The sequence below is a fragment of the Thauera terpenica 58Eu genome, assembly GCF_000443165.1.
Lineage (GTDB): Bacteria > Pseudomonadota > Gammaproteobacteria > Burkholderiales > Rhodocyclaceae > Thauera > Thauera terpenica.
The window spans coordinates 1-41,033 of record NZ_ATJV01000060.1 but is presented as its reverse complement, the minus strand read 5'-3'; the positions used below and the strand labels follow the sequence as shown (position 1 = coordinate 41,033).

Here is a 41,033-nt window from a genome sequence, read left to right as displayed (position 1 = left end):
TTACAAGTACTTCTCGTAAGTCATTGAAGGTCAACGATTATTTCGGTCGGCGTACTGAACGGGCAGAGTTGTGTATAACGAAATGGGCAAAGGCTCCGGGTTGGACGGGATTCGGACGTTTTCGACAGCGACTTCGAGCGGGCATTCGAGTCACCGTATGGCAAGGCGGTTGGAGCCACTCTCACGACCCAATACCGGATGGCTCCGGAAATATGTTCGCTCGTGTCCAAGTGCTTCTACGAGCCGCGGGGCAAAAGGCTGGCGCAGGGAAGAGGTGAGCCAAAGGGGTACTTCGGGCAATTGGCGGAACCATTCGACTCCGAAGTCGTATGGGTCGATACGAGTTGCGCCGGAAAGCAGAGCTACCATGAGAAAACGCCGGACAGGAGCTGCGCGAACCAATACGAGGCCCGAGCAGTAATCGACGTCCTGCGGCACGTCCTCCAGAACGAGCAATTTACGAATGACTTGGTCAGCGATCTCAAGCAGGGAGAGATTCCTATCGGGATCATCGCGATGTACCGAGCACAGGTGACCCGGATCAACAACGCCATCGCCCGTGCCGAATGGCTCGGACCCCTGCGGTCGTTGATCAAAGTGGACACCGTGGACGGCTACCAAGGTAAGGAGAATCGGATAGTCATATTGTCCCTAGTGCGGCACAACGCCAAATACGAGCAAGGTTTCCTGTCGAGTCCTAATCGTCTGAACGTGGCCATGTCGCGAGCGATGGACCGGCTCGTGATCATCGGTGCCATGAGGATGTGGAAAGACCGGAATACCGAGAGCCCGCTCGGTACCTTCGTCCGATCCTTCGAGGAGGCCCGGGGTGAGAAGCGGGTGTGCCACGTGACTGCCGAAAGCCTGAAGAATTAAGCCATGTTTACGCAAATTCCCCTGAATCTGATCACTTTCGCCCTGCCGGCTCGTCAATTCGTGATCCATTCGTCCGTAACGGTGAACGAAAGCCTCCCGAAGGTCATCGAATTCGCGCTCCGGCTGATCCGACTTTGCGAAGACATCGAAGCGGAGCAACTCGCGCAGTATTTCGGTTTCACTAGCAAGGAAACCAGGTTGCTGCTCGAATCACTGGTCGACCAGAGTCTCGTAGAGTTCGACGGCTCGTCCATCCGTCTGACGCCTTACGCAGAGTCCAAGTTTTACACGGATGACGACCTGCCTAGGTTTTCCGTCGTAAAGCCCCGAACGGATTCGGTCGACTTCGATCTAGTGACTTTCCATCCGTTAAATAATGTCAGGAGCAGGAAAACACCGGCCTACGCATGCGAATTGCCTATCGACCAAACACAAATCGGCGATAGCACACACTTGGCGGAGCAGGCGTACCAGACCCATTTCCAGCGGATTCTAAAGGCGAAGGAAAGGACCAACGATAAGATCGACATCTACAAGATATCGAAGGTCAAAAGCGACAAGCTGTTCGGAGTGCCGCTCGAGGTCGGCTTCTTCCTGAACGAGGAGCTCGAGGTCGAACGACAGATCGCGTACGACGACGAAGCGCCGCAAGAATACCGGTTGGGAGTGGAGGCGGCCGTTTCCGATGCGCTTCGCTTGACGCTGACTAGCCAACAGAAATCCCTGGAAGACTTCGTCGAAAGGTTCGACGACAAGCTCGTTGGCCAATTCCTCTCGAAAAGGGGGTTCGATTTCCAAGCGTACGTCCGCGCCGTGCATGTGCGTAAGGAGATTGGCTATCCGGAGCACACACAACCCCTGATCGGCAACATATACATGCCGAGCAATTCGGCGTCGATTATTTCAGCCGTCAAGGGCTCGCTGCCAGTCCAAGAAGGGCAGGTCACGAGCAATCTGCTGACCTCCGTCGCCTGGATGGCGCCGGACTACCGCTTCTGGGGCCGGTCAAAACTTTTCGACGATTTCTATTTTGCGCTTCAAAAGGCGCTTCCTCAATCTAAGAGAAAAAGGGCGCACTTCACGGAAGAAGTGAAGATACTCTACCCAGGTACTCGGCAGACAGTACGTAGACTACAAAGCATTTTTTGGGGCAAACAGGAGAAGTCTCTCTATTTCCATGAAGGCGACCTTGCCAATGGCCGGATAGAGATTCTTCTGGTGCCGTCGTGCTTCGCGTGCGTGCTTTTCCACTACGCGCCTGCCGGCAACACGGCGTCGTTGATTCCATTCGGTTTCATGACCACTGACCAGAAATTGATCAAGGAAGCCCAGGTAGCGATCGGCGAGGCTACCGACAACGGCCGTCACTATATCGGCAAAGCCAATTACGAAAACGACCATGGAGGATCGCCGCCCCTTCCGTACAAGGACGCTTTCGGCTTCTTGAACTACTGCTGCGTATAAGGTTCTGAAAATAAAAACGCGCTGAATTCTCCTACTGCAGCACGAAGTGGAGTGGGAGACCCAATCCACCTCTTTACTACATTCGGAGAACGAAACGAGTGGTGGTCCGTCCGGATTTTGTTTAATGTTGCCATTAGCTGCTGTTCTGCTGAATGGCCGCAGTTGGCCGTTATGAAAAGCTATCGATAACGGCCAGGAGTTGCAGTTCGGACAAAAGGAAGGCCTGCCGCTCTAGCGTCCGCTTCACCGTATAACTTGCCCCACGATCTACGCGAATAACTCGGCCTGACCTGCCATTGGCCTATAGGTCGGTAACGGGCGACAATACTTCGGTTACCCGCCGCTCAGCCTGACCGGGGGGGCAACCCAGTCCCTGATTTCGGTAATCCACGAGGGAACAACCATCTCGGGGGTGAGTCCGGTGACGTATTTTTCGGCAAAGATGAACTTGTTGTTCCCTTCGTCAAAGAATTTCTCAATCGCCTCACGTTCGCTTTCACGCAGGTCTAGGGCAAAGAAGGAAAGGTCTTCGGTAGCTTCTGGGTAACTGCCTAGGAACTCGAGGCGGGGATTGTCAGAAACGAACGTTCGCAGCGTTTCGTAGAATAGCTTTCCGTTGAGGACATCCTCGATTTCCGTCTTCGGAGATATCGGATTCGATTGGATATTCACGAGCGAGACCGACTTTGGTGATCTCGCAGTCACCATCCTCTTGCAATGGAGATTGTCAAAGTTTCTGACTTCGTACAGGACAAGTTCCGCATCGGTATCGGACAGGAGGAAGATCCGTCCTGTCACCTCGTCCTTGAATTCCTCGTAGGAAACTGCAAGGTGCTGGTAGAGACGCTTGATTTCCTTGGCGCCACCAACGGGGATGATACGTAGCCGATTCTCCTCTATGAGATTCTTGAGGTAAGCGGACAGATACACCTTTTCTGAACTGCCTTCGCAAATTAGCCAGTTGTAGGGTTCATCACCGATGGAGCTCGTGATAATGGACTGGACGAAATCGTTAATACTTTTGAGCCGCACGTCGTAAGGCAGCTTTCCTCTGCTCCCTCTCGTCATCTGCCTGACCTGCTCTCGCTGATTGGAGAGGTTGATGAGGTCGACAATGTGCTCTTCACCCGTCCTGGTGATGACAGCCGCGCTTCCAGATTCGATGGTCGGGAAGAAACCATACCAATGGGTGGCGAATAGTAATTGGCGGCAGGAGCGACTTATTTCATAGAGCGCGGCGAACTGGTCGAAGCACGCCGACATATGGAGCGATGATTCTGGTTCATCCACTGCGAGAATTAGATTGTCGCCGCTAGCACGATGGTTCTTTATGAGGCTATGGGCAACGTCAATGATTGCCTTCTGCTTCTCACCGGAACTCAGAGAATTAATTTCCAGCCATGCTTCCCCCTGCTTCCTATGTAGCATCCGGATATTGAAGAATGCTTGGACGATTAGGTTGTAGACATCCTGCTTCTTCAAGTTTTGCTGACGGTCAGTGCGCGTCCGGTAGGAATAGCTGACAAGCTCTTGCGACAGGGTATCCAGAAAACTGTTCAGTCTTACGTTGATGTCCCGAACCACTTCAGCCGAAACCAGCCCTTCGATGATCTGGTTCAGACTCTCACCCATGAGGGATTGAATCTCCTTCGTTTCCAGCTTGGTGAAGGAGTCGGAATCGATTTCCTTGGGAATGTAGATGTAGTCAGTTGATGCCTTGATCCTGTCCAGAAGGGGAGTGAACTCCTTCAGTTGAAACTCGGTCAGCGTCGTTGTTGCGGAATCGGTATCTTCACCAAGATGAAGCTCAACTAGCTTCCTGCAATTGAACAGGGAAAGGGAAACCTCGTGCAATCGGTCGATACCGATGGGGATGAGATACTGCTCATCCATCGAAAAGCAATCAATCAGTTTGGCACGGTGGGCAGTGAATTTTCTAATTTGCGTTTTCAGAACAGCAGAACTGACGTCGGCATCAGATATCTGCATTGCAAGCGAGTTGAGGGTTTCCGCCAAGGAAGCGAGATTGCCAGACAGATCATTCCTTCTGATGAGGAATACCGGAACCACGTGAGGATTGGTCTCAACAAGCCCGCTCCGTTTGGTGGCAATGTTCAGGTTGAGGGGTTTGTCGTTAAACAGGGCATCGATTGCCTCAAGTATAGAACTCTTCCCTATCCCGTTGTTTCCGACGAGACCGCAGAACCGGTCGTCACTGACGAGGGGGATGTAGTTATAACCGCGATAAGTTTTTATGTACCTGAGGAAGATTCCGACGATCATTTTCAGGGGGATTTCTTATGTCTTGAGGTAGTCGCAAATCATACATCATTACGGAGCATGATTGTCTGATCAGCAGTCATGGCAGAGCCTTCGACCTAGAGGTCGCTCCCCTTTTCGGAATATTGAACGGTAAATGTGATTGAGTGTGTGAGGTCGTCAGATTGGAAAGCGGCCTATCAGCGGGACTAGTTGCCGATGAGCCGCTTACCAGCACATTGCTGACCCACCAGATCTGCCAATCGAACGGCCGTTCAGGCCGAAAACCGGTCGCGCCGGCCGGCACGAATGCGCAGGTGCTGCCCCACCAGCGTCCGTTGTGGCCGAAGAGCGGGCAGCACCTACTGCACGGTCGAGCAACAGCTCTCTGATGAGCCGGATGCCGTTCGGGCTGCTCGATTTTTCGGGGCTGCTACGGCCGCCGATGGCCGTCATCAACCATTGCCTCTGTCTGCGGAGAACGACACCGAATTATACCTTTGGCATTTCACATAAACGCCCACCACACAAAACAAAAGACCCCAAGCCATCTCTGACCCGGGGGTCTTTCTCCGACGGCCTTCCGGCCGTCTCAGCCTTTCAGCCCTTTAGCGCTTCAAATTTCCACCGTATCTGCAAACGCGCGGAACTCTTCGATCTGGTCGAAGTGCATGTAGCGGTAGATGTCGGCGGCCTTCTTGTTCAGCACTTCCACCTGGTCCATGTACTCCTGCACCGTCGGGATCTTGCCCATCAGCGCGCACACCGCGGCCAGCTCGGCGGAACCCAGATAGACGCGGGTGTCGATGCCGAGACGGTTGGGGAAGTTACACGTCGAGGTCGATATCGCGGTGCTGCCCTACTGGATCTACGCCTAGCAACCGCGCAGAAGCGGAACTTCAGCCGCACTACGCTTCAGAACCCCTGAAACACCATGTCCAGCGCCGTCGTGATTTCAGCTCTGACGGCGTCGAGTCTCGCGACCGGCGCCATGAACTGGATGGCCATCACCCAGCCACCGTCTTCGATTTCGACGACGGAATTGAGCCCCCCGGCCGACAGTAGCTCACCATCGCGCGGCAGCAGCGGCACAACGACCCGAGTGTTCAAGTGGCTTGGCAGGTCGGCCGGGATGTCGAGCAAAAAGTCCCGTTCCCGCCGTTTCGGAAAACGTCGAAGCGCGCTATCGGTAGTGCCGGAACTGCGCGAGCGGCAGGCCGTGCCGCTCAACGTAGGCGTTGGAACTCTCGAGTGCCCCCCGGTTTTCGTCGAACCATTACGCCACACGACTCTCCGCCACTGCGGGCGCCAGCCCGGCCTCAGTCGCTTGCGAAATGTCGATGTGCAAGGTCTTCGCCTCGGCGATCAAGGCTTCGTCCAGCGTCACGTTGGTCGGTTTGCAGGCTGCGCCGCAAGCAGTCGTATGCATCATGACGGAGTCGCCTCATGAAGAATGTCGGCCCAATTATAGATGCGGCACCTCGTCCAGGCGGAACCCCTTTCCGGCTCACCACCAGCCCAGAGAAATCCACTGGCTGTGACAGCCCATTTTGTGTATAAACACATAAACACAGATAGTGCAGGAGCGAAACATGGCAACCACCCGCTGGAACCTCGCGGTATCGACCGAAACCGACCAGTCACTGCGCATGTTCCTGGCCAGTCAGGGCGGCGGACGCAAGGGCGATCTATCGCGCTTTGTCGAAGAAGCAGTGCGATCCCACATCCTCGAGCTGAGCGCAGAGGAGGCGAAGACAGCGAACGCCGATGTCAGCGAGACAGAACTCGCAGCGATGGTGGACGAAGCGCTTGACTGGGCCAGGTCCCAGTAATGAGGGTCGTGCTCGACACGAACATCCTTTTCAGTGCGTTGATCTCACCCCACGGGGCACCGGATACCATCTACCGCGCATGGCGGATGGCCCGCTTCGAAGTCGTGACTTCGCTTGCGCAGCTGGACGAGATTCGTCGGGCCAGCCGCTACCCGAAGCTGCAGGCCGTGCTGCAACCAACAAAGGTCGGCGTGATGATCAACAACCTGCAGCGCGCACTCGTTCTCGACCAATTGTCGCGCAGTTTCGAGGCCGACGATCCTGACGACGCCTTTCTGTTGGCGATGGCCGATGCTGGCCGGGCCGACTATCTTGTGACGGGTGACCGGCGGGCTGGCCTGCTGGAGCGTGGACACTCAGGGCGTACCCGAATCCTGACGCCCACCCTGTTTTGCGCTGAGGTCCTCAAGGGTCGCGGTTGACATCGTCCGTCCCGAAAACGTCGCACGAGCACCCCACAAAACAAAAGACCCCAAGCCATCTCTGACCCGGGGTCTTTCTCCGACGGCCTTCCGACCGCCTCAGTCTTTCAGCCCTTTAGCGCTTCAGATTTCCACCGTATCCGCAACGGCGCGGAACTCTTCGATCTGGTCGAAGTTCATGTAGCGATAGATGTCGGCGGCTTTCTTGTTCACCACTTCCACCTGCTCCATGTACTCCTCCACGGTCGGGATCTTGCCCATCAGCGCGCACACCGCGGCCAGCTCGGCCGAGCCCAGATAGACGCGGGTGTCGATGCCGAGACGGTTGGGGAAGTTACGCGTCGAGGTCGACATGGCGGTGCTGCCCTTGCGGATCTGCGCCTGGTTACCCATGCACAGCGAGCAGCCCGGCATCTCCATGCGGGCGCCGGACTTGCCCAGCACGCCGTAGTAGCCTTCCTCGTTGAGGACCATGGCGTCCATCTTGGTCGGCGGGGCGATCCACAGACGGGTGGGGATGTCGGTCTTGCCGTCGAGCACCTTGCCGGCGGCGCGGAAGTGGCCGATGTTGGTCATGCACGAGCCGATGAAGACTTCGTCGATCTTGTCGCCGGCGACTTCGGACAGCATCTTGACGTCGTCCGGGTCGTTCGGGCAGGCGACGATCGGCTCCTTGATGTCGCTCATGTCGATCTCGATCACGGCGGCGTACTCGGCATCGGCGTCACCGGCCAGCAGTTCGCCGTTGGCGATCCACTCCTGCATGGCCTTGATGCGGCGGCCCAGGGTGCGCTTGTCTTCATAGCCGTTGGCGATCATCCACTTCATCAAGGTGATGTTCGAGTTCATGTACTCGACGATCGGTTCCTTGTTGAGGTGCACCGTGCACCCGGCGGCGGAGCGCTCGGCGGAGGCGTCGGAGAGCTCGAAAGCCTGTTCGACCTTCAGGTCGGGCAAGCCTTCGATCTCTAGGATGCGACCGGAGAAGATGTTCTGCTTGCCCTTCTTGGCGACGGTCAGCAAACCTTGCTTGATGGCATAGAGCGGGATGGCGTTGACCATGTCACGCAGGGTGACGCCGGGCTGCATCGTGCCCTTGAAGCGCACCAGCACCGATTCCGGCATGTCGAGCGGCATCACGCCGGTGGCGGCGGCAAACGCGACCAGGCCGGAGCCGGCCGGGAAGGAAATGCCGATCGGGAAGCGGGTGTGGCTGTCGCCACCGGTGCCGACGGTGTCGGGCAGCAGCAGGCGGTTGAGCCAGGAGTGGATGACGCCGTCACCCGGACGCAGCGAGACGCCGCCGCGGGTGCTGATGAAGCTCGGCAGCTCCTGGTGCATCTTGACGTCGATCAGCTTCGGATAGGCCGCGGTGTGACAGAAGGACTGCATCACCAGGTCGGCGGAGAAGCCGAGGCAGGCGAGGTCTTTCAGTTCGTCGCGGGTCATCGGGCCGGTGGTGTCCTGCGAGCCGACGGTGGTCATCTTCGGTTCGCAGTAGGTGCCCGGGCGCACGCCCTGGCCTTCCGGCAGACCACAGGCGCGGCCAACCATCTTCTGTGCGAGCGAGAAACCCTTGCCGGTTTCGGCCGGGTCCTGCGGCAGGCGGAACAGGGTGGAGGGCGGCAGGCCCAGCGCCTCACGCGCCTTGGTGGTCAGGCCACGGCCGATGATGAGCGGGATACGGCCACCGGCGCGCACTTCGTCGAGGATGACCAGGGTCTTGAGCTGCGATTCGGCGATCACGGCACCGTTTTTCAGGGCGGTGACCTTGCCGCTGTCACGGTCGACCTTGAGCTCGATCTCGTCGCCCATGTCCATCTGCCCGGCGTCGATCTCGATCGGCAGCGCGCCCGCGTCTTCCATGGTGTTGAAGAAGATCGGTGCAATCTTGGAGCCCAGGCACACGCCGCCGAAACGCTTGTTCGGCACGAAGGGGATGTCTTCGCCGGTGAACCACAGCACCGAGTTGGTGGCGGACTTGCGCGAGGAGCCGGTGCCGACCACGTCACCGACGTAGGCCACCAGGTTGCCCTTGGCACGCAGGTCTTCGATGAACTTGATCGGACCACGCACGCCGGCTTCTTCGGGCGTGATGCCCTCACGCGGGTTCTTCAGCATGGCCAGCGCGTGCAGCGGGATGTCCGGGCGCGACCAAGCGTCCGGTGCCGGCGACAAGTCGTCGGTGTTGGTTTCGCCGGTGACCTTGAACACGGTCAGCTTTTGCGATTCCGGCACTTCGGGGCGGCTGGTGAACCACTCGGCGTCGGCCCACGACTGCATCACGGCCTTGGCGTTGGCGTTGCCAGCGGCGGCCAGGTCCTTGACGTCGTGGAAGTAGTCGAACATCAGCAGGGTGTTCTTCAGGCCTTCGGCGGCGACGGTGCCGACTTCGGCATCGCCCAGCAGGTCGATCATGGGCTTGATGTTGAAGCCGCCCAGCATGGTGCCGAGCAGCTCGACCGCTTTAGCGCGCGATACCAGCGCACAGTTTTGCTCGCCCTTGGCCACACTGGCAAGGAAGTCGGCCTTCACCTTGGCGGCGTCATCCACGCCAGCAGGCACGCGATGGGTCAGGAGTTCGACGAGGAAGGCTTCCTCGCCAGCGGGGGGATCCTGCAGAAGGGCAACCAGTTCGGTAACCTGCTGCTTGCTCAGCGGCAGCGGCGGGATACCGAGGGCGGCACGTTCGGCGACATGGGCACGGTAGGCTTCAAGCACGGCGACTTCCTCACTTTTCGTGGCGGTGATCAAGACTCGCACGAGCGCGCCCGTGCGAAACCATAAGATTATATGTCTTTTATAAGACTAGGTGCACTGCAACACACAGTTGCAACGTCCTGAGCGAGTCGAGAATTCTACTCCTGCCCACGCCCCCCTGCGTGGCGGGAATTGAAGCGTTCTGCATCATTGGGCGCCAGCCTCAAAGCCGTGCGAAAGGCAGGCTCAAGCGCGCATTTTGATCACGCGTGCATCTCCACCGCTGCCGGGTAGAACGTAAACTGCGGACATGAAACCAACCGACTCCTGCCCTTGTGGCTCGGCTGAAAGCTTTGGTCAGTGCTGCGCACCGCTGCTCTCTGGCCAGCAGCCTGCACCCACCGCCGCTGTGCTGATGCGTTCGCGCTACACCGCGTTCGTGCGCCGCGACGCCGCTTACCTGCTTGCAAGCTGGCACGCCAGCACGCGCCCTGCCACGCTGGTGCTGGACGACACGCCGGCGCCGAAGTGGATCGGGCTGCAGATCCGCGTGCAGGAGGCACTCGATGCCGACCACGCCACGGTGGAGTTTGTCGCCCGCTATCGGGTCGGCGGGCGCGCCCAGCGCCTGCACGAGACCAGCCGCTTCGTGCGCGAGAACGGCTTGTGGTTCTACGTGGACGGCGACATTCACGACTGAGCCATCGCGCCTGCCCGAGCGCACGGGGCGCAACACGCTACCGTGGCATGCAGGCATAATTCGAGGCTCAAGAACGCCGCGAAACGAGGCCGGGACACGGCCTGCAGAAGGAAAAAAATGAACCTCGAAAAAGTTATTTTCGGCTTCTTCATCTTGCTCGCGGCAACGCTGAACTTCGGTTTTTTCGTCGGCGAGATCGACAACCCGGCGCATCACGACATCTATGAGCTGTTCGCCGCCCTCGTCGTCAGCCTGATCGCCACCGTACTCAAGTTCGGCGACCGCACGCAGATCGGCGCGGTCCACCTTTCCACCAGCCTGGTCGCCGACCTGCAGCTGATCGCCGCAGCAATGATGTGGGGTTACGCCGCCCACATTTCGGGCGCAGGCCTGACCCCGGAAGCCACTGCCAGCGTGGTGTCGCTGTCGGGCGGCGCCCTGCTCGCCAACCTGGTCTCGGTCACCATCCTGATCGCCGAAACCATCATGCAGCGGCGTTAGCCCCCCGTAATGAACCTGATGCAACCGCTGGCGCGCCACCACAGCGTCTTCTTCCTCATCCTGCGCCGCCTGCGCGCGCCGCTGATCCTGCTGATCACCGCGATGGCGATCTCGGTGCTCGGTCTCACCCTGGTGCCGGGGCCGACCGAAAACGGCGAAGTCCAGTATCTGAGCTTCTTTCACGCCGTGTACTTCATGAGTTACACCGCGACCACCATCGGCTTCGGGGAGACGCCCTACGCCTTCTCCGACCAACAGCGCCTGTGGGTGGTGTTCTCCATCTACATGTCGGTGTTCTGCTGGGCCTACACGCTGGGCACGGTGTTCGCCCTGCTCTCGGACCGCAACCTGCGCCAGGCCATCGCCACCCAGCGTTTCGTGCGCGAGGTGCGCCGCCTGCGCGAGCCCTTCTATCTGGTCTGTGGCTATGGCGAGACCGGGCGCCTGATCTGTCATGCGCTCGACCGCATGGGCCTGCGCTCGGTGGTGCTCGAGATCGATGAAGCCAAGGTGGGCGAGATCGATCTGCACAGCTTCGCGGCGGACGTGCCCGCCCTCTGCGCCGACGCCTCGAACCCCGAACTCCTGGGCTACGCCGGCCTCACCCATCCCAACTGCGCCGGCGTCATCGCGCTCACCAACAATGACGCCACCAACCTCGCCATTGCCATCGCCGCGCGCCTGCTCGCACCCAAGCTGCCCGCGCTGTGCCGCGCCGAGCACCGCGAAACATCGGCCAACATGGCCTCCTTTGGCACGCGCCACATCATCAACCCCTTCGAACGCTTCGGCGAAACCCTGGCGCTCGCGCTGCACGCGCCGATTGCCTCGCAATTGCTGGACTGGCTGACCGGCATCCCCGGCACTGCTGTCGATCGCGATCGCAGGCCACCGCGCGGACACTGGATCGTCTGCGGCCACGGCCGTTTCGGACGCTGGATGGTCGACGCGATGGACGCCGAATCGCTCCCGGTCACCATCATCGACCGCGGCCTGCAGACCGATGGCACGCACCGCTGGGTGCATGGCGACGGCACCGGCGCGGAGGCCCTGCTCGAAGCCGGCGTACAGAAAGCCACCGGCATTGTGGCCGGCACCAACTCGGATACCGACAACCTCTCCATCGCGGTCACCGCACGCGAGCTCAATCCCGAGCTGTTCGTCATCCTGCGCCAGAATCATCATGCCAACCACGCGCTGTTCGACGCCTTCGAGTCGGACATCACCGTGCTGCCGAGCGAGATCGTCGCCTACGAGTGCCTCGCCATCCTGAGCACACCGCTGCTGGTGCCTTTCCTCGATGAGATCCGCCGCCGCGACGAAGAATGGTGCTCCGTGCAACTCGAGCGCCTCACCACCCGGCTGGGCTGGAACGTGCCCGAGATCTGGAGCGAGCGCGTCAATCTGAGCAAGGCTACCGCGCTCTACCGACGCCTGATGCGTGGCGAGACGATCAGCCTTGGCATGGTGCTGCGCTCAACGACGCAAGCCGACACCTATCTTGATTGCGAAGTCCTGTTTCTCGAGCGCGACGACGATGATCACCTGCTGATGCCGGCGCACGACACACCGCTGCGTCCGGGTGATGAGTTGCTGCTCGCGGGCACGCGCCACGCACGCAACGCATTCGCACTGGGCATCGCCAACGAGCACACGCTGGAATACCTGGTCAGTGGTGAAGATCTGCCCGACGGCTGGATCTGGCGCAAGTTCTCGCGTCGCAAACAGCAAGCGGCCAAACCCCATCTGCCCTGACGCGACCAGCGCGCACAGCGCGCCTAAGCAGTCATGGCGTCAATCTGCGCCCGATGCATCAGCGGCGACCAGGACGATCTGCTCGCCGGCAAAACGGACCTGCTGCCCGGGGCGCAACTTGGCCCGCTTTCGGCTCTCCACCTTGCCGTCGACCCACACCTCGCCCGCTTCGACCATGGCATGTGCGGCACCGCCCGAACCGACCAGCCCCACGGCCTTGAGCAACTGATCGAGCTGGATATGGTCACCACGGACGGGAAAGGAAATACTCATGAAAAACTCCAGGATTACAGACCCGCCCAGATACGGATGGGCCCCTCATGGCCGCGGGCGCGGCCGCGCATGTCAGAATGGCCTCATTGTCGCTTGCCCTGCATCACCATGACCAGTTTCTCCGCCATCGCGCCGCTCGACTTTCGCAGCAAGGCCTTGCTCGACCTCTCGCAACAGACGCTGCGCAATGCCCTGAGCACCGGCGCACTGCAGCCGATCAAGACCGACTGCTGCATACTGGTGCAAGGTGAGCTGAGCTTTTCGGTACGCTGGGTTTCATCGCTGGCGCTGAAGGACAGAGCGCGCGTAAACAGCGTCACCCAGCGCCGTCCGGACTTCAACCCCTTCCTTCCCCCCGAGCCCGCGCTCACCGTCGCCCGCCTGGGTGATGCGCATCTGGTGGTGCTGAACAAGTTTCCGGTGATCGACCACCACCTGCTCATCGTCACCCGTGCATTCGAAGCCCAGACCGCGCCCCTGACTGCGGCTGACTTCCTCGCCCTGGCCAGCGTGCTCGGCGCGCAGGCCGGGCTGGGTTTCTACAATGGCGGCGCGCTTGCCGGGGCCAGCCAGGCGCACAAACACCTGCAATGGATACCGGACGCCAGCTTGCGCGCCGACGATGGCTTTGCCGCGTTCAGTCGCAAACTGCACCCCGAGATCACAGGCTTTGCTCAATTCAACGCCGAGTTGCCGTGGCGCCATGCTTTCGTCAGCCTCGCCACGCTCGACTGGAGCCAGCCGCGGGCCGCGGGTGCTGCGCTGCAGGCGGCCTTTGCCACGGCCTGCGCGGCGGTGTCGCTTCGCGCTGACGCCGACCCGATGCCACCCTACAATCTGCTGGTCAGCCGCAACTGGCTGCTGGTGGTGCCGCGCCGCTGCGAGAAATGGCAGGACGTGTCGATCAACGCGCTCGGCTACGCCGGATCGCTGTTCGTGCGCGATGAAAACCAGATCGAGCGCCTGCGCGCCGAGGGGCCGCTTGGGGTGCTGGCTGCCGTAGGCTACGCGCGCTGAACACGCGCAAGGCAAGACTCAGGGCAAGACTCAGGCCGCATTCGGAAACGGCAACGGCGAGTGCGGCAGCGGCGGCAAGCCGATGGTCGCACGCAGTTCGTCGCATTTGGGATTGGGCGTGCCATCGTCGAAATAGACCGGAAACTCGCGGCAAGGCGATGGCCGGTTGGCGTAGATCGTACAGCTCACCTCTTCGCCCACCGTGCCCGCCAGGGCCGAGCAGCGCCGCGGCACTTCATTGCTGCCCTTCATGCAGCGCAGCGTGTGGTTGAGCTTTTCGGTCATCGCCGCTGGCACGAAGCCCGCGGGCGCGTCATCGGCTTCAGCCCAGTAGAACGAGATGCGAAAATGCGTGCAGCAGATGCCACAGCTGATACAGGGGTTGGGTTCTTCCATCGCGAGCTTTCGGCGGTCGGTTGCAGGGCGTGCCCAGGCGCGCATTCTAGTGCCCTGACAAGCTGCCAAAAACATCGCGAAGCGGTTTTTTTTGATCCCTTTCTGCGCAAATATTCAGACCAACAGATTCAGCCGCCGAGGGGCGCCAGGCCATGGCGCACACGGGCACGATCGCAGGCGTCTTCACCCATGCCCAGCGCCGCATAGGGCGCGAAGTCCCGACACGGCGAGGGACGGCTGGCGTAAATCGTGCAGCGCACGGCGACACCGATCTCGCCCGCCAGCGCCGCACAGCGCGGCGGCGACGCATCCGTGCCACGCATGCGCATCAGGGTCGCGGTGAGCGGCAGCGCGAGGCCAAGGGGGACGCCGCCCGCCATGGAAGCCTCACATTCGGAATGGTGAAAATCCACCCGAAAGGCGGCACAGCACGCGCCGCAGCGCGTGCAGTGGTCATCAGCTTGCGCTGTCATCACCCGCTGCGCTGCCATCGTCAAGCGCTCCGCAGCACTTCTTGAACTTCTTGCCGCTGCCGCAGGGGCAAGGATCATTGCGCCCCGGCCCGGACGCGCCGGGCAGACGCGGCGCGTCGGCTTGCAGCAAGGGCGGCGGCAGCAGCTCGAGGTCGCGCCAGTGGGCGTAGATGTCGTTGACCGCCTCACCGAGCGCGGCCAGCCAGCCCAGCCGCGTCTCTTCATCGGCGTTTTCAGCGGCCTCATCGGCCCACGGTGCCAGCACCTCGTCCAGGGTCTCCTTGACCGCGACGACCGCATCTTCATCCAGCCCTTCTTCCCAGCCCTTGGGCCACAGATCGAGACCCTGGGCGAAGCCGTCAAGCCACTCCTCGCCAATCTTGAGACCGTCGCCATCACCCGTGGCAAAGCAGAACGGCTCCCAGCACACCGACTCTTCATCATCGTTGTCGAGGCCGAGCGTGGTCGCCATCTCGTTGTAATACGCCTTCACCAGACGGATTGCGCGCTGCAGGCCGCTGCCGCCGCCAAAGCTCGCTTCTTCGCCGTGCGCCGACCAGACGTCGGGCAGCCAGCGCTCGACAGCGATCGGCCGCGGCGAGATGAGCACGCCCGCAAGAAAGCCGTCGAGCATCTCGAGGTCCATGCAGTCCTCGGGCACGACGTCAGAGGTCAGCACCTCTTCAAGCGCTTCGAAGTCGTCATCACCCATCAACTGGGGCTTATCGTGTTTGGCCGTGGGCTCGGTCATGGCAAATCTCCGGAAATGGGGCGAAGCGTGGCCCAAGCAAGGCGGATCGGCAAGTCAATAATCCATTCTCCCGGGCCTTATACGCTGGCGCCAGCGCACAGGTCGAGTTCGAGTCGGTACAAGGGCTGGCCGGAGTCACGGTATTTGCGCTCGAACGGGCTGATCGGCGCTTCGGCGACAAAGGCTCCCCATGCCACTTCCCGACCGAGCGCAATGGACAGCGCAGTGCTCATCTCGCCCAGGTAGACATCCCAGTTGCTGCGACATTCCAGCACGCCACCCAGGCGTGGAATGAAGGGGAACACCGGATGCGCATGCCAGCGTCGCGTCAGGTGGCCGATCTTGGGCCAGGGGTTCGGGTACAGGATGTAATGCCGCGCCAGACGCAAGCCGGCTTCCTCGAGCAGACGCCAGTAGTCCACCAGGTCGGCGCGCACGAACACCAGGTTGCGCGGCATCAGCGCCTCCGGGTAGGGCTTCTTGCGCTCCAGACGGTCCTGCGACTGGTCCACTCCGATCACCCAATGCTCGGGATGGGCGCGCGCGATCTGGATGCTGCTGTGGCCAACGCCGCAACCCGCATCAAGAATCAAGGGCGCACTGCCATCCCAGCCCGCGAGACTGTTCTCGAAGGCCTGGCGGTTGTAGTCCGTGATCGGCTTTCGGAACGGTTGCTCAAGGTGTTTGCGCACCACGGCGTGAAGACGCTCATGGACGCCGGCCTGGGCGCTGTGTGGAATGCTGGAGTTGGCGTAGCTCATGCGATGTTCGATTGATGAGTTGCGATGGGTGCATGCCCGGACTGAAGCTGCGCCGGGCGCTCAGGCCGCCTCGGCGAGCTGTTCGACGTGTTCATCCAGGGACGGCACGCCGTGCAGCACGAGCGCTGCTTCGACTTCAGCCAGCGTGCGCAAAGCGCGGAGGGTGGCGAACAGTTGCTGTGCCTGCGGATAGTTGCGTGCCAGCAGGTGCAGCCATTGCTTGATCCGGCCCGGCACATGGCGCGCTGCGACCTTGCGTTTCACGCGCTCACGAAAGAGCGCAAGCAAGGGCAGCAGGGTCGCCCACTCGCGTGCGCGCTCGTCGGCGTCGGGCTGCTCGAGGCGGCCGGCACGAATCCGGCTGGCAAGAAAGGGGTCGGCCACTGCGCCGCGGCCCAGCATCACGTCCGCCACTCCGGACACGGCACGACAGCGCTGCCAGTCCGCCGCACACCAGACCTCGCCGTTGGCCACCACCGGCACGCTCACCGCGTCGTCGATGCGCGCCACCCACTCCCAGTGTGCGGGCGGGCGATAGCCGTCAGCCTTGGTGCGCGCGTGCACCACCAGAGCGCCCGCGCCGCCCGCGCTCAAGGCCTGCGCGCACTCGATCGCACGCCCGGTGTCGGCGACGCCCAGCCGCATCTTGGCGCCGAGCGGAATCGCCACGGGCACGGCCGCACGCACGGCGACCACGATGCGGTGCAGCAACTCCGGGTCGTCGAGCAGCACCGCACCACCACGATGCCGATTCACGGTCTGCGCCGGGCAACCGAAATTGAGGTCCACCCCTGCGGGTGCGAGGCGGGCGAGCTGCGCGGCGTTATCACCCATGCACGCGGGGTCCGAACCCAGCAATTGCACGTGCACCGGCGTTCCACCCGCAGTGCGACTGCCCGCATCGAGCTCAGGCGCCATACGGCGAAAGAAGCGTGTCGGCAGCACGGTGCCGGAGACGCGCGCAAACTCGGTCACGGCGTGATCGTAGCCACCGGAGTGGGTAAGGACCGCACGCAGAACTTCGTCAAGCAGGCCTTCCATGGGTGCAAGCAGCAAGCGCAAGCCGGAACTTCCTTCAATCAAGCACAGTAAAAACGAGCCGTATGCCAGGCGAGCATGAATTGCACCGGCACTGCAGATCAGGTCCGAAGCCACGAAAGGGCATACGGGAGCAAGATTCTAGTCCAGACTGGCTGCAAAGCCGATTTTCCCTTGCCAGCGCCAGGGCACTCACGGATAATCCTCGATCTTTACCAATCAGGGCGGTCACAACCGCCGCCCGCGAGCACCAGGAAGACACCATGAAAGCGGACATCCATCCCAAGTACAACGACATGAGCGTGACCTGCTCCTGCGGCAACACGTTCACCACGCGCTCCACCTCCAGCAAGCCCCAGTACCACATCGAAGTCTGCTCGCTCTGCCACCCGTTCTACACCGGCAAGCAAAAGATCGTCGATACGGCCGGCCGCGTCGAGCGCTTCCGTCAGAAATACGGCAGCGTCCAGCGCGCCAGCTGATAGCAGCGGCGCAGCCCGACATGTGCCCTGTTGGGGGCGCAGCGCAAAAAAGGCAGCCCTGGCTGCCTTTTTTCTTGGCTGTCGATCACCAGCTCTTCCTTGGCTGCTGAGCGCGCCGCTTGCCGCCAGCCTTTGCCTGACGCAGCACTCCCCTCCACAATGCGCGCATGACTCGCGAACCTGAAACGCCCCCCCTGTTGCTGCGTCGCATCTACGGCACCGTCGGCATCACGCTGCTGGTGGGCCTCTATCTGCTCGTCGGCCTCACCGGGCACGACCCCTGGCGCGGCGACGATGCGGTGCACCTGGGTCCCATCCTGAGCATGCTCAAGGGTGAGGGCTGGCTGTTTCCGATGCTCGCTGGCGAGCCACTGACCGCCTATCCACCGCTCTACTACTGGACGGGCGCGTTCCTGGCCTGGATCAGCAGCGGCTTTCTGGCGCTGCATGAAGGTGCGCGCCTGGCCAGTGCGGTCTTCGTCGCCCTCGGCGTGTATTTTTCCGCCCGAACGGCAGAGGCCTTGTACGGTCGCCCCGCACGCACGCCCGCTGCCTTGTTGACCATGGGTGCGCTGGGGCTGGTCTTGCATGCGCATGAGACCCAACCCCTGCTGGCGCTGATGGCGACAATCGCGCTCACCCTGCGCGGTCTCGCGCAGGTGCCCCAACGCCCCCTGGCAGGCAGCCTGCTCGCCGGGGTCGGCAGCGCGCTCGCCTTCCTTGCCGCCGGGCTCGCCGGACTGCTGCTCACTGCCAGCCTGCTCCCCTTGCTGATGCTGCTCAGTCGCGACTGCCGCAACCCGCGCGCCAGCGGCGCCCTCATTCTCGGCCTGTGCCTGGCGCTGAGCTTGTCGGCGCTGTGGCCGCTGGCGGTACATCTTCGCCAACCCGAATTGTTCAGCCTGTGGTTGAGCCACGAATGGTCACTTCTCAGCGCGCCGCCGCTCTCCCCCCGCGAGATTGTGGGCGGGCTCGAGCTGCTGGGCTGGTTTACCTGGCCGCTGTGGCCGATCGTGTTCTGGAGCCTGTGGCGTGCGCGGCGCAGCCTGGGCGATCTGCGCTGGCTGCTGCCGCTGCTCAGTGCAGTGCTGGTGGTCTCGGTGCTCGTCATGCAAGGTGATCTGGCGCAGGCCTCCGCCTTGCCCATCCTGCCGGCGATGGCCTTGCTCGCCGCGGGTGGCGTGCCGAGCCTGCGCCGTGGCGCAGCCAACGCGCTGGACTGGTTTTCGCTGATGAGCCTGGCGACGTTCGGAATCCTGGTGTGGCTGGCGTGGTCAGCCCAGTGGGCGGGCTGGCCTCCGGGGCTGGCACGTCACGTTGCACGCAATGCGCCCGACTTCGTGCTGTCCGACCCCGGCTTCCAGGCCGCGGTGGGCGCGGTGATCACCGTGATCTGGATCGCCCTGCTGTGGAAGCTGCCGCGCTCGAGCTCACGGGCGCCAGCCAACTGGGCCATCGGCCTGACCATGCTGTGGTGCCTGGCGGTCGTGCTGCTGATGCCCTGGTTCAACAACGGCCGCAGCTACCGCGCAACCATGGCGTCGTTGCAAATCGCCCTCGTCGGTGAGCGCGCATCCAACCCCGATGCCTGCATCGCGACCACCGGGCTGCCCAAGCACGTCAGGAGCTCGCTGGACTACTTCGCCGGCCTGCGCCCCGTGCCCATCGTGGACGACGCCACCCCCTGCCCCTTGCTTCTGGTCATCAATGATGGCCATACAGCCGCGCAATTCGCACCGGAATGGAAGCCGGTGTGGGAGTTCCGTCGCGGCGCGGGCCGCCGCACCGAGACCTTGACCCTGTTGCGCCGCGAGCCTTCCTGACTCTGACTGGCGCCGCTTCAGTCCAGACGCAGGAAGGTGTCGCGATAATGGCGCATCTCGGCGATCGACTCCTGAATGTCGGCCAGCGCAGTGTGCGCACCGACTTTCTTGACCCCGGCATAGACCTCCGGTCGCCAGCGCTTGGCGAGCTCCTTCAGGGTCGACACGTCCAGGTTGCGATAGTGGAACCAGGCCTCGAAGTGCGGCATCCAGCGCGCGAGAAAGCGGCGGTCCTGACACACCGAGTTACCACACATCGGCGAGCTGCGCGCCGGCACCCACTGCTGCAGGAATTCGATCATGCGGGCCTCGGCCTCGGCTTCCGACACCTGCGAGGCGCGCACGCGCTCGATCAGTCCGGATTTGCCGTGCGTGCTCTTGTTCCAGTCGTCCATTGCATCGAGCACCGCGTCGGGCTGATGCACGACGATCACCGGTGCCTCGGCAATGGTTTCGAGCTTGTCATTGGTGAGAACGATGGCGATCTCGATGATGCGATCACGATCGGGATCCAGCCCGCTCATCTCCATGTCCAGCCATATCAGGGTATTCGGGTCCTGTGCCATAATCAGCGCGCCTTTTGACGTGTTCATGCGAAACATTCGAGGTCGCGATTGTGTCACATAAGGTGTTGTCAGCCTGCCCGGGCCAGCACCCGGGCCAACACTGAGACCGATGCCAGCCCCCTCGCCGCCCCCCACCTGTCGGTTCGGCCCCGCCTGAAACGTTCGCCTTCCACGCCCGCAGCATGCCCACAGACACCAGCCCTCTTTTCGCCAACAGTTTCAGCCTGGTCTTCGTCACCCTGCTGCTGCTCGGCCTGATCGTCAAGGCCGGCCTGATGCGGCGCCAGGTCGGCCATGTGCAGGCCCATCGCGCCAGTGTGCCGCCGGCTTTTGCCGCATCAATCACACTCAGCTCACACCAGCGCGCCGCCGACTACACGGTGGCGCGCATGCGACTGGGCATGCTCGAGCTCGTCCTCAGCGCACTGTTCGTGCTGCTGCTGACCCTGGGCGGTGGCCTGCAGCTGATTCACGACGCCTGGAGCGTCGCGTTCGCGCCCGGCAGCATCGCCCACGGCACCGCCCTGCTCGCCTCACTGGGCGTGCTGGGCTGGTTGTTCGATCTGCCCTTCGTGCTCCTGCGCACCTTTGGCATCGAGAAGCGCTTCGGCTTCAATCGCATGAGCGCGCGCTTGTTCGTCGCTGACAGCGCGCGCGAGACCGCGCTGGCGGTCGTCATCGGCCTGCCGCTGCTGGGCGCGCTGCTGTGGCTGACCACCGCCATGGGCAGCCTGTGGTGGCTGTGGGCGTGGGCTTTCTGGCTTGCGCTCAACCTGCTCGTGATGCTGATCTGGCCCAGCTTCATCGCGCCGCTGTTCAACCGCTTCACCCCGCTCGCCGACGAAGCCTTGAAAGCACGGGTGGAAGGCCTGCTCGCACGCTGTGGCTTCCAGTCCAAGGGCTTGTTCGTGATGGATGGCTCGCGTCGCTCGGCCCACGGCAATGCTTACTTCACCGGCTTTGGTGCGTCCAAGCGCATCGTTTTCTTCGACACCTTGCTCGACAAGCTCAACGCCGACGAGGTCGAGGCCGTGCTCGCACACGAACTCGGCCACTTCCGTCATCGCCACATCCTCAAGCGCCTCGCCGTCCTCGCGCCGGCCAGTCTGGCCGTGCTGGCGCTGCTGGGCTGGCTCATCGAGCAAGCCTGGTTCTTCACCGGGCTGGGCAGCTCGGCCAGCGACACGGCGACGGCGCTGGCGCTGTTCTTCCTCGCCCTGCCCGTGTTCAGCTTTCCGCTTGCGCCCCTGTTCAGCTACTGGTCGCGGGTGCACGAATTCGAGGCCGATGCCTACGCCGCGCAACAGACCCGGGCAGCAGACCTTGCCGCGGCGCTGGTGAAGCTCTACCGTGACAATGCTTCGACGCTCACGCCCGACCCGCTGTATTCGCGCTTCTTCGATTCCCACCCACCGGCTGCGCTGCGCATCTCGCGCCTGCAAGCCTTGCAGTCCTGAACTCACTGGAGAGGAGACGAGAACATGAAAACCACACCGAATCATCATTTCAGCCTGGCCCGGCTGGTGCTCGCCGGCCTGTTCACGGTGATCGCAGTCCCGGCCAGCGCCGCCCCCTTTGCTGACGCCGACATCGCCGTCGGCGAGCAGATGCACGCCGAATATTGCGTGGAATGCCACACCCAGCGCTTCGGCGGCGAAGACGGCTCCGCGATCTACACGCGCAGCGATCGTCGGGTAAACACCGTTGCCGAACTGGCGCAGCAGCTCACGCGCTGCACCACCATGCTCAAGCTCGACCTCTTCCCGGAAGACGAAGAGAACATCGCCGCCTATCTCAACAAGCACTACTACAAATTTCAGTGAGCCCCAACATTCAGTGAGCCCCAACAAGCAGCGCAACAAAGCGACCGGCGGCGAGGCCATCGACGGCCTCATCATCGCCGCCTTCGGCCGCCACTACGAGGTCGCCACCGCAGCGGGCCGTCTGCGGTGCTATACCCGGGGCAAGAAGAGCAGCTTTGCCTGTGGCGATCATGTGAGGGTGACACCGGGCGGCGACGACCAGGGCGTGATCGACGCGCTGAAGCCGCGTCGCAGTCTGCTGCGACGCTCGGACGCCTTCCGCGAAAAGCTGATCGCGGCCAACCTCAGCCACATCCTGATCGTGGTCGCAACCGAGCCGGGTTTCTCCGACCTGCTGGTGTCGCGCTGCATCGCCGCCGCCGAGTCGCAGGACATCACGCCGATCATCATCCTCAACAAGGCCGATCTCGTCGACAGACTGGCGTTCTCGCGCGCGCAGCTCGCGCCCTTTCGCGCCCTCGGTTATGAGGTGATCGAGGCCTCGGCCCTGCACGGCGCGGCCGGGCTGCTCGAACGCCTGTCCTCGCTGCATGCCATCTTCGTCGGCCAGTCGGGCATGGGCAAATCCACCCTGATCAACGCCCTCATCCCGGAGGCGAATGCCGCCACGCGCGAGATCTCTGCGGCGCTGGACTCGGGCAAACACACCACCACCTTCGCTCGCCTCTACGCCCTCGACGGCCAGATGCCGGACGATGCGCGCGGCTGGATCATCGACAGCCCGGGCTTGCAGGTGTTCGGCCTCGCCCACCTCGGCCCTGACGAACTGGCCGAGTGCTTCATCGAGTTTCGCCCCTTGCTGGGGCGCTGCCGCTTTCGTGACTGCCGCCACGAAGAAGAGCCCGGCTGCGCGCTGCTGGAGGCGCTGGCCGATGGCCGCGTGCACCCACGACGCTTCGAGCACTACCGCAGCATCCGCGCTGAAATCGCCGAGGCCAAGCGGCTCAATCCCGGCTGGTGAGAGGCCCGCTACTGAAGTGGGAGTGGGAGTGGGAGTGGGCAGGCGCGCGCACCTGAATACGCCGCGCGCTGTGCTCAGCCCGCCAGCAGGAAGTCGCGCACGACCGTGATTTGCGCCGGGTCCATCAGCATCGGCGCATGTCCGACGCCTTCGAACTCGACCGTGCTCGCGCACGGACCGCGCGTGGCCATGGCCTCCAGGGTGGAGCGTTCGAGCAAGTCGGACTCGGCCCCACGCAAGGCCAGCACCGGGCAGCTGATGCGCTCGTACACCGGCCACAGATCGATGTCTTCAGTGGCGGGCTGGGCGCGAAAAACCTCACCCAGCGCAGGGTCGTAGATCATCGCAAAGCCGCCGTCCGGCCCGCCCACCGGACGCACCGAATAGTTGGTCAGGTGCCGCCACTGCGCGCCGGTAAGTGGGCCGAAGGGGGCGCTGACCAGGCGTATGTAGGCTTCCGCTTCATCCATGGATGCAAAGCGCGGCGCCGTCCCCACGTAAGGCCCGATGCGCTGCAGGGACACCGCGGTGATCACCGGCCCCACATCATTGAGCACCATGCGCGCGATCGGCGTATGCGGCTGGCTGGCGATGAGCATGCCGATGATGCCCCCCATCGAAGTACCCACCCAGGAGAGCTGCTTGACGTCGAGACGTGCGATCAGGGTGATCATGTCCGCAACGTAGAGCGGAAAACCGTAGTCGCTCTTCACCCCCAGCCAGTCGCTGCGCCCGCGCCCGACCACATCCGGGCACACCACGCGGAAATCGTCCGCCAGCACCTGCGCCAGATCATCGAAATCACGCCCGTTGCGCGTCAGGCCATGGGCACACAGCACCACGCGCGGATTGTCCGCGTCGCCCCACTCGGCATACGCCATGCGATGCAGGCCATGCGGACCCATGCACTGCACCTCGCGTTCGCGAATACCATGGCGCGGACGCCGCGGTGGCACCGGCGGCTCGAAGACACGACTGAGATCGGATAGAAAGGTCATGAGCAGAAGGGTTCGAATGATCGCGATAGCCTCAGTCTAGCATCTGAGCATGCCCCTAAAAAGGGCCACTATCACGCCCCAAGCACGAACGACTGTGCAGCGCAAACCGCATATGGGACAGTCGCTTAGCACTTATTTTCACCCCCTCATCCGACATCGGCCAGCACGATGGCGATGCACCCGTCCGCCACGGCGACAATGCCGGAGTACCCCGCCAATGTCTCAAGGAAAGCGTCACCATGAACAACACCTGTGGTAAATCGATCCTTCTCCGCCCCATCCTTGCCCGCCTTGTGGCACTCACCCTGGCCATGGCGGCCCTTCCAGCATCAGCGCAGGGAATGGAGTCAGCGGCGGCAATGCTGCGTCTCGAGTGCGGCGGCATCGGCCTGGAGGAGTCCGCACGCATGCGCGCCGAGCGCGCGATGCACGCGCTGACGCTGTTGTTTTCCACGACCGCGGGCGACTTCATCACCGACGTGATGGTACGGGTGGACGATCCGCTCAACGACCGCCGCGTCGAGGCGTCCTGCGGCCCGATCGGCCAGCTCGATGTGCCCGAGGCCGCGCGCTACCGCATCACCGCGACCTACGCCGGCACCACCCAGGAGCACTGGATGGAGCTGAGTCCGGGCGGCGGCGCCCAGCTGGTGTTGCAATGGCAGGAGTGAGGACAGCTCCGAAGTACTGGCTGCGGCTCAACGTCCGTGCCAGTAACGCGGCGCACGCAAGCGTTCGGCGCTCACCCGCACACCCTTAGCCGCATCGGAACTGAACACCGCTTCCACCGCCCCCTGGCTGTCGGTGCGCCAATTGCGCGCGCCCGCCGCAGCCCATCGTGCCCAGACCTCGGGGTGAGGGTGGCCGAAGGCGTTGCGATGACCGGCGGAATGAATGACCGCCTCAGGCAGGGTGGCTTCGACCAGGGCCGGGGAGGACGAGGACCGGCTGCCGTGATGGGCGCTGACCAGCACATCCGCCCTCAGGACGGCATCGCCATGGCGCAAACGCAGCGCGGCCTCGCCCGCCGCCTCGACGTCACCCAGCAAGAGCAGGGTTCCGCTCGCGTTGGCGATGCGCAGCACGCAGGACTGATCGTTGTCGTGGCGCTTGCCAGGCACGCTCAAGGTCTCGCCACCCGGATGCAGGAAGCGGAAAGACACACCGTCCCAGACCCACTGTTCGCCGGAACTGCAGCGCTGCACCGGCGCCGCCAGGGCGGCCTCGACACGGCGTGTCACCGCGCCCGTATCCGACGCCCACCAGCGCTGCACCTCGAGCGCGGTCGCGATGCTGTTGGCACCGCCGGCATGGTCGCTGTCATCATGCGACAGCACGAGCGCATCCAGCCTGCCCACCCCCAGGGCGCTCAGGTAGGGCAGCAGCACCCGGCTGCCCGCGTCCGCATGGGCGCCGAAAGGCGGTCCGGTGTCGAACAGCAGGTCATGATTCGCGGTCTGTACATGCACCGCGAGCCCCTGCCCCACATCGAGTACGCGGGCGACGAAACTGCCGGCAGGTGGGCGCGCGGGTGGCCAGGCCAGCAAGCCTGTCAACACCGCCAGCGCCGCCAGTCGGCCCGGTGTGCCACGCGGCAGCATCGCCCCGGCCACCGCCAGCACGCCCAGCACGCCCAACCACAGGGGTGGCGCACTCTGGCGCCAATAGCCCGGCTCGAAAGCGGCCAGCCAGTGGAGCCATTGCATCATCCACGCCGTCACCTGATGGGCCCACAGCAAGGGAAACTCCACTTGCAAGGTCGCAGCCAGCAGGACCAGCGGCGTGACGATGAAGCTCACCAGCGGAATTGCCACCGCATTGGCGAGCGGTGACAACAGCGGCAGCGACTGAAACATGAGCACCAGCAAGGGCATCAAGGCGAAGCTGACCGCCAGCTGGATGCGCAGCGCGGCCCCCCAGGCGTTCGCGGCTGCCCGCCGCCCGCCCAGCACGAAGCCGATCGCGGCAACCGCCCCGAAAGACAGCCAGAAGCCCGCTGACAGGCAGGCCCAGGGATCGACTGCGAGCACCACCACCAAGGCCAGCGCCATCACCCGCGAAGGCACGATGGCCCGCCCGCGGTAGAGCGCAATGACGACCACCAGCAACATCAGCAGCGCACGCTGTACCGGAATGCCCAAGCCTGCCAGCAGGGCATAGCTCGTCCCCGCCAGCACCGCCGCCAGGGCCTGCGCCTTGCGCACCGGGCAGCGCAGCATCAACCAGGAGGAGCGGCGCCACAGCCAGCCCACGCTGCCGCCGAGCAGCGCCGCCATCAGGCTGATGTGCATGCCCGAGATCGCCACCAGATGGGCAACCCCGGTGCGGCGAAAGACCTCCCATTGCACGGCGGGGATGCCACGCTGATCACCAATCACGAGCGCAACCAGAATGCCGGCATAAGGCGCATCGCCGAGCGCGCCGACAAAGCGCTCGCGCACCGCTTCGCGCAGCCTATGCACCCCATCCATGGGCCTGCTCAGTCCGTCATCCAGGCGCTGGGCGCCACTGCGCACATGGCCGGTCGCGCGCACGCCGCGCTCGAGCAACCACGCCTCGTAGTCAAAACCACCAGGGTTGTACAAGCCATGCGGCCGCTTCAGGCGCACGACGAAACGCCAGCGCTCCCCGGGCCGGATGCCGGGCAGCACCGACGCTGATCCGCGCGCCGGATACCAGGACAGCAAGAGCCGTCGTGGGACGCCATCGACGACAGGATCGAGGTCGAAGCGAAAACGCAGGGCATCGTCCATTACCTGCGGCAGGTCGGCGACAAAGCCCACGACCTCGACATCCACCCCTTCAAGATCACTACGCAACTCGTCGGCAAGCCGCCAATGCGCACGCAGCGCGGCCCAGCCAAAGCCCACGCTGAACACGAGCGCAAACACAAGCCCTGTCCTGAGCAACGGCAGCAGGCGGGTGCGATCGCGAGCCTGGGATGGCGCCCATCGCGCGCACAGCAAGGACAGCAGGATCAATCCCATTGCCAGCAGGCACAGGGTCAGCACGTCGGGCAAGCGCGCCTGCATCTGCGCAAGCACGACGCCTGCGGCAAAGGACAGGGCATGTATTCTCATCGCCCGTCATGATGCCATTTGCATTACTACAGGCGCAATCCAGCCTGCCGTATCCCTTTCAGGTGAAGCACATCGGTGCGGTCTGGGTTGCTCGCATTCACGCCGTGCGCGCCGGCCTCACACAGGGCTGGGCACAGCTGCGGCTACTGCAGGCGCCCATCGGTGAGGCGCAGGCTGCGCTGCGCGCGTGCCGCCAGCACTTCGTCGTGAGTGACGATGACGAAGCTGGTGGAGAGACGCTCATTAAGCGAGAGCATGAGGTCAAACACCGCCTCGGCCGTGCGCCGGTCCAGGTTACCGGTGGGCTCGTCAGCCAGCACGCATGCAGGCTGGGTCACCAGGGCACGGGCGATCGCCGCGCGCTGGCGCTCACCGCCCGACAGTTCGCCCGGCGCATGGCTCAGGCGATGACCGAGCCCCACTTCCGCCAGCATGGCCGCGGCCTGCTCGTCGGCCTCAGCCTTGTCGACGCGGCGGATGTAGAGCGGCATGGCGACGTTTTCCAGCGCCGAAAACTCGGGCAGCAGGTGGTGAAACTGGTACACAAAGCCCAGCGCCACGTTGCGCAAACGACCGCGTTCGCGTTCGGACAAGGTGGAAAAGTCGCGCCCCATGAGCCGCACCGCACCTGCGCTGGGCGCGTCCAGCCCGCCCAGGAGGTGGAGCAGCGTGCTCTTGCCCGAGCCCGAGGCACCGACGATCGCCACACGCTCGCCGCGCGCGATGCTCAGGCTCACGCCCTCGAGCACCGTCACCGCATCGGCGCCCTCACGAAAGTGCTTGGACAAGCCATCGCAGGCCAGCACCGGCTCCACCCGCTTCATCCCGTTCTCACTCATAGCGCAGCGCCTCCGCCGGATTGACCTGCGATGCCCGCCAGCTCGGATAGAGCGCGGCCAGCAAGGTCAGCACGAAGGACACCGAGACGATGCTGATCACATCGGCCGGCAGCACCTTCGATGGCAGCTCGTTGATGTAATAGATTTCCTTGTTCCACAGCGTGGCCCCCGTCACGGTTTCCAGGGCCGGAATCACGACATCGAGATTGTTGGCAATCGCCAGCCCGCCGGCCACTCCGGCCAGCAGGCCGACGAGGCCGATGATCGAGCCCTGCAGCACGAAGATCGTCATGATCGAGGCCGGACTCGCGCCCAGGGTGCGCAGGATGGCGATGTCGGCGTATTTTTCCTGCACCGCCATCACCAGCGTCGACACGATGTTGAACGCGGCCACGGCGACGATGAGAAACAGGATCAACGTCATCATCGTCTTCTCCAGCGCCACGGCACGGAAGAAGTTGGCGTGGCTGCGTGTCCAGTCGCTCACGCTCAGGCCGGGTTCGGTGATCTGAGCAGCCAGCTCGCGCGCCACGCGCGGCGCGGCAAACAGGTCGGCGAGCTTCAGGCGCACGCCGCTCACCGCATCACCCAGGCGGTACAAGGCCTGCGCATCCGCAATATGCACCAAGGCCAGGCCGGAGTCGTATTCGAACATTCCGGCTTCGAACACGCCCACCAGTTCGAACTGCTTCACCCGCGGCAGCACCGCGGCCGGCGTCACCAGCCCCTGCGGCGCAATCAGCGTGAGCTTGTCGCCAAGCTGCACACCCAGCGCCTGGGCCAGATCGCGTCCCAGCACGATGCCGAAACGGCCGGCCTGCAAGGCGTCAAGGCTGCCGACCTTCATGTAGCTGGCGAAGTCGGCGACCTTGTCCTCGGCATCGGGAATCACCCCGCGCACGATGGTGCCACGCACGCCGGCGTCGAAAGAGAGCATGCCCTGCTCCTGGACAAAGGGCGCACTGGCGAGCACGGACGGATTGCGCTGCGCGTCGTCGGCGACCTGCTGCCAGTTCTCCAGCCCACCATCGAAGCGCTGCACCTGCACATGGGAGGCGACACCGAGGATGCGCGAGCGCAGCTCTTCCTGGAAACCATTCATCACCGACAGCACCACGATCAGCGCACCAACGCCCAGCGCAATGCCCAGCATGGACACGAAGGAAATGAAGGAGATGAATCGGTTGCGACCCTGGGCACGCTTGCGCGAACGGGTGTAGCGCAAGCCGACGAGAAATTCGTAGCGCATCGGACAGGACTCGATTGGGGGCTGTGCGGCAAGCCGACCATTGTGCCCGTGCCGGGGCGATCGTGGCCAGTCCGATTCGTCATCAGTTCGCCTTCAGCTGCGCTCGAATTCGCATCGAAGTGTAAGCAGGCTCGAGCTTCGCGCCTGGCCATGAAGGTGACAGCCCCCCCACTAGCTGACAAAATGGCGTGCATCTGGTCCGCGTGGAACACTGGCCATACGGCGACTTCACAGGACAACATGGCTCAGCCCCCGGACACCTCCCCACCTCACTCTCATGGATTGCTCGACCGCAACGCTGCGGCGTGGATTGCGCTCGGCCTGATCGTGCTGCTCACCCTCGCAGTGTGGCGGTTCTTTGACGTGCAGTCCGAGGAGCGCATACGGGATCGCTTCCTGCATCGCGCGGAGAGCACCAGGCAAGCCCTCGTGCTACGCCTTCAGGCCTATGAGCAGACGCTGCAGGGTGCGAGCGCCTTCTTCGCGGCAAACGAAACGGTGTCGCGCACGGACTGGGGCAGCTATGTCGGTGGACTGCAGCTCGACCGCTATCTGCCGGGCATACAGGGAACGGGCTTTGCGCTCCTGGTGCGCCCCGAGGAACGCCACACCCACGAGGCGGGCGTTCGCGGCGAAGGCTTTCCGAGCTACCACATCCACCCCGAGGGCACGCGCGAGATCTACAGCAGCATCGTGTATATGGAGCCCTTCGGCGGGCGCAACCTGCGCGCGTTCGGCTACGACATGTATTCAGACCCGGTGCGGCGCGAGGCCATGGAACGTGCTCGCGACACCGGCAAGCTGGCGCTGTCGGGGCGCGTGATCCTGGTGCAGGAAACCGACTCCGGCATCCAGCCGGGCTTCCTGATGTATCTGCCGGTCTATCGCGGCCCGGCCGCTGATGCGCTGGAGCGGCGAGCGTCGCTGCTCGGCTTCGTGTTCAGCCCTTTCCGTGCACACGACATGATCGGCGGACTGTTTGCCGAAGTGCCGCGCGACGTCGAAATAGAACTCTTCGATCACAACCCCGTAGCTGAAAATCTGCTGTTTTCAACGCTCACGGGCGCCCATACGCCACACTTCGTCACCACCTTGGACGTTGAGTTCGGTGGGCGTACCTGGGTTGCACGCTTCAGCAGCACCCCCTTTTTCGAAAGCGACGCACAAAGCGTCGAAGCCCCCCTGATCCTGATCACAGGCGTTACGGTCGGCCTCATGCTGTTTGCCGTCATCCATGGCAACGCACTCTATCGCCGGCGTATGAGCATCGCGGCTGCAAGGCTCGCTCAAAGCCGGGACGACTTCCGCATGCTGGTTGAGAGCATGCCCGGCGTGGTGTTCCGCACGAGAGCCGGCCCGCCGTGGACGGTCATCCACGTCAGCCGCGGCACCCAGGATATTTTCGACAAGCCACCCGAGTACTTCATCAAGGAAGGCCACACGATCGGCGAGTTTGTGCACCCTGACGACCGCGATCGCGTGCACGACATCGTGCAAGCCGCCATTGCCAGCCGCACGCCTTATGAAGTCGAGTTTCGCGTACGCAATCGGCTGCGCGGGCTGCGATGGGTGATCGCGCGCGGCCAGCCCAATATCGACCGCAGTGGCCGGGCGAAGTGGGTGGACGGGCTCATCTTCGACATCACCGAGCGCCGCGCCGCCGAAGCGGCAATCCGCAATCTCGCCTTCATTGATGCCCTCACCCAGTTGCCCAATCGCCGCTTCCTCATGGATCGTCTGCGCCAGGGCATGGCGAACAGCGACCGCAAGCAGCACTTCAACGCCCTGCTTTTCATCGATCTCGACCATTTCAAGGACGTCAACGACAAGCTGGGACACGATGCCGGCGACGCCCTCCTGATCGAGGTGGCAAATCGGCTCAAGAACAGCGTGCGCGAAGGCGACACCGTGGTGCGACTGGGCGGCGACGAGTTCGTGGTGATGCTCGAAGACCTGGGCGGCTCACAACACGAGGCTCAAACCAAGACGGCGCACATCGCCGACAAGGTGCTGGTCGCGCTCAATCGGCCCCATGAGATCGGCGAGCACGCTGTCACCACCACGCCCAGCATCGGTTACACCACTTTCCGTGGTCAGGAGGTGAGCGCAGAAGAGTTGCTGCGGCGCGCCGACCGTGCGATGTACACCGCCAAGGAGGGCGGGCGCAACCAGATTTGCAGCCTCGACGCGGCCTGAAAGCCTCGCCCCCGGCCTCAGTCCCTGACACGATCAAGTCGTACGGCGTAATGAAGACGCGTAAAGAGAATGGAAGCCGATCTAGCGACCCTTCGTAGAGGCACGTTTGGGCGCGCTGTTACAGCCTTTGCGCGCGGGCGGCGCACCCACCGGACGCTTGTCCACCGCCGGCCGCCTTGCTGCTGCGGCAGACGCCGGAGCCCCGGCTGCGAGCACGCGCGCCGGCTGCTGACGCGGCACCAGGCAGTGGGGGCCGTTGCCGATCAGGTCGCCACGCCCCATGTGGATCAGGCCTTCACGCAAGGTCGGCCAGTTTTCCGGGTCGTGCCAGCGCAGGAAAGCCTTGTGCAGCTTGCGCACCTTGCCGGAGCGGGCGGTTTCCACGCCTTCCGAATCCGCCGACACTTTCTTGAGCGGATTCTTGCGCGAGTGGTACATCGTGGTCGCCAGCGCCATGGGCGTGGGCAGGAAGGTCTGCACCTGATCGAGGCGGAAGTTGTACTTTTTCAGCCACAGCGCGAGGTTCAGCATGTCTTCGTCGGTGGTGCCCGGGTGGGCGGCGATGAAGTACGGCACCAGATGCTGCTTCTTGCCCGCCTGCGCCGAGAACTTCTCGAACATCTGGCGAAACTCTTCGTAAGCGCCAATGCCCGGCTTCATCATCTTGGAGAGCGTGTTTTCCTCGGTGTGCTCGGGTGCGATCTTCAACAAACCGCTGACGTGATGCGTCACCAGCTCCTTCACGTATTCGGGCGAACGCACCGCCAGGTCGTAGCGCAAGCCCGAGCCGATGGTGATGCGCTTGATGCCCGGCACCGCGCGCGCCTTGCGATAGAGCTCGATGAGCGAGGAATGGTCGGTGTTCAGGTTCTCGCAGATGCCGGGATACACGCAGGACAGGCGGCGGCAGTTCTCCTCGATCGCCTTGCTCTTGCACGCCATGCGGTACATGTTGGCGGTCGGCCCCCCTAGATCGGTGATGTGGCCCTTGAAGTCAGGCGACTTGTCGCGGATCTCCTCGATCTCGTTGATGATCGAGGCGTGCGAACGGCTCTGGATGATGCGGCCTTCATGCTCGGTGATCGAGCAGAAGGTGCAGCCACCAAAACAGCCACGCATGATGTTGATCGAGAACTTGATCATGTCCCAGGCCGGGATGCGCGCACTGCCATAGGTGGGATGGGGCGCGCGCGCATAGGGACGATCGAAAACGAAGTCCATCTCGGGCGTGGTGAGCGGGATGGGTGGCGGATTGATCCACACGTCGCGCGCGCCTGGCCCCTCACCATGGCACTGCACCATGGCACGCGCATTGCCCGGGTTGGACTCGAGATGAAACACACGCGAAGCGTGGGCATACAACACTGCATCGCCCTTCACCTGCTCATAGGACGGCAAGCGGATCACGCTGTGCGCGCGGTCAGCGCGGCGCGCGGCCAGACGCGCGGCGGGGGGCACGATGCGCACCGGCTGGGCGCCATCGGCTGCAGGTTTGGGCGCTGCAGCGCTGGCTTCCATTGCATAGGGGTCGGCATGGGTGTCAATGCGTCCCGGCCGGTCCAGGGCCAGCGAATCGATCTCCTGCCATTGCTCGGACGGCCGCCAGCCCGGCTTGACCATGAAGGCCGTGCCACGCAGGTCGCGAATGGCGTCGATCGGTTCGCCACCCGCCAGACGATGGGTCAGCGCCACCAGCGCACGTTCGGCGTTGCCGAACAGCAGGATGTCGGCCTTGGAATCGGGCAGCACCGAACGCCGCACCTTGTCCGACCAGTAGTCGTAATGCGCAATGCGGCGCAGGCTGGCCTCGATGCTGCCGATGACGATCGTCGTCCCCGGATAGGCCTCACGAGCGCGCTGGGCATACACCGTCACCGCGCGGTCCGGGCGCTTGCCAGGCTCGGCGTTGGGCGTATAGGCATCGTCCGAGCGAATCTTGCGGTCGGAGGTGTAACGATTGACCAGCGAATCCATATTGCCGGCGGTGATGCCAAAGTACAGCCGCGGCTTGCCCAGCGCACGGAAGGGTTCGGCCGACTGCCAGTCAGGCTGGCTCAGGATGCCGACACGAAAGCCGTGCGCCTCCAGCATGCGGCCGACCAGGGCCATGCCAAAGCTGGGGTGGTCGATGTAGGCATCGCCGGTGATGAGGATGACATCGCACTCATCCCAGCCCAGCGCCGCCATCTCCTGGCGTGACATGGGCAGAAAAGGCGCGGCACGGTAAGCCGGCACGGCACCCGAGGCAATGCTGGAAGCTGCTGATTCAGCAGTAGAAATGATGTTTGAACGCATGATGGGCGCCATTGTATCGGTGTACGACTCAGGCGCGGCGATCGCTGACGATCAGGTCGCCAGTCTCAACGCTGGCCGGGCCTGACCTCATACACCGGCACGAACCCCGCCGGCGGCAGCATCCAGTCGATCGGATACTGCTTCAGCCGCTCGGCGTCGACCAGCTCTACACGCGGGCCGATGTACGGCTCCAGCGCCAGACCTTCGAGCGCGCGCAAGGCCTGGCGCACGGCCATGCGCCCCTGCAGCACGGGAAAGTCGCTGACCGCAACCAGGATGCGGCCGCGCAACAGGCCGCTGTACACGCCGGGCGTGACATAGGAGGACACGATCGCCACCTTGTCTTCGAGGCCGCGCCGGCGCAGTTCGGCGATCGCCACTTCGGCCATGGGTGCGTTGCCCACCAGGTAGTCGATCTCGGGGTGCGCATCGAGCACCTCTTCGACCAGTCGGCGCTGAATGGCGCGCCCGGTGTCGCCGCTGCGCACCGCTGCGATGTGCACCGCGCTGCCCGCGATGGCCGCGCGAAAGCCGCGATCGATGAAGCTGACCCAGCCCGCGCCCTGTGGCCCGGGCAGCCAGGCGACGTGCACTTGCGGCGCGCCCGCGGGGTGGCGCTCGGCAAGCCAGCGCCCGGCCTTCCATCCCAGCTGGTACCAGGGCACGCCGACCTTGCCTGTGACCACCGTGGAGTCAATATCGTTGACCAGCGCCAGCACCGGCCGGCGCGCAAGATAGGGGGCGAGCAGATCATTGAGGCCGGCAAAGCTCACCGTGCCCACCAGCACGGCGTCGCTGGTTTCATCGGCGATGCAATTCGCGACGCGCTCGCGTTGGTAGCCGAGGTTCTCGTAGCCCGCTGCCTCGAGCACGCGCAACTCCAGCCCCAGCGCACGCGCCTCTTCGGCCATGCCGTAGTTCACCGCCAGCCAGTAGCTGTCCTTCAGGTGCGGGTAGACGGTGCACAGCTTCCAGGGCCGCGAGGGAGTCGTGCGCGCCAGCGCCGCAGGCGGGCTGACGCCCGGCGCAGGCGCACGCTCATCCCCGGCCCAGCGTTCGATCGGCCACTCTTCGAGGGCAACGGCTGCGGCCGGGCTCAGGCCGAAGCCGAACCCAGCGCTCAACACGCTGCCCAGCAGCACGATGGACAATGCCCGCGCGGCACCGCGTCGGTAAGATGAACGCCTGAACCTTCCTTTCACCGTTGGCAGCACACTGTGGCGGAAACGACCTGAACATGGACGCTCCATCTTACGCCAAAGCCCCCGGCGCACGTCGCTTCGGCCTGCGCGAGCGCCTGCTGCTCGGTCTCTTGCTGGGGGCGCTGGGCACGGTTGTGGTGGCAGTCGTCGGCTGGCTCAGCTTTCAGCGTGTGGTCGATAGCCAGCAAGACATCATCCGTCACACCTTGCCAACGGCCGACGCACTGCATGACGCGGTGCGCGGCAACGCCCGCCTGGCGGCGCAGGCCCCACGTCTGGCGCGCGCCGACTCGACGGCCGAACTCGAACAGCTGCGCGCGCTGGTGAACCAGGACTTGCCGCTGATACGGGACCGGCTCGCCGCACTCGACTCGCCACATGTCGAACCCGAACTGCGCGCCCGCCTGCAGGCAAGCGGCGACACCTTGTCTGCGCGCCTGGACACCATGGCCGAAACCGTCGCCGCGCGCCTGCGCCTGCGCGACCGGCGCGCGCAGGCGGGACACACACTGCGCGAACAGATCGCCCTGCTCAACGACCTTGCCCAGACACAGTCGGACAACGCGATGGCCTTGCTCGTGTCGACCCTCACCAGCTTGTTGCACGGCGACGGCGGGGTCCTGTCTTTCGGCGCCAGGGAGCGCCGCGCTGCCGGCGACCGTCTGCTCGACCGTGACCTGGACAGTCTCGAGCGTATGCACGAACTCGGCCTCACGGTGCATGGCCTGGGCGCCCTGGTCGACCGGCTGGACGAGCTCGACACCATGGCGGGCGTCGACGCTGCCCGCAGCGACTTCGAGTCCCGGCTGGCCCTGCTCGCACGCCGTGTCGGTGACATTGCCGCCCCCGGCGCACGTCAGCAGGCCAGCGCACTGCACCAGGCGCTGGCCGCGGCGCTGGCGCCCGAGGGGGCCTTTGCCCTGCGCAACACTGAGCTCGAGTTGCGCGCCCGCAGCGACGCCCTGCAGGTGGAGGTGGGCACGCTGACCACCGAGCTCGACGCCCTGGCCGGCGAACTCATCCACCGTGGTGGCCGCATTCTTGCCGCCGCCGGCCTCAAGGCCGAGCGCAGCGCCACCACCGGCGTGATTGCCTTTGGCGTCATCGGCGCCGCGCTGCTGATCATCACCGCACTGGTCAGCATCCAGGTCCTGCGCCGCCACACTCTTGGCCGCCTGCTGGCACTGGAAAGCGCCACCCTGGCGCTGGCGGCGGGTCAGCGCGATGTCAGCATCGACACCAGTGGCGACGATGAGCTCGCCTCCCTGTCGCGCGCGCTCGAGCGCTTCCGCAACGATGCCGTCGAGCGCGACCGCCTGGCCGAAGCGCTGCGCCGGCAGAGCGAAGACCTTGAGCATCAGGTGGCCTTGCGCACGATGGAACTGAGCAGCAGCAACGCGGCGCTGGCGCATGAGATGGAAGAGCACGCCGCAGCCCGCATCGAGGCGGAAAAGGCGGACCGTGCAAAAACCGCCTTCCTCGGCACCCTCAGCCATGAACTGCGCACGCCGATGGCGGGCATTCTCGGCCTGCTCGAGGTGCTGGAAGACACCCGGCTGCTGCCGGCCCAGCAGCACTACATCGCGCACATGCGCGCCGCCGCCACCTTGCTGCTTGAACTGCTCGAGGACATGCTGGACTTTGCCCGCATCGAGGCCGGCGGCGTCCATGTCGAACGCAGCGCATTCACCCTGCGCGACACCATCGAGGACGTCTTCGCCGTCCAGGGCACGCGCGCCGCAGCACGCGGGCTTGAATTGCGTGCCGACATCAGCCCTGAGCTGCCCCAGCACCTGCTTGGCGACCACCGCAAACTCAGCCAGATCCTGCTCAACCTGGTCGGCAACGCCATCAAGTTCAGTGACGAAGGCGCGGTCATCGTGCGCATTCGCCCAGGGGCCACGCCGGGTGCGCTGGTGTTTGCCATCGAGGACCACGGCATCGGCATCGAGCCCGCCCGCCAGCGCGAAGTTTTCGAGGCCTTTGTTCAGGTTCGCGACAGTGGCCGGCATCACGGCGGCACCGGGCTCGGGCTGGCGGTGTGCAAGCGTCTGGTCGAGGCAATGGGGGGAGATATCCACATCCGCAGTGCACCCGGCGCAGGCACCACCGTCAGCTTCGAGCTCGTATTCGAAGCCGCACAGCCTCCGGCTGCCTTGGCGCTGGACGCGTCCGGCGAAACCTTGACGGACTGCCACCGCGTGCTGCTGGTGGAAGACGATGAGGTCAACCGCTTGGTGGCCGAGCGCTTCCTGCAGGCCCTGGGCCAGCAGGTGGTGTGCGCCAGCGACATCGATAGCGCGCTCAAGCTCGTCGCGCAACTGGCGGTGGATATTGCGCTCGTCGACATGAACCTGCCCGATGGCGATGGTCGCGACCTGCTCCAGCGCCTGCGTCGCCTGCCACACGGCCGCCACATCCCGGCTGTGCTCATGTCGGCGCATGTGCCGCCCCAGGAGGTGCCGTCCCTGCTCGATGCAGGCTTCGCGGCCTTCCTGTCCAAACCCTTCAGCCGCAGTCAGCTGCAACACCTGCTCGTCAGCCAGCTCGGCAGCACAGCGCCGCGGGCAAAGGACGCATCGGTGCAGGGCATGGACGCGGAAGACACGGACGCCAAGCCGGCAGCGCAGGATCAAGCCGGCACCGACAGCGCGCCCTGGATCGCCCCCCACTTTCTCGAGGCGGAACGGGAAGCCCTGGGCGACGCCGTACTGCAACAGATCGCGCACGTGTTCCAGACCCAGGGCGATGCCCTCGTGGCGGAGCTGGTGAGCACCGCGCAGGCCGGCCAGGTGAAGGGCTGCGGCAAGCTCGCGCACAAGCTGCGCGGGGCGGCGTCGAACCTGGGACTCACGCGTCTGGAACGGCTCGCGGCGGAACTCGAGGACGATATCGCGACAGGCATGCCAGGTGAAACGCTGGCAGATCGGGTTGCGGCCTTGCAGCAGGCCTATCTGCACTCAGTGCAGGCCTTGCAGTCGGAACTGTAGACGACACTGCCGCGCAAACGCCGGTGCTGTCGCAGTCCACAGTGCCGTGGACTTTGGTCGTGAGCTTCGGTCGTGAGCTTCGGTCGTGGGCTTTGACTCAGGCCCTGTCACGGGCCTCGGCTGCGAGCCGATAGCCTTCGCCGCGCACGGTCAGGATCAGCGACTCAGCCTCGGTGTTGGCGTCGATCTTCGCGCGCAGACGCCGCACCAGCACGTCGATGGTACGGTCCTGCGGATCCCAGTCGCGCCCGCTCACCGCGCGCGACAGGCGATCGCGGCTCATCACCTCGGCCGGGTGCCTTGCCAGCAGCGCCAGCAGTTCGAACTCGCCGCGCGTCAACACCACCTCGCGCCCCTCCGAGTCGCACAGGCGGCGCTGGGGCAGGTTCAAGGTCCATCCGCCAAAGGCGAGAATTTCCTCGTGCGCGACGCGGGCTTCTCCGGTGCGGCGCAGCAGGCTTTTCACGCGCGCGAGCAATTCACGCGGATTGAAGGGTTTGGTGACGTAGTCGTCGGCGCCCACTTCGAGCCCGACGATCTTGTCGATGTCGTCGCTGCGACTGGTGACCAGAATGATGCCGATGGAGGCGTTGCGCGCGCGCAGGTCACGCGCCAGCGACAAACCGTCCTGCCCGGGCAGGTTGATGTCGAGCAAGACCAGATCGACCGCATTGGCCGCCAGGGCCTGCCAGAACACTTCACCGTCACCGGCCAGCAGGACGCGGTAGCCCTCTTGCGTGAAGTAGGCGCTCAGCCGCGCCTGGGTCACGAGATCGTCATCGACGACCACAAGCGTAGGCACGCGCGCATCGCGGGCAGACTGCATCTCTTTGCCTTGTGAAAATGGACTCGTGATTCTACCGAGGTTCACCACAAGCGCGGGTCGGGTCGATAGTCGATGCGGCGCGTGCGCAGTTTTCTGGCGTCGGGATGTGCCGGGTTGAGCACATAGTTCCAGCCCACAGGCACGACCACCGAGGGCACCCGCAACAGCAAGGACGCGCCTGCAGCCAGCCACGCGTCGCCGATGGCCTGAGTTGGGGTGCGCCCGACCGACCAGTCCACGTTGTCCACATTCCAGTGCTCGGGCACATCCACTGCCGTCGCCGCACTGAGAAGCGTGGACGGCAAGGTCACTTCAACCGCCACCATGCCCAGCGGCGCTCGATGTGGCGCGTGAACGCGCTTTTCGAGTTGGGCGAGCGCCAGGCTGTCGGCGAGGTAGATCACCGCCACACCCACGCTGTTCCAGCGCCCGCCGATCATCGCCGCGCCATTGCCGGCGCACGAAAAGTCTTCCGCTGCGCACAACAGCGCGCCGGTGTCGAGATCGATCCAGTCCTGCGCCAACCGCCACAAGATGGCCATCAGGCCACGCTGCCGCTCATGATTCGCCGCAGCGCGTTGGTCACCGCCTGGTAGCCCGGCGTCGTCGCCAGCAATTCGATCGGGACGGCGCCACCCAGCACCGGGACCGGCGCCGCCAGCCATTCGCGCGCGGCCTCTTCGTCGCCAAACACCCGGGTGGCCGCGCGCTCTACCTCAATGAGACGCGCCACCCGATCGGAGTCGTCGTGCGACAAGGGTTTGCCTTCGCGCACGCGACGGTCATAAGTGGCCGTCGCCACGCCCAATAGATTTGCCAGGCTGCGCCCACTGCGGCCGAAGCCTTGGGCAAAGACATCCAGCGAGCCGGTCTCGAAACCCTCGCGCACCATATGGTCGCGTTCGAGGGCTGAAGCCGCGTGCATGTAGTGTTCGACGCTGGCTCCGGCAGTCGATGGGCGGCCTTCTGCAAGCGCGCTGGGCAGTGCGCTGGGCAGTGAATAAGTCGTGCTGGGCTCGCGCAGGCTTCGAGTCGGCTTCATGCTTTTAACCTCGATCACTTGATTACTTACGACGAATCAATTGCACACCTTTGCGCACACCTTGTCAAGCTGGTGGAGAGGCTCAGGCCTGCGGTTTCAGCATGCCCCTGTCGATCACGTCCTTCCACTGCGCCCTCCGCCCCCCTCCCGCCAGTAAAACGCTGCACGCCCGGCACGTGCTAGACTCGCCCGCTCCCAAGCCCTTGATACCGATGCAGATCCAGCTCCTGATTCCGGGCCTGTTGTGGCCCACGGCAACACTGCTCGGCCCGGCTTCCGGGCTCGCGCTCGACGGACTGGCAACACTGCTCGGACGCGGTACGCGCGAGCTGCGTGAGTTCGAGCCTTACGACCGCCAGTTTGCACGCCTGTTCGGACTGGAAGACGCCCACCTGCCGCTGGCCGCCCTGCGCCGTCTGGGCGAAGCCGACGCTGCAGCGACCGAACCCGGCAGCCACTGGCTGTGCGCCGACCCGGTCAATCTGAGTTTTGCGCGCGAGCACTTGCTGCTCCACCCTTTCGCCGACGACGCGCTCGGGATCGATGAAGCCGCCACCCTGATCACCGCGCTCAACGAGCTCTTCACCGACCTCGGTCACTTCGAAGCCTGCACACCGACGCGCTGGTATCTGCGCCTCAAACAGCCCACCGAGGTCACGCTGTATGCGCTGGACGACGTCATCGGCCGGCCGATCAAGCACTTCCTGCCCGAAGGCAAGGATGCGCGCCTGTGGCAGCGCACCATGAACGAGGCCCAGATCGTGCTGCACAACCATGCCGCCAGCCAGGCACGCGAGGCCGCCGGCAAGCGCCCGGTCAACAGCCTGTGGCTGTGGGGCGCGGGCACGCTCACACAGAATCCGCGTGCGCCGGCACAGGCGGTACAGGCCACCGACCCGCTCAGCCTCGGCATGGCGCGTGCAGCCGGCGTACCCACCCGTGCGCCCGAGCGCGCACACGCGCTGCGCCAGAGCACGCTGGTGGTACTCGACAGCCTGCTCAAGCCCGCCCAGCAACTCGACCTGGAGAGCTGGCGTGATGCCCTGGCGGCGCTGGAACGGGACTGGTTCGCGCCGCTCAGTGAGGCCATCAAGGGCGGCCACTTGCAAGCCCTGCAGCTCACCGCCCCCAGCGATCGCGGCACGCTCCATGTCAGGCTGGGCAGCGCCGAGCGCTGGAAGTTCTGGCGCAAGCCCTACGCCTTCGACGCCCTGCTCAAATCCATTGCACCGGCTGCGCACACCGCCCCCGGCGCGGCACCGCCCACCGACTCGCCACGCAGCCATTCACCGAACCAACGATGACCCGCATCCAGCCCCGCGCCGTGCCGCCGCAGGCCCTCAGCCGCCTGTCCAACGCCGGCCTGCACCCGCTGCTCGCCCGCCTCTATGCGGGGCGCGGCATCAGCCGCGCCGACGAGCTCGACACCAGCCTCAAACACCT

35 protein-coding genes and 3 pseudogenes are annotated in these 41,033 nt (G+C 64.1%); 17 read left to right on the top strand and 21 right to left on the bottom strand.

Annotated features, from left to right (window positions below):
* Nucleotides 1–138 precede the first annotated feature (138 nt).
* Nucleotides 139–876, top strand: a pseudogene (locus M622_RS32280) (AAA domain-containing protein); the annotation flags it as partial.
* A gap of 3 nt (nucleotides 877–879) precedes the next feature.
* On the top strand, nucleotides 880–2,340 hold the full coding sequence (locus M622_RS32275; RefSeq protein ID WP_021249810.1) for a hypothetical protein: 1,461 nt from the start codon (nucleotides 880–882) through the stop codon (nucleotides 2,338–2,340).
* 333 nt (nucleotides 2,341–2,673) lie between these two features.
* Here M622_RS32275 and M622_RS32270 read toward each other — a convergent pair whose 3' ends face one another.
* The 4 genes and pseudogenes from M622_RS32270 to M622_RS40585 all read right to left on the bottom strand — a co-directional run bounded on the left by M622_RS32270 (nucleotide 2,674) and on the right by M622_RS40585 (nucleotide 6,028).
* On the bottom strand, nucleotides 2,674–4,623 hold the full coding sequence (locus M622_RS32270; RefSeq protein ID WP_021249809.1) for an AAA family ATPase: 1,950 nt from the start codon (nucleotides 4,621–4,623) through the stop codon (nucleotides 2,674–2,676).
* 592 nt (nucleotides 4,624–5,215) lie between these two features.
* Nucleotides 5,216–5,458, bottom strand: a pseudogene (locus M622_RS40745) (hypothetical protein); the annotation flags it as partial.
* Between the two features lie 56 nt (nucleotides 5,459–5,514).
* A complete protein-coding gene (locus M622_RS39715) occupies nucleotides 5,515–5,742 on the bottom strand; it encodes a CcdB family protein (protein ID WP_157282030.1) in 228 nt (75 codons plus the stop codon).
* A gap of 40 nt (nucleotides 5,743–5,782) precedes the next feature.
* Nucleotides 5,783–6,028 (bottom strand): annotated as a pseudogene (locus tag M622_RS40585) (type II toxin-antitoxin system CcdA family antitoxin).
* Nucleotides 6,029–6,191: 163 nt separating this feature from the next.
* Between M622_RS40585 and M622_RS32260 the strand changes: the two are divergent.
* Nucleotides 6,192–6,431 (top strand): ribbon-helix-helix domain-containing protein, encoded by a 240-nt coding sequence (locus M622_RS32260; RefSeq protein WP_021249805.1) that lies wholly within the window; start codon nucleotides 6,192–6,194, stop codon nucleotides 6,429–6,431.
* On the top strand, nucleotides 6,431–6,853 hold the full coding sequence (locus M622_RS32255; RefSeq protein WP_021249804.1) for a putative toxin-antitoxin system toxin component, PIN family: 423 nt from the start codon (nucleotides 6,431–6,433) through the stop codon (nucleotides 6,851–6,853). The genes M622_RS32260 and M622_RS32255 overlap by 1 nt, the downstream gene beginning before the upstream one ends.
* 123 nt (nucleotides 6,854–6,976) lie before the next feature.
* On the opposite strand, the gene acnB is transcribed toward M622_RS32255, so the two are convergent.
* Complete coding sequence (gene acnB, locus M622_RS32250) at nucleotides 6,977–9,574, bottom strand: bifunctional aconitate hydratase 2/2-methylisocitrate dehydratase (protein WP_021249803.1); 2,598 nt, start codon at nucleotides 9,572–9,574, stop codon at nucleotides 6,977–6,979.
* Nucleotides 9,575–9,863: 289 nt separating this feature from the next.
* Between acnB and M622_RS0120355 the strand changes: the two genes are divergently transcribed.
* The 3 genes from M622_RS0120355 (at nucleotide 9,864) to M622_RS32240 (ending at nucleotide 12,509) form a co-directional block, all read left to right on the top strand.
* Nucleotides 9,864–10,253, top strand: coding sequence for a YchJ family protein (locus M622_RS0120355; RefSeq protein WP_031347037.1), 390 nt, complete (start codon nucleotides 9,864–9,866; stop codon nucleotides 10,251–10,253).
* A 117-nt stretch (nucleotides 10,254–10,370) separates the two neighbouring features.
* Nucleotides 10,371–10,754, top strand: a complete 384-nt coding sequence (locus M622_RS32245) for a DUF6394 family protein (RefSeq protein ID WP_021249801.1) — start codon at nucleotides 10,371–10,373, stop codon at nucleotides 10,752–10,754.
* 18 nt (nucleotides 10,755–10,772) lie between these two features.
* Nucleotides 10,773–12,509 (top strand): NAD-binding protein, encoded by a 1,737-nt coding sequence (locus M622_RS32240; RefSeq protein WP_031347035.1) that lies wholly within the window; start codon nucleotides 10,773–10,775, stop codon nucleotides 12,507–12,509.
* 39 nt (nucleotides 12,510–12,548) lie between these two features.
* Here M622_RS32240 and M622_RS32235 read toward each other — a convergent pair whose 3' ends face one another.
* On the bottom strand, nucleotides 12,549–12,782 hold the full coding sequence (locus tag M622_RS32235) for an RNA-binding S4 domain-containing protein (protein ID WP_021249799.1): 234 nt from the start codon (nucleotides 12,780–12,782) through the stop codon (nucleotides 12,549–12,551).
* A 108-nt stretch (nucleotides 12,783–12,890) separates the two neighbouring features.
* Here M622_RS32235 and M622_RS32230 point away from each other — a divergent pair, with 108 nt between their 5' ends.
* Nucleotides 12,891–13,799: an ATP adenylyltransferase family protein gene (locus tag M622_RS32230; protein WP_021249798.1), complete on the top strand. Its 909-nt coding sequence runs from the start codon at nucleotides 12,891–12,893 to the stop codon at nucleotides 13,797–13,799.
* Nucleotides 13,800–13,829: 30 nt separating this feature from the next.
* On the opposite strand, the gene M622_RS32225 is transcribed toward M622_RS32230, so the two are convergent.
* From M622_RS32225 to M622_RS32210, 5 genes are all read right to left on the bottom strand, one after another.
* Nucleotides 13,830–14,195 carry a YkgJ family cysteine cluster protein gene (locus tag M622_RS32225; protein WP_021249797.1) on the bottom strand — a complete coding sequence of 122 codons (366 nt, stop codon included), beginning with the start codon at nucleotides 14,193–14,195 and terminating at the stop codon, nucleotides 13,830–13,832.
* Nucleotides 14,196–14,323: 128 nt separating this feature from the next.
* Nucleotides 14,324–14,668 carry a YkgJ family cysteine cluster protein gene (locus M622_RS0120350; RefSeq protein WP_031347032.1) on the bottom strand — a complete coding sequence of 115 codons (345 nt, stop codon included), beginning with the start codon at nucleotides 14,666–14,668 and terminating at the stop codon, nucleotides 14,324–14,326.
* Nucleotides 14,652–15,419: a YecA/YgfB family protein gene (locus M622_RS32220; RefSeq protein ID WP_021249795.1), complete on the bottom strand. Its 768-nt coding sequence runs from the start codon at nucleotides 15,417–15,419 to the stop codon at nucleotides 14,652–14,654. Before M622_RS32220 ends, M622_RS0120350 begins: the two co-directional genes overlap by 17 nt.
* A 77-nt stretch (nucleotides 15,420–15,496) precedes the next feature.
* On the bottom strand, nucleotides 15,497–16,180 hold the full coding sequence (gene trmB / locus M622_RS32215; protein WP_021249794.1) for a tRNA (guanine(46)-N(7))-methyltransferase TrmB: 684 nt from the start codon (nucleotides 16,178–16,180) through the stop codon (nucleotides 15,497–15,499).
* Nucleotides 16,181–16,240: 60 nt separating this feature from the next.
* Complete coding sequence (locus tag M622_RS32210; protein WP_021249793.1) at nucleotides 16,241–17,242, bottom strand: tRNA dihydrouridine synthase; 1,002 nt, start codon at nucleotides 17,240–17,242, stop codon at nucleotides 16,241–16,243.
* Between the two features lie 239 nt (nucleotides 17,243–17,481).
* On the opposite strand from M622_RS32210, the gene rpmE reads away from it, so the two are divergent.
* Nucleotides 17,482–17,700, top strand: a complete 219-nt coding sequence (gene rpmE, locus M622_RS32205) for a 50S ribosomal protein L31 (protein WP_021249792.1) — start codon at nucleotides 17,482–17,484, stop codon at nucleotides 17,698–17,700.
* A gap of 167 nt (nucleotides 17,701–17,867) precedes the next feature.
* Nucleotides 17,868–19,523: an ArnT family glycosyltransferase gene (locus M622_RS32200; RefSeq protein WP_021249791.1), complete on the top strand. Its 1,656-nt coding sequence runs from the start codon at nucleotides 17,868–17,870 to the stop codon at nucleotides 19,521–19,523.
* 17 nt (nucleotides 19,524–19,540) lie between these two features.
* Here the strand turns inward: M622_RS32200 and orn are convergent, their stop codons facing one another.
* Complete coding sequence (gene orn / locus M622_RS32195; RefSeq protein WP_021249790.1) at nucleotides 19,541–20,089, bottom strand: oligoribonuclease; 549 nt, start codon at nucleotides 20,087–20,089, stop codon at nucleotides 19,541–19,543.
* A gap of 182 nt (nucleotides 20,090–20,271) precedes the next feature.
* Between orn and M622_RS32190 the strand changes: the two genes are divergently transcribed.
* Genes M622_RS32190 through rsgA form a run of 3 tightly spaced genes read left to right on the top strand, consistent with a single transcriptional unit; the run spans nucleotide 20,272 to nucleotide 22,873 of the window.
* Nucleotides 20,272–21,546, top strand: a complete 1,275-nt coding sequence (locus M622_RS32190) for a M48 family metallopeptidase (RefSeq protein WP_021249789.1) — start codon at nucleotides 20,272–20,274, stop codon at nucleotides 21,544–21,546.
* Between the two features lie 24 nt (nucleotides 21,547–21,570).
* A complete protein-coding gene (locus M622_RS32185) occupies nucleotides 21,571–21,912 on the top strand; it encodes a c-type cytochrome (protein WP_021249788.1) in 342 nt (113 codons plus the stop codon).
* Between the two features lie 58 nt (nucleotides 21,913–21,970).
* A complete protein-coding gene (rsgA, locus tag M622_RS32180) occupies nucleotides 21,971–22,873 on the top strand; it encodes a ribosome small subunit-dependent GTPase A (protein ID WP_031347028.1) in 903 nt (300 codons plus the stop codon).
* Between the two features lie 74 nt (nucleotides 22,874–22,947).
* On the opposite strand, the gene M622_RS32175 is transcribed toward rsgA, so the two are convergent.
* Nucleotides 22,948–23,871 carry an alpha/beta fold hydrolase gene (locus tag M622_RS32175; RefSeq protein ID WP_021249786.1) on the bottom strand — a complete coding sequence of 308 codons (924 nt, stop codon included), beginning with the start codon at nucleotides 23,869–23,871 and terminating at the stop codon, nucleotides 22,948–22,950.
* A gap of 239 nt (nucleotides 23,872–24,110) precedes the next feature.
* Between M622_RS32175 and M622_RS32170 the strand changes: the two genes are divergently transcribed.
* Nucleotides 24,111–24,542, top strand: coding sequence for a hypothetical protein (locus M622_RS32170; RefSeq protein ID WP_021249785.1), 432 nt, complete (start codon nucleotides 24,111–24,113; stop codon nucleotides 24,540–24,542).
* A 27-nt stretch (nucleotides 24,543–24,569) separates the two neighbouring features.
* Here M622_RS32170 and M622_RS32165 read toward each other — a convergent pair whose 3' ends face one another.
* From M622_RS32165 to M622_RS32155, 3 genes are all read right to left on the bottom strand, one after another.
* Nucleotides 24,570–26,951, bottom strand: a complete 2,382-nt coding sequence (locus M622_RS32165) for a DNA internalization-related competence protein ComEC/Rec2 (protein WP_021249784.1) — start codon at nucleotides 26,949–26,951, stop codon at nucleotides 24,570–24,572.
* A gap of 143 nt (nucleotides 26,952–27,094) precedes the next feature.
* On the bottom strand, nucleotides 27,095–27,790 hold the full coding sequence (lolD, locus tag M622_RS32160) for a lipoprotein-releasing ABC transporter ATP-binding protein LolD (RefSeq protein WP_031347026.1): 696 nt from the start codon (nucleotides 27,788–27,790) through the stop codon (nucleotides 27,095–27,097).
* Nucleotides 27,783–29,039: a lipoprotein-releasing ABC transporter permease subunit gene (locus M622_RS32155; RefSeq protein WP_021249782.1), complete on the bottom strand. Its 1,257-nt coding sequence runs from the start codon at nucleotides 29,037–29,039 to the stop codon at nucleotides 27,783–27,785. The genes lolD and M622_RS32155 overlap by 8 nt, the downstream gene beginning before the upstream one ends.
* A gap of 240 nt (nucleotides 29,040–29,279) precedes the next feature.
* Here M622_RS32155 and M622_RS32150 point away from each other — a divergent pair, with 240 nt between their 5' ends.
* Nucleotides 29,280–31,235, top strand: coding sequence for a GGDEF domain-containing protein (locus M622_RS32150; RefSeq protein WP_052028719.1), 1,956 nt, complete (start codon nucleotides 29,280–29,282; stop codon nucleotides 31,233–31,235).
* A gap of 81 nt (nucleotides 31,236–31,316) precedes the next feature.
* Here the strand turns inward: M622_RS32150 and M622_RS32145 are convergent, their stop codons facing one another.
* Together M622_RS32145 and torT are read right to left on the bottom strand one after the other, a co-directional pair.
* Nucleotides 31,317–33,437, bottom strand: coding sequence for a YgiQ family radical SAM protein (locus tag M622_RS32145; RefSeq protein WP_084520745.1), 2,121 nt, complete (start codon nucleotides 33,435–33,437; stop codon nucleotides 31,317–31,319).
* Nucleotides 33,438–33,595: 158 nt separating this feature from the next.
* On the bottom strand, nucleotides 33,596–34,672 hold the full coding sequence (torT, locus tag M622_RS32140) for a TMAO reductase system periplasmic protein TorT (protein WP_245543075.1): 1,077 nt from the start codon (nucleotides 34,670–34,672) through the stop codon (nucleotides 33,596–33,598).
* A gap of 95 nt (nucleotides 34,673–34,767) precedes the next feature.
* On the opposite strand from torT, the gene M622_RS32135 reads away from it, so the two are divergent.
* Nucleotides 34,768–37,722, top strand: coding sequence for an ATP-binding protein (locus M622_RS32135; protein ID WP_021249777.1), 2,955 nt, complete (start codon nucleotides 34,768–34,770; stop codon nucleotides 37,720–37,722).
* 97 nt (nucleotides 37,723–37,819) lie between these two features.
* On the opposite strand, the gene M622_RS32130 is transcribed toward M622_RS32135, so the two are convergent.
* From M622_RS32130 to M622_RS32120, 3 genes are read right to left on the bottom strand one after another with little or no spacing between them, the layout of a single operon-like run.
* Nucleotides 37,820–38,548, bottom strand: coding sequence for a response regulator (locus tag M622_RS32130; RefSeq protein WP_021249776.1), 729 nt, complete (start codon nucleotides 38,546–38,548; stop codon nucleotides 37,820–37,822).
* Nucleotides 38,549–38,589: 41 nt separating this feature from the next.
* On the bottom strand, nucleotides 38,590–39,090 hold the full coding sequence (locus M622_RS32125) for an RES family NAD+ phosphorylase (protein ID WP_021249775.1): 501 nt from the start codon (nucleotides 39,088–39,090) through the stop codon (nucleotides 38,590–38,592).
* The gene (locus M622_RS32120) at nucleotides 39,090–39,590 is read right to left on the bottom strand and encodes an Xre family toxin-antitoxin system antitoxin (RefSeq protein WP_021249774.1); all 501 of its coding nucleotides are present in this window, start codon (nucleotides 39,588–39,590) and stop codon (nucleotides 39,090–39,092) included. Before M622_RS32120 ends, M622_RS32125 begins: the two co-directional genes overlap by 1 nt.
* Nucleotides 39,591–39,802: 212 nt before the next feature.
* Between M622_RS32120 and M622_RS32115 the strand changes: the two genes are divergently transcribed.
* Complete coding sequence (locus M622_RS32115) at nucleotides 39,803–40,894, top strand: hypothetical protein (RefSeq protein ID WP_021249773.1); 1,092 nt, start codon at nucleotides 39,803–39,805, stop codon at nucleotides 40,892–40,894.
* Nucleotides 40,895–41,033 lie beyond the last annotated feature (139 nt).

Coding starts and splice junctions, on each gene's coding strand:
- M622_RS32275 (WP_021249810.1), top strand. CDS start 880: ATGTTTACGCAAATTCCCCTGAATCTGATCACTTTCGCCCTGCCGGCT.
- M622_RS32270 (WP_021249809.1), bottom strand. CDS start 4,623: ATGATCGTCGGAATCTTCCTCAGGTACATAAAAACTTATCGCGGTTAT.
- M622_RS32260 (WP_021249805.1), top strand. CDS start 6,192: ATGGCAACCACCCGCTGGAACCTCGCGGTATCGACCGAAACCGACCAG.
- M622_RS32255 (WP_021249804.1), top strand. CDS start 6,431: ATGAGGGTCGTGCTCGACACGAACATCCTTTTCAGTGCGTTGATCTCA.
- M622_RS0120355 (WP_031347037.1), top strand. CDS start 9,864: ATGAAACCAACCGACTCCTGCCCTTGTGGCTCGGCTGAAAGCTTTGGT.
- M622_RS32245 (WP_021249801.1), top strand. CDS start 10,371: ATGAACCTCGAAAAAGTTATTTTCGGCTTCTTCATCTTGCTCGCGGCA.
- M622_RS32240 (WP_031347035.1), top strand. CDS start 10,773: ATGCAACCGCTGGCGCGCCACCACAGCGTCTTCTTCCTCATCCTGCGC.
- M622_RS32235 (WP_021249799.1), bottom strand. CDS start 12,782: ATGAGTATTTCCTTTCCCGTCCGTGGTGACCATATCCAGCTCGATCAG.
- M622_RS32230 (WP_021249798.1), top strand. CDS start 12,891: ATGACCAGTTTCTCCGCCATCGCGCCGCTCGACTTTCGCAGCAAGGCC.
- M622_RS32225 (WP_021249797.1), bottom strand. CDS start 14,195: ATGGAAGAACCCAACCCCTGTATCAGCTGTGGCATCTGCTGCACGCAT.
- M622_RS0120350 (WP_031347032.1), bottom strand. CDS start 14,668: ATGACAGCGCAAGCTGATGACCACTGCACGCGCTGCGGCGCGTGCTGT.
- M622_RS32220 (WP_021249795.1), bottom strand. CDS start 15,419: ATGACCGAGCCCACGGCCAAACACGATAAGCCCCAGTTGATGGGTGAT.
- trmB (WP_021249794.1), bottom strand. CDS start 16,180: ATGAGCTACGCCAACTCCAGCATTCCACACAGCGCCCAGGCCGGCGTC.
- rpmE (WP_021249792.1), top strand. CDS start 17,482: ATGAAAGCGGACATCCATCCCAAGTACAACGACATGAGCGTGACCTGC.
- M622_RS32200 (WP_021249791.1), top strand. CDS start 17,868: ATGACTCGCGAACCTGAAACGCCCCCCCTGTTGCTGCGTCGCATCTAC.
- orn (WP_021249790.1), bottom strand. CDS start 20,089: ATGGCACAGGACCCGAATACCCTGATATGGCTGGACATGGAGATGAGC.
- M622_RS32190 (WP_021249789.1), top strand. CDS start 20,272: ATGCCCACAGACACCAGCCCTCTTTTCGCCAACAGTTTCAGCCTGGTC.
- M622_RS32185 (WP_021249788.1), top strand. CDS start 21,571: ATGAAAACCACACCGAATCATCATTTCAGCCTGGCCCGGCTGGTGCTC.
- M622_RS32175 (WP_021249786.1), bottom strand. CDS start 23,871: ATGACCTTTCTATCCGATCTCAGTCGTGTCTTCGAGCCGCCGGTGCCA.
- M622_RS32170 (WP_021249785.1), top strand. CDS start 24,111: ATGAACAACACCTGTGGTAAATCGATCCTTCTCCGCCCCATCCTTGCC.
- M622_RS32165 (WP_021249784.1), bottom strand. CDS start 26,951: ATGAGAATACATGCCCTGTCCTTTGCCGCAGGCGTCGTGCTTGCGCAG.
- lolD (WP_031347026.1), bottom strand. CDS start 27,790: ATGAGTGAGAACGGGATGAAGCGGGTGGAGCCGGTGCTGGCCTGCGAT.
- M622_RS32155 (WP_021249782.1), bottom strand. CDS start 29,039: ATGCGCTACGAATTTCTCGTCGGCTTGCGCTACACCCGTTCGCGCAAG.
- M622_RS32150 (WP_052028719.1), top strand. CDS start 29,280: ATGGCTCAGCCCCCGGACACCTCCCCACCTCACTCTCATGGATTGCTC.
- M622_RS32145 (WP_084520745.1), bottom strand. CDS start 33,437: ATGTCACGCCAGGAGATGGCGGCGCTGGGCTGGGATGAGTGCGATGTC.
- M622_RS32135 (WP_021249777.1), top strand. CDS start 34,768: ATGGACGCTCCATCTTACGCCAAAGCCCCCGGCGCACGTCGCTTCGGC.
- M622_RS32130 (WP_021249776.1), bottom strand. CDS start 38,548: ATGCAGTCTGCCCGCGATGCGCGCGTGCCTACGCTTGTGGTCGTCGAT.
- M622_RS32125 (WP_021249775.1), bottom strand. CDS start 39,090: ATGGCCATCTTGTGGCGGTTGGCGCAGGACTGGATCGATCTCGACACC.
- M622_RS32120 (WP_021249774.1), bottom strand. CDS start 39,590: ATGAAGCCGACTCGAAGCCTGCGCGAGCCCAGCACGACTTATTCACTG.
- M622_RS32115 (WP_021249773.1), top strand. CDS start 39,803: ATGCAGATCCAGCTCCTGATTCCGGGCCTGTTGTGGCCCACGGCAACA.